Consider the following 43,752-nt stretch of genomic DNA (forward strand, 5'->3'; position numbering starts at 1 on the left):
CGCGGCCGGGAGCTGTGCTCCCGGCCGCGCCCCACTTTTCTCTCCAGACCCTGATGGAGCGTCCCTTCATTGAACTTCGACGACCTGTTCTCCAACTTCGGGACATACACGACGACCGGCCTGACGCAGGGTGCGATCTACGCCCTGGTCGCGCTCGGCTACACGCTGGTCTACGGCGTGTTGAGACTCATCAACTTCGCCCACTCCGAGGTCTTCATCGCCGGCGCGTTCGCGGCGATCTGGACCTGGAACGGCTTCGGGCTCGACCAGAACTCGCAGGTCAGCGGCATCGGGTCGATCATGTTCTACCTGCTGGTGGCGATGATCGTCGCGGCGATCGCCTCCGCCGGCACGGCCACCGTGATCGAGCGGGTGGCGTACCGGCCGCTGCGTAAGCGCAACGCGCCGCCGCTGGCCTTCCTGATCACCGCGATCGGCGCCTCGATCGCCATCTCCGAGGCGTTCGGCATCTGGACCCGCCGTCGCCCCGAGGGCGCCCCGATCCTGGTCAGCCAGGATCCGCTCTTCCACATCTTCGGCGTGCCGATCGACGGGGTGCAGCTGCTCACCCTCGGCGCCGCGCTGGTGATGATGATCGCGCTGGACCTGTTCATCAACCGCAGCCGGGTCGGTCGCGGCATCCGGGCGGTCGCCCAGGACGCCAACACCGCCGCGCTGATGGGCGTGAACAAGGACCGGATCATCCTGATCGTCTTCATCGCCGGCGGCAGCATGGCCGGCGTCGCCGGTCTGCTCTACGACGTACGGATCCAGACCCTCACCTACAGCGTCGGCTTCCTGCTCGGCCTGAAGGCATTCACCGCCGCGGTGCTCGGCGGCATCGGCAACCTGCGCGGCGCGCTGCTCGGCGGCCTGCTGTTGGGCTTGATCGAGAACTACGCCTCCGGTCTGTTCGGCAGCGAGTGGAAGGACTTCGCCGCGTTCGCGCTGCTGGTGGTGCTGCTGATGTTCCGGCCGACCGGTCTGCTGGGTGAGTCGCTGGGGAGGGCACGGGCATGACGACCGTTCTGGAGAAGGTGCGCTCCGGCCGCGAGGCGGCCGGGGAACGGTGGCGCGGGGCGCCGCGCTGGGTGCGCTGGGCGCTGCTGGCCGCGGTGATCGTGTTCTTCTACGCGCTGCCGAACAAGGAGTTCTACCAGTACCTCGGGCCGATCCCGACCCCCGGTGCGAACTTCACCCAGGTGATGTTCACCGTCTCGATCTACGTGCTGCTGGCCGTCGGTCTGAACATCGTGGTCGGCTTCGCCGGCCTGCTCGACCTCGGCTACTTCGGCTTCTTCGCCGTGGGCGCGTACACCGTGGCGGTGCTGACCTCGCCGAGCAGCAACCTCAAGACGCTCTGGCCGTGGCTGCTGGCGGTGCCGGTGGCGATCGCCCTGACGATGGTCTCCGGCGTGATGCTCGGTACGCCGACCCTGCGGCTGCGCGGCGACTACCTGGCGCTGGTGACGCTCGGCTTCGCCGAGATGATCCGCATCGGCGCGGTCAGCTCGGAGTTCCTCCGGGGGCAGCGGGGCTTCAACCAGATCCCGCACCCGCCGGGCGAGTTCGCCGACGGCAAGCCGGTCTTCGGCGTGCTCGACGCACGGCCGTACTACTGGCTGGTGCTCACGCTGATCATCCTGGTGGTCATCGGGGTGCGGAACCTGACCCACAGCCGGGTCGGGCGCGCCTGGATCTCCATCCGGGAGGACGAGGACGCGGCGCAGCTCATGGGCGTGCCGACGTTCAAGTTCAAGCTGTGGGCGTTCGCCGCGGGCGCCGCGATCGCGGGCCTCGCCGGCGCGCTCTTCGCGGGCAAGCAGAACTTCGTCAACTCGCAGAACTTCGAGCTGCTGAACTCGATCATCATCCTGGCCGCGGTCATCTTCGGCGGCTCGGGCAACATCGTCGGCGCGATCGTCGGCGGTGGCCTGGTGGCGTACATGATCGAGCGGTTCCGTGGCATCGAGCTGCTGGGCGTCGAGCTGTACGAGTACCGGTTCCTGTTCTTCGGCCTGGTGCTGGTGGTCATGATGATCTTCCGGCCGGAGGGTCTGATCCCCAACCGACGACGTGCGGCGGAGTTCAAGGATCGTCGCAAGGAGGTGACCGTCGGTGAGTGACACCGAGCAGACGCCGGTCGTTCCGGCGCAGGCCGGCGCGCCGGCCGTGGAGGCGGTGCCCACCCGGGAGCCGCTGCTGGAGGTCGACAAGGTCACGCTGCGCTTCGGCGGCGTGGTCGCCCTCAACGAGGTGGACTTCACCCTCTACAAGGGCGAGATCCTCGGTCTGATCGGCCCGAACGGCGCCGGCAAGACCACCTGCTTCAACGCCATGACCGGCATCTACCAGCCCACCGAGGGGCAGATCCGGTTCCGTGGCCAGAAGGTCAGCGGCAAGAAGCGGCACCAGATCACCAAGATGGGCATGGCGCGGACGTTCCAGAACATCCGCCTCTTCCCGGAGATGACGGCGCTGGAGAACGTCCTGGTGGGCGCGGACGCGCACAACAAGACGAGCGTCATCTCCGCGCTGTTCCGCCTGCCGCGGTACTGGAAGGAGGAGCGCGCGAGTCGGGAGAAGGCCGAGCGCCTGCTGGAGTTCGTCGGCATCCGCAAGCGGATGCATGAGTTCGCCCGCAACCTCTCCTACGGCGAGCAGCGGCGGCTGGAGATCGCCCGCGCGCTGGCCACCGACCCGGTGCTGCTCTGCCTGGACGAGCCGGCTGCCGGCTTCAACCCGGCGGAGAAGGAGGAACTGCTCCAGCTCATCCGGCAGATCCGGGACACCGGCGTGACCGTGCTGCTCATCGAGCACGACATGCGCCTGGTCATGGGGGTCACCGACCGGATCGTGGTGCTGGAGTTCGGAAAGAAGATCGCCGAGGGGCTGCCCGCCGAGGTGCGGGAGAACCCGAAGGTGATCGCGGCGTACCTGGGGGTGCCGGACGATGCTGCTTGAGATCGACGATGTGAGCCTGCTCTACGGGCGGATCCAGGCGCTGCACGGCATCAGCCTGACGGTGGACGAGGGCGAGATCGTCGCCCTGATCGGCGCCAACGGCGCCGGCAAGTCGACCACGATGCGGGCGATCTCCGGGATCCGGCCGGTCGCCAGCGGCAGCATCCGGTTCAACGGTGAGGACATCACCAAGCTCCGGGCGGACCTGCGGGTCCGGCGGGGGCTGTGCCAGGCACCCGAGGGCCGCGGGATCTTCCCGGGCATGACGGTGCTGGAGAACCTCGACATGGGTGCGTACACCCGGCGCGACCGGGCCGGCATCGTCCAGGACCTCGACCGGGTGCTGGGCCTCTTCCCGCGCCTGGCCGAGCGGCGCAGGCAGCAGGGCGGCACCCTCTCCGGCGGCGAGCAGCAGATGCTGGCCGTCGGGCGGGCGCTGATGAGCCGGCCGAAGCTGCTGCTGCTCGACGAGCCCTCGATGGGTCTGGCCCCGATGCTGATCCAGCAGATCTTCGACATCATCGTCGAGATCAACCAACAGGGCACCACCGTCCTGCTGGTCGAGCAGAACGCCCAGCAGGCGCTGGCCCGGGCCCACCGGGCGTACGTGCTGGAGACCGGCCGGATCGTCAAGAGCGGCACCGGTGCCGAGCTGCTGCACGACCCGGCGGTCAAAGAGGCCTACCTCGGCGTGGCCTGACCGGCCGTCACCCCTCATCGCAAGGAGTACCCCATGTTCCGCATCAGTGGTGGCCGCCGGGCCGCCCTCGGCGTCACCGGCGCCGCCCTGCTCGCCCTCTCGCTGGCCGGCTGCGGCGAGAAGGAGAGCACCGAGCAGCCCGGCGCCGGCCCCAGCGTCACCGCCGCCGCCGACTCGGCGCTGGCCGCGAAGGTGCCCGACGCCATCAAGGCCGACGGCGTGATCAAGGTCGGCACCGACTCGACGTACGCCCCGGCGGAGTTCCTCGACGCCGACGGCAAGACAGTGGTCGGCTTCGACATCGAGCTGTTCAACGCGGTCGCGCAGAAGCTCGGCCTGAAGGCCGAGTACGAGTCGGCGCCGTTCGACGCGATCCTGCCCGGCGTCGACTCCGGCAAGTACGAGGTCGGCGTCTCCTCGTTCACCATCAACGCCGACCGGATGAAGACCGTCAACATGGTCAGCTACTTCTCCGCCGGCACCCAGTGGGCGACCAAGGCCGGCAACCCGGCCAAGGTCGACACCGAGAACGCCTGCGGCAAGAAGATCGCCGTGCAGGTCGGCACCGTGCAGCTCGACGACATCACCGCCCGGTCGAAGAAGTGCACCGACGCCGGCAAGCCGGCCATCACGATCGACCAGTACCAGGCGCAGAGCGACGCCACGGCCGCCGTGGTCAGCGGCAAGAACGACGCCATGCTGGCCGACTCCCCGGTCGGCGCGTACGCGGTGAAGCAGAGCAGCGGCCAGCTGGAGCTGCTCGGCGACATCTACGAGTCGGCCCCGTACGGCTACGCGGTGAAGAAGGACCAGGCCGCGTTCGCCGAGGTGCTCAAGGAGGCCGTCACGGCGGTCATCGCCGACGGCACGTACGAGGGCGCGCTGAAGAAGTGGGGCGTCGAGGGCGGCGCCATCACGACCCCGGCGCTGAACCCGACCAGCTGACCATGTCTGTCGAGACGGACACACCCGAACGGGCACGGCCGGAACCCATCCGCGCCGTGCCCGTGCGGCATCCCGGGCGGTGGGTCGCCGTCGCCGTGATCGGGGTGCTGGTGGCCATGTTCGTGCACCTGCTGGTGACGAACAAGGCGTTCAACTGGTCGTTCATGATCGACGAGATGTTCCGCCCGCCGATCGTCGAGGGGCTGCGCGGCACGATCGCGCTGCTCCTGACCGCCATGCTGATCGGTGTCGGGCTGGGCGTCGTCATCGCCATCATGCGGCTGTCGGAGAACCCGATCCTGCGCGGCGTCGCCTTCGCGTACACCTGGTTCTTCCGGGCGGTGCCCCGGTTGGTGCTGGCGATCCTCTTCGGCAACCTGGGCATCCTCTGGGCGCGCGTCGAGTTCGGCCTGCCCTTCGACCGGCAGATCGGCGCCCTGTTCGGGGTCGACGACTTCGAGGCGCGGCTGTTCGGCTTCTCCGCCGTGGAGATCCTGACCGGCTTCGTCGCCGGCATGCTGGCGCTGGGCCTGTCCGAGGCCGCCTACATGGCGGAGATCGTCCGGGCCGGCATCCAGTCGGTCGACGAGGGGCAGACCGAGGCCGCCCAGGCGCTCGGCCTGCGCCGGGGGCAGATCCTGCGTCGGATCGTGCTGCCGCAGGCCATGCGGGTGATCGTCCCGCCGACCGGCAACGAGACCATCGCCATGCTCAAGGACACCTCGCTGGTGGCCTTCGTGCCGGTCTCCACCGAGCTGTTCTTCCAGCTCAGGGCCGTCGGTAGCCGGACCTTCCAGGTCTTCCCGATGCTGGTCGCGGCGACCATCTGGTACCTGCTGCTGACCAGCGTGCTGCTGGTCGGGCAGTACTACCTGGAGCGGCACTTCTCCAAGGGCGTCGGGCGCAGCGGACGGGCGAAGACCAGGCTGCGGGCGATCGCGGCGGAGAACGGCGGCACGACCGGGAAGGCGGACGGCGTATGACCGAGCTGACGGTGCCGGCAGCGGCCGGCGGGGCGGCGGTGGAGTCCGCGCCGATGGTCCGGGCCGAGCAGGTGCACAAGTCGTTCGGGGCGATCGAGGTGCTCAAGGGCATCGACCTGGAGGTCCGCAGCGGCGAGGTGTGCTGCCTGCTGGGTCCCTCCGGCTCCGGCAAGTCGACGTTCCTGCGCTGCATCAACCACCTGGAGAAGATCAACGCCGGCCGGATCTGGGTGGACGGCGACCTGATCGGCTACCGCGAGCGCGGCGGCAAGCTGCACGAGATGCGGGAAAAGGACGTCGCCGCCCAGCGCCGGGCGATCGGCATGGTGTTCCAGCGGTTCAACCTCTTCCCGCACATGACCGCCCTGGAGAACGTCGCCGAGGCACCGGTGCAGGTGGGCGGGGAGAAGAAGGCCACCGCCCGGGACCGGGCCGCCGCGCTGCTGGAGCGGGTGGGGCTGGGCGACAAGCTCGGCAACTACCCGAGCCAGCTCTCCGGCGGGCAGCAGCAGCGGGTGGCGATCGCCCGGGCGTTGGCGATGCAGCCGAAGCTGATGCTCTTCGACGAGCCCACCAGCGCGCTCGACCCGGAGCTGGTCGGCGAGGTGCTCGACGTGATGAAGGACCTCGCCCGCGACGGCATGACGATGATCGTGGTCACCCACGAGATCGGCTTCGCCCGCGAGGTCGGCGACTCGCTGGTCTTCATGGACGGCGGCGTCGTCGTCGAGTCCGGCGTGCCCCGCGAGGTGATCGCCAACCCCCGGCACGACCGGACGAAGGCGTTCCTGGCCAAGGTGCTCTGAGCGGTACGCCGGCGCGGCCCACCCCGCGCCGGCGTCCGCCTCGGGCCGCGCCGGCGTCCGTGCCGGTGTCCCGGAGTGTCGGAGCGGGCGGCTAGAGTCGCTGCCGTGACAGCTACGACGCCGCGCCTGCTTCTCGTCGACGGACATTCCATGGCATACCGGGCGTTCTTCGCCCTGCCGGTGGAGAACTTCTCCACCACGACGGGGCAGCCGACCAACGCGGTCTACGGCTTCACGTCCATGCTGATCAACGTGCTGCGCGACGAGCAGCCGACGCACATCGTGGTCGCCTTCGACGTCTCTCGCCGCTCCTTCCGCACCGAGAAGTACGCGGAGTACAAGGCCGGCCGCAGCGAGACCCCGACCGACTTCAAGGGCCAGGTGAGCCTGGTCAAGGAGGTCCTCGCGGCGCTGCGCATCCCGGTGGTGGAGAAGGAGGGCTTCGAGGCCGACGACATCATCGCCACCCTCGCCTGCCAGGCCCGCGACCAGGGCATGTCGGTCCTGATCAGCAGCGGCGACCGGGACGCGTTCCAGCTCGTCGGCGACCAGATCACGGTGCTCTACCCGCGCAAGGGCGTCTCGGACCTGGCCCGGATGGACCCGGCGGCGATCGAGGCGAAGTACGGCGTCCCCCCGGAGCGCTACCGCGACCTGGCCGCCCTGGTCGGCGAGACCAGCGACAACCTGCCCGGCGTGCCCGGGGTCGGGCCGAAGACCGCCGCGAAGTGGATCAACACGTACGGCGGGGTCGACGGGGTCGTCGCGCGGGCCGACGAGATCAAGGGAAAGGCCGGCGACAGCCTGCGCGAGCGGCTCGCCGACGTGATCCGCAACTACGAGATCAACTGTCTCGTCTCCGACCTGGAACTGCCGCTGCGCCCCGAGGACGCGCGGTGGGAGGGGTGGGACCGCGAGGCCGTCCACCAGGTCTTCGACACCCTCGAGTTCCGCATCCTGCGCGACCGGCTCTACCAGTACCTGGAGGCGGTGGAGCCGGAGGCCGAGTCCGGGTTCGACCTGACCGGCGAGGTGCTCACCGAGCCCGGGGCGCTCGCCGGGTGGCTGGAGACGCACGCGCCGGCCGACACCCCGGTGGGCGTGGCGGCGAAGCTCGACACGGGTCCCAACCGTCGGCACACCGCCTCGGTGACCGGGCTGGCGCTGGCCACCGCCGGCGGTGCGGCGGCCTGGTGCGATCCCGCCACCCTGGAGCCGACCGACGAGGCGGCCCTGGCGGCCTGGCTGGCCGACGCCGGGCGGCCCAAGGTGCTGCACGACAGCAAGCCGGCGGTGCTGGCGTTCGCCGCGCACGGCTGGCACCTGGAGGGCATCCTCCGCGACACCCAGATCGCGGCCTACCTGGCCCGCCCCGACCAGCGCTCCTACGACCTGACCGACCTGGCCCTGCGCTACCTGCACCGCGAGCTGCGGGTCGACGCCCCGGAGACCGGCCAGCTCACCCTGGAGGGGCTCGGCAACGACGGCGAGGCGGAGCAGAACCTCATGCTCCAGGCCCGCGCCACCCTCGACCTGGCCGACGCGATCGACGCCGAGCTGTCCCGCGACGGCGAGCAGTCGGCGCGGCTGATGGCCGGGGTGGAGCTGCCGCTGATGCGGGTGCTCGCCGACATGGAACGCACCGGCATCGCCGCCGACACGCACTATCTCTCCGAGTTGGAGGCGCACTTCGCCGCCGAGGTGAAGGCCGCCGCCCAGGGGGCCTACGAGTCGGTCGGCCGGGAGTTCAACCTCGGCTCGCCGAAGCAGTTGCAGGAGATCCTCTTCGGCGAGCTGGGCCTGCCCAAGACCAAGAAGATCAAGACCGGCTACACCACCGACGCCGACGCCCTCCAGTGGCTGCACGCGCAGAACCCGCACCCGGTGCTGGCCCACCTGCTGCGCCACCGGGACGTGGCGAAGCTCAAGACGACCGTCGACGGGCTGCTCAAGTCGGTCTCCGACGACGGCCGCATCCACACCACGTTCAACCAGACGGTGGCGGCCACGGGGCGGCTCTCCTCGACCGAGCCCAACCTGCAGAACATCCCGATCCGCACCGAGGAGGGCCGCCGCATCCGGCGCGCCTTCGTGGTGGGGGAGGGCTACGACTGCCTGCTCACCGCCGACTACAGCCAGATCGAGATGCGGATCATGGCGCACCTGTCGTCGGACGACGCGCTCATCGAGGCGTTCAACTCCGGTGCCGACTTCCACGCCGCCACCGCCTCGTCGGTCTTCGAGGTGCCGGTCGGCGAGGTCACCGCCGACCAGCGGCGCAAGATCAAGGCAATGAACTACGGCCTGGCGTACGGGCTGAGCGCGTTCGGCCTCTCCCAGCAGCTCGGGATCACCGCCGAGGAGGCGCGCGGGCTGATGGAGAACTACTTCGCCGGTTTCGGGGGCGTGCGCGACTACCTCCAGGAGGTCGTCGCCCGCGCCCGGCACGACGGTTACACCTCCACCATCCTGGGCCGCCGCCGCTACCTGCCCGACCTGGTCAGCGACAACCGGCAGCGCCGGGAGATGGCGGAGCGGATGGCGCTCAACGCTCCCATCCAGGGTTCGGCGGCCGACATCATCAAGGTCGCCATGCTGCACGTCGACACGGCGCTGCGCGAGGCGGGCCTGCGCTCGCGGATGCTGCTCCAGGTGCACGACGAGCTGGTCTTCGAGGTCGCCCCGGGCGAACGGGAGACCCTGGAGGCGCTGGTGCGGCGGGAGATGGGCGGGGCGCACCCGCTGTCGGTGCCGCTGGAGGTCTCCGTCGGCGAGGGCCGGGACTGGAACAGCGCCGACCACTGACGGTCGCCGCCCGCCGCGCGCCGGCACGGGCCCTGCCCGGGGAGGGCGGCAGGACCCGCGCCGCCGTCGAACGGTGTGGGACGGCCGTGGTCGGGGCAGGGGCGGCGGGTCCGCGTCGTCGTCAGACGTCTGGGACGGCCGTGCCCGCCGCGCGCAGGGCCGCGGCCAGCCGGTCGCGGATCTCGATCTGTGCGGCGATGCGGGCGTCGAGCACCGCGAGGCGGTCCAGGGCGACCCGGACGCCGGCCGGCGCGGGCGGGGCGGCGGCCACGTCCCCGTCCAGGCAGGGCAGGAACGTCCGCACGTCGTCCAGCGTCAGGCCGGCGGCCAGCAGGTGACGGATGTTGCGCACGCGGCCCACCGACCGCTCGTCGTAGATCCGGTAGCCGTTGTGGGCCCGCCGGGAGTCGAGCAGCCCGTGCCGCTCGTAGTGCCGCAGCGCGCGTGGGGTGGTGCCGGTGGCCTCCGCCAGCTCGCCGATCAGCATGGTCCGTACCTCCGGGCACCGTTCTACCAGTGCGGCGGGCGACGCCGTCACGCGATCACGGCGCCACCGTCGACCGGCAGTACGACGCCGGTGACGAAGCCGGCCGCCGGGTCGGCGAGGCGCAGGATCGCCCACGCCACCTCCTCGGGACGCCCGATGCGTCCCAGCGGCGTCCGCTCCACCTGCCAGCGGCGGACGTCGGCCTGCTGCTGCGGCGTCAGCCCCTGGTGCGCGCCGATCGGGGTGTCGACGGCGCCGGGCGCCACCGCCACCACCCTGATCCCGGACGGCGCGAGCTCCACCGCCCAGCTGCGGGTCAGCGAGTCCAGGGCGGACTTCCCGGCCGCGTACAGCGAGCTGCCCGGCCAGGCCCGCGACCCGACCGACGTGGTGAGGTTGACGACGACGCCCCGGCTGTCGGCCAGCGCCGGCACCGCCGCCTGGGTGAGCAGGAGCGGCGCCACCAGGTTCGTCGCCAGGTGTCGCTCGACGGTCTCGGGGGCGAGCGAACCGAGCGGACCGCCGCCGGCCACGCCCGCGTTGTTGACCAGCACGTCGAGGCGGCCGTGCCGCTGCGTGGCGGTGCCGACGATCAGCTCCGCGGCGCCGGGAGCGGTGACGTCGGCGACCAGCGGTTCGATGCCGGGGTGGCCGGCGGCGGTCTCCGCCAGTGGCGCGGCCCGTCGTCCCACCGCGACGACGTACGCCCCCTGGGCGCTGAACTCACGGGCCGTGGCCCGCCCGATCCCGGTGCCCGCACCGGTGACGACGACGATCCTGCGTTGCGCTCGACTCATGGTGCGGATCGTCGGACCCTGCCGTCAGTGGCAGGGTCAAGCGGACGGGCTCAGCGCTTCAGTGGGTCGTGGCCCCAGTTCATCAGGGACCAGCGCCACTTCGTGTCGCGGACGTCGCCGGAGGGGCGCTGCGCCATGTGCCGGCGGACGTAGCCGACGACCTTGCGCATGTGCCGGTAGTCGCCCTCGGAGAGCTCGGCACGCTTGCGCCGCAGCAGCTCGATGATCTTGCGGCCCGACTCGTGCCCGACCGACTCGCCGCCGCCGGAGCGCCCACCCTTGTGCCAGCCGACCTGCTTCGACTCGTCGGTCTCCAGCCACGTCGACAGCTCGGCCGGCTTCATGTTCACCGCCTCGGTGAACTCCCGGTAGGTGTCCCGGCCCTCGTCAGCCCTGCTCATGGCGCAGCACCTCCGGTCGGTGTGCGACGTCCCGCCCCGAGTCGTCGTTGCGGATCCGGTACTGCGGGTCGTCCGGCGACGCGTTCACGGCGTGCCCGCGTACGTGCGTCCGTTCGGTGATCTTCTCCTTGACCACGCCGTACGCCCGGCCGCTGTGGCTGGCCCAGGAGACGTTGTCACCGCTGCGGAACTCGCTCTGCTCGGCCATGCGACGCGGGTACCCGGCGTCGATGCCCCGAAACGACGGCCCCGGCCGGGCGCGCTCCGGGCGGGGCGCGTGCCGGTCAGCCGGCGGGCTTCTGCGCGACGAAGATGGCGGTGCCGGGGAAGAGGCGGCCGCGCAGCGGGCTCCACTGCCCCCAGATCCCCTCGTGCCCCTCGGGCCACTCCGGTTCCACGAGGTCGAGCAGGCGGAACCCGGCGCCCACGAGCTCGCGGATCCGGTCGCCGAGCGTGCGGTGCTGCTCGACGTAGGTGGCGTCACCGGCCTCGTCCTGCTCCACGTAGGGGGAGCGGTCGAAGTACGAGTGCACGGCGGTCAGCCCGCCCTCGCCGGGGTCGTCGAGGAAGATCCACCGCATCGGGTGGGTCACCGAGAACACCCACCGGCCGCCGGGGCGCAGCACCCGGAACACCTCGCGCATGACCGCCGCCGAGTCGGCCACGAACGGGACCGCCCCGAACGCCGTGCAGGCGGTGTCGAACGCGGCGTCGGCGAAGGGCAGCGCCAGCGCGTCGGCCTGCACCAGCGGCACGCGTACGCCGGTGCGTCCGGCCGCCAGCGCGGCGTGCCGCAGCATGCCGGCGGAGAGGTCCAGGGCGACCGGCCGGGCCCCCTGGGTGGCGAGCCACCGCGCGGCGGCGGCGGCCCCGCTGCCGAGTTCCAGCACCCGCCGGCCGGCCAGGTCGCCCAGCAGCCGTACGTCGGCCTCCCGCACGCCCTCCGGACACCAGACGAAGTCCAGGTCACCGAGGAAACGGCCGTGCTCGGCCTGGTAGTCGTCGGCGTCGGCGTCCCACCAGCGGCGGTTCGCCCGGCGGGCCTCGGCGTTGCCGACCCGGCGCCGGGTCACCCGGCTGTCGTCATCCACCCGCCCACGCTAGCCCCGCGCGCGCCGTGCGCCGGGCGACCCCCGGAGTGCGGGGTACGGCGCCCGGCGCTACCGTTCACCGGTGATGCCCCTGTGACGGACGCGACACCTGCGGCGCCTTCCTGCCGATATCTCCGCTTTCGCAGCTGACGAGGCGGCGAGAGGACGGGAGGGCTTGCACGCTGTGGTAATGCAGCGGGTAGGCTAGATGATGCGCTCGCGGATCGTGTGCCTCGGCAGGGAGCAGGTGCGCGGTCTCCGGGACCACTGGCGGAGCCACATCCATGATCTCACGCGATGATCTTTCGGTGTGCCCGGCGACGGATCCGCTGGCGCGAACAGGTCACCGCGACACACCAGCCTGCTGTGACACACCATCCGACCGGAGCAACCGCCCACATGACGAGCAGCATCGAGGCCCCCTCGAGCGCCACCCGGGTCACCCACGACGATCTCGGTTCCGAGGAGGCTTTCCTCGCCGCGATCGACGAGACCATCAAGTACTTCAACGACGGCGACATTGTCGAAGGCACCGTCGTCAAGGTCGATCGGGACGAGGTCCTGCTCGACATCGGCTACAAGACCGAGGGTGTCATCCCCTCTCGGGAGTTGTCGATCAAGCACGACGTGGACCCGGCCGAGGTCGTTTCGGTTGGTGACCACATCGAGGCCCTGGTCCTCCAGAAGGAGGACAAGGAGGGTCGTCTGATCCTCTCCAAGAAGCGGGCGCAGTACGAGCGGGCCTGGGGCACCATCGAGAAGATCAAGGACGAGGACGGGGTCGTCCGCGGCTCGGTCATCGAGGTGGTCAAGGGCGGCCTCATCCTCGACATCGGGCTGCGGGGCTTCCTGCCCGCCTCCCTGGTCGAGATGCGTCGGGTGCGCGACCTGCAGCCGTACGTCGGGCGCGAGCTCGAAGCCAAGATCATCGAGCTGGACAAGAACCGCAACAACGTGGTCCTGTCCCGCCGGGCCTGGCTGGAGCAGACGCAGTCCGAGGTGCGCACCGAGTTCCTCAACAAGCTGCAGAAGGGCCAGGTCCGCAAGGGCGTCGTGTCCTCGATCGTCAACTTCGGCGCGTTCGTCGACCTGGGCGGCGTGGACGGCCTCGTGCACGTCTCCGAGCTGTCCTGGAAGCACATCGACCACCCGTCCGAGGTCGTCGAGGTGGGCCAGGAGGTCGAGGTCGAGGTCCTGGACGTCGACCTGGACCGCGAGCGGGTCTCGCTGTCGCTGAAGGCGACGCAGGAGGACCCGTGGCGTCAGTTCGCCCGCACCCACGCGATCCAGCAGATCGTGCCGGGTAAGGTCACCAAGCTGGTGCCGTTCGGCGCCTTCGTCCGGGTGGACGACGGCATCGAGGGCCTGGTCCACATCTCCGAGCTGGCCGAGCGCCACGTGGAGATCCCGGAGCAGGTCGTCCAGGTCGGCTCCGAAGTCATGGTCAAGGTCATCGACATCGACCTGGAGCGCCGCCGGATCTCGCTGTCGCTCAAGCAGGCCAACGAGGGCTTCGTCGAGGGCGAGGAGCACTTCGACCCGACCCTCTACGGCATGGCCGCGACGTACGACACCGAGGGCAACTACATCTACCCGGAGGGCTTCGACCCGGAGACGGGCGAGTGGCTCGAGGGGTACGACAAGCAGCGCGAGACCTGGGAGAACCAGTACGCCGAGGCGCGTCAGCGCTGGGAGGCCCACACCAAGCAGGTGCAGACCTCCCGGGCCGCCGACGCCGAGGCGGCTGCCAACCCGGCCCCGCCCGTCACCGGTGGTGGCACCACCACCTCGACCAGCGCGGCCCCGAGCCGTCAGGCCGAGGAGCCGGCCGGCACCCTGGCCACCGACGAGGCGCTCGCCGCTCTGCGGGAGAAGCTCGCCGGCGGCAAGTGACCCGCTGAACGACGACGGGCCCCGTCCCCGCGATCGCGAGATCGCCGGGGGCGGGGCTCCCGTCTTTCCGCAGCCGCCCGCCACCGCCGCGCCCTCGCCGCCCTACGCACCCGATGCGGCGGCGACCGGTTGCCTCAGGATGGTGCGTTGCCGCTCGGGCGCGACCCGGCGGAAGTCGCTGAGGTAGATCTCGTGGTGTCTGCCCACCATCCGCAGCCCGTTGCCCGGGACGAACTCACCGTGCAGCCGCGCCAGCACCTCGGCCTCGTCGTCGAAGGAACCGACGTGCAGCGTCTGCACGCACCGCCCCTCGGACAGCGTCGCCAGGCGGACCTCGTCGAGACGTGACGGGCGGTTCCTGGCCCCGGCCTGCTCGACGGCGGCGGTGAACAGGTCCTGGCCGATCCAGTCCGGCACCATGATCATCAGCGTCCAGTCCCACCGTGCCTTGTCGCGCCGGGCGGTGAACGAGTCCATGTCCTCGGCCCACCACAGGCCCTCCAGAGGCGGGACGACGTAGTCCCGGCCGAGGTCTCGCCTGCTGGCGAACTTCAGCTTGTAGGCCACCGGGTAGAGGGCCTCGATGGCGCCGGTGAACGCCGGTGCGCCGTTCGGGTCGCCGTGGCCGTCGACCATGAGGTACCGCGTGTCGGGCACGTCCACGATCCGGAACTGGCCGCGCCCGGCCTGATAGGCGTCGAGCGTCTTCTTGAAGTCGGTCTTGTCAGTCATCAGGCACCTGGGCTCGGGCGGCGAGCCACTGCCTTTCCGCCTCCAGGAGGCTCAGCGAGTACGAGAAGACCTCCCGCGCCGGGTGCGGGAGGGGGGCCTGCGCCTGCTGCGCCGACCGGAGCGACTCGACGCGGGCCTCGACCCCCGCCAGCCGGGTGCGCAGCGCCTGCGCGTACTCCCGGTCGGAGAGCAGGGGCAGGTTGGCGATGCCGACGAGAAGCGGGTGCCGGAGCGGCTGCGGTTGCTCGATGAGCGCCAGCGCGGTGCGCGCCGCGGCCGCCCGGCCCTCGGCGGTGGCGTGGAACACGTGGCGGGACTTCGGGGCGGCGGGAGCCTCGGGAACGTGGACCAGGCCGCGCTTGTCCAGCTTGGCGAGCAGGTAGTAGATCGAGGAGAACCCGACGTCGGACCACTGACGGATGCCGCGTCGCGCGATCACCTGCTCCAGGTCGTAGCCGTGCCGGGGTCGTTCGATGAGCAGGCCCAGCACGGTCAGTTCGGCGGTGGTCAACTCCACGCGCCTATCCTAGTACTAGGATACGGCTCCAGAGGGACCGGTCCGGGGTGCCCCCGGTGCCGGCAGCGCGGTGGTGATCCGGTTGACTGACGTCGTGCTGAAGGTGGGACTGACCGGAGGAATCGGGTCCGGCAAGAGCGCCGTGGCGAGGCGACTGACCGAGTGCGGCGCGGTGCTGATCGACTCCGACCGGGTGGCCCGGGAGGTGGTCGCGCCGGGCACGGAAGGGCTGGCCGAGATCGTCGCGGCCTTCTCCGAGCGGATCCTCGACGCCGAGGGCGCCCTCGACCGGGCGGCGCTGGGCGCGCTGGTGTTCGCCGACGAGACGGCGCGCCGCCGGCTGGAGGCGATCACCCATCCCCGCGTACGGGCCCGGGCCGCCGAACTGGCCGCCGCGGCGGCACCCGACGCGATCGTGATCAACGACGTGCCGCTGCTGGTGGAGGTGGGGCTCGCGCCCACGTACCACCTGGTGGTCGTGGTGCAGACGGAGGTGGCCACCCGGTTGGCGCGGCTGGCCCGCGACCGGGGGATGGACCGGGCGGAGGCCGAGCGGCGGATCGCCGCGCAGGCCGACGACGCCCGGCGGCGGGGCGCGGCGGACGTGCTGCTGACCAACGACGGCAGCCTCGACGACCTGCACGCGGCCGTCGACGCGCTGTGGCGCGAGCGGCTGCGGCCCTACGAGGCGAACCTGCGCGAGCGGCGGGCGGCCCCCTCGGAGCACGTCGTCCTGATGGAGGCCGACCCGACCTGGCCGCAGCAGTACGCGCGGCTGGCCGCCCGGATCCGGCACGCGCTCGCCCCCGCCGACCTGCGTATCGACCACATCGGCTCGACCGCGGTCCCGGGGCTCGCCGCCAGGGACGTGATCGACATCCAGCTCACCGTCCCGACCCTCGCCGACGCGGACGGACCGCTGGCCGAACGGCTCGCGGAGGCGGGCTTCCCGCGCCTGCCCGGCGAGTGGTGGGACGACCCCCGCCCGCCCGGCAGCGGCCGGTGGGAGAAGCGGCTGCACGGCAGCGCCGACCCGGGCCGCCCCGTGCACCTGCACGTCCGCCCGGCCAACGCGCCCGGCTGGCGGTACGCGCTGCTGATGCGCGACCACCTGCGTGCCGACCCGGACCAGCGGTCGGCCTATCTGGCGCTGAAGCGGGAGCTGGCGGCCTCCGCCCCGGACAGCGCCGCCTGGACCACCGCGAAGGACCCGTGGTTCGACGAGGAGCACCTGCGCGCCGAGCAGTGGGCGGCGCAGACCGGCTGGCGTCCCTGACCGGTCAGCGGCCCCCGGCCGGGGGCCGGGGCGGTGGGACGAGCCGGGGCACCGTGGTGGGGGTCAGGTCGAGCTGGGCCCAGGCGCCGGTGCGGGTGCGCAGCTCCAGGCGGCGCAGCGCGCCGGACCGGTCGATCCAGTAGCGCAGCAGCCCTGGGGACGTGCGCAGCTCGACCACGTCGACGGTCTTCCCGGCGACGGTGTCGCCGCGCACCCGCAGGGCGGCGCCCCGCCCGCCGGGCGACCGGGCGGCCCGCAGCGCGGCGTCGAGCAGCAGGCCCAGGTCGCCCGCGCGCCGCGGGTCGGCCCCCCAGCCCCGGGCGGGCGGCGGCAGCGGCGGCCGGCCGGGCGATTCCACGGTGCCCGGGACCGTCGCGGCCGGCACCTCCGCCCGGCGCACGCCGGCGCCGTCGACGCGCAGCAGCGTCCGGCGCTCCGGCACGCCGAGGTCGGCGACGGTGAGGTACGCAACCCGCCCGCTCCAGCTCACCCAGCCGGCTCCGCGCAGGTTCGTGGCGGCGGCGACGGGCGCGGTCAGGGTCACGGCGGCGCCGCCACGGGCGCGCAGCCGGGCGGGCAACCGGTCCAGCCGGCCCCGCTCGACGGCGGTGAGGGCGCGGGGCTGCCCGGGACGGCCGCCGAGGGCGTCGACCGGCCGCAGCGTGGGCCGGTCGGTCCGGTTCAGCTGCACGGTCACCGGGCCGACGCCGGCCAGCCCGGTCTCCAGCCGGTGCAGCCGCGCGTCGTGGTCGAGCCAGTAGCGGGGGAGCCGGTCCGGGGGCGGGACGCCGGGGTCGGGCGGCGGTGCCTGGAGGATGTCGACCGGGGTGGCCCCGACCGTGGCCCCACCGATCCGGCGCGTGGCGTCGGCCGGCGGCTCCGGGCGGTCGGAGGCGAGGCGGAAGAGCAGGTCGAGCACGGCGGCCAGCCCCTGCCCGGCGGGCGGGTCGTGCAGCCGCCAGCGGTCCGCCGGCGGCACCAGCGGGGGCGGCGCGGGGGTCGGCACCGCCGTCGGGTCGGGGCGCAGCAGGACCACCGTCGGGGTGGCCTGGAGCAGCCCGCGCTCGGCGCCCGCGCCGGGCCCGCCGACGTCGAGGTAGACCAGCGGCCGGGACCAGTCGACCCAGCCGACCAGTTCGGTACGCGCCGCGCCGGTGCCCGCGGTCACGCGTACCCCGGCCCGCAGGTCCCGGTAGTTGGTGACCCGCATCGCGGCCAGTCGCTCGCGCTCGTCGCCCGTCAGCGCCCTCGGCTGCTCCGGCTCCTCGGGCGCCCAGCTCGCCAGCCCCACGACCAGCGCGGCGGCGGAGAGCACGGCCACGGCCGCGAGCACCAGCAGGACGGTGCGTCGGCGGCCGGTCACCACTCGTGGGATGCCGCCGGTGTGCGCGTCGTCGTGCGTCGGCGGGCCCTGCGGCGGGTCAGGCGGGCCGGAGCGGGCGGCGGAGGTCTCCACGGGAGGTTGAACGGGATTCACCCCCGTGGGGTGACGAGCAGGGGCGCTCGCGGCGGCCGGTCAGCGCCTCACGCGCGACCACGTCGGGTGCGCACGCCGGGAGTGCCGGGTGCTGCGACCCCTGTGCCGGGGGCGGGCCGGCCGTGACGGCCTGGCCACCTGCCCGGTCGGCCGCCGCGAGCGGCCTACGTGGAGAGCGTAGTCCGGTGAGATGCGCCACACAATGCGAATATCGAAGCCGATCACGGACCGGGCGTAGTCGCGCCGCGGTGTCGGACCCCCGGCGTACCGTTGGGGTCATGGCGCTCGACATTCCCCGGCTCGACGGCCGCTTCCAGGTCATCAGCGAGTTCCAGCCGGCCGGCGACCAGCCGGCGGCCATCGACGACCTGGAGCGTCGGGTCCGACGCGGCGACCGCAACACCGTGCTGCTCGGCGCGACCGGCACCGGCAAGAGCGCCACCACCGCGTGGCTGATCGAGCGGGTGCAGCGGCCCACGCTGGTGCTGGCGCCCAACAAGACGCTCTGCGCGCAGCTGGCCAAGGAGTTCAGCGAGCTGCTGCCGCACAACGCGGTCGAATACTTCGTCTCCTACTACGACTACTACCAGCCCGAGGCCTACATCCCGCAAACCGACACCTACATCGAGAAGGACTCCTCGATCAACGAGGAGGTCGAGCGGCTGCGGCACTCGGCGACCATGTCGCTGCTCACCCGCCGTGACGTGATCGTGGTGGCCACCGTCTCGGCGATCTACGGGCTGGGCACCCCGGAGGAATACCTCGACCGCGCGGTGCGGGTCGCGGTCGGGCAGGAGCTGGACCGTGACCAGCTGCTGCGCCGGCTGGTCGACATCCAGTACACGCGCAACGACATGGCCTTCAACCGGGGCACCTTCCGGGTCCGCGGCGACACGCTGGAGATCATCCCGGCCTACGAGGAGCTGGCCGTGCGGATCGAGCTCTTCGGCGACGAGGTGGAGAAGCTCTACTACCTCAACCCGCTCACCGGCGACGTGGTCAAGGAGGTCGACGGGCTGGTGATCTTCCCGGCCACCCACTACGCGGCCGGGCCGGAGCGGATGGAGCGGGCGATCCGCGACATCGAGGCCGAGCTGGCCGATCGGCTGGCCGAGCTGGAGCGGCAGGGCAAGCTGCTGGAGGCGCAGCGGCTGCGGATGCGCACCACCTACGACATCGAGATGATGCGCCAGGTCGGGTTCTGCTCCGGCATCGAGAACTACTCGATGCACATGGACGGCCGGCTGCCGGGCAGTCCGCCGCACTGCCTGCTCGACTACTTCCCCGACGACTTCCTGACGGTCGTCGACGAGTCGCACGTGACCATCCCGCAGATCGGCGGCATGTACGAGGGCGACGCGTCCCGCAAGCGGATGCTGATCGACCACGGCTTCCGGCTGCCCAGCGCCGCCGACAACCGGCCGCTGCGCTTCGACGAGTTCCTGGAGCGGGTGGGCCAGATGGTCTTCCTCTCGGCGACGCCGGGCCCGTGGGAGCTGGAGCAGGCGCAGGGCGAGTTCGTCGAGCAGGTGATCCGGCCCACCGGTCTGATCGACCCGGAGGTAGTGGTCAAGCCCACCAAGGGCCAGATCGACGACCTCATGCACGAGATCAAGCTGCGCACCGAGCGCGACGAGCGGGTGCTGGTCACCACGCTGACCAAGAAGATGGCCGAGGACCTGTCCGACTACCTCCTGGAGAACGGCATCCGGGTGCGCTACCTGCACTCCGAGGTCGACACGCTGCGCCGCGTGGAGCTGCTGCGGGAGCTGCGCAAGGGCGACTACGACGTGCTGGTCGGCATCAACCTGCTCCGGGAGGGTCTCGACCTGCCGGAGGTGTCGCTGGTCGCCATCCTCGACGCCGACAAGGAGGGCTTCCTGCGCAGCGGCCGGTCGTTGATCCAGACCATCGGCCGGGCGGCGCGCAACGTCTCCGGTCAGGTGCACATGTACGCCGACAAGATCACTCCGTCGATGGCCGAGGCGATCGGGGAGACCAACCGGCGGCGGGACAAGCAGATCGCGCACAACGAGGCGCACGGCATCAGTCCCGAGCCGCTGCGCAAGAAGATCCACGACATTCTCGACGACATCTACCGCGAGGCGGAGGACACCGAGAACAGCCGCGTCGGCGGAGCCGTACGGCAGCTCTCCCGGGGCAAGGCGCCGGTCAAGGAGACCCGCAGCCGCGCCCGTACCGGCGGCGCCGGGCCCGCGCGGGAGGGGATGGCCCGGGCCGAGCTGGTCCAGCTCATCCAGGAGCTCAACGACCAGATGCTGGCCGCGGCCCGGGAGCTCCAGTTCGAGCTGGCCGCCCGGATCCGCGACGAGGTCGCCGACCTCAAGAAGGAGCTGCGCGGCATGGACGCCGCCGGGGTGAAGTGAGCGGCCCGGGCCCCGCCTGACCCGGTCGGCGGGGCGGGCCGACCCACGACGACCTGGCCTCTGATTGCGGTACGCGAGCAAGCTATTGCGCTGAGTGATCGTCCTGCCCTACTCTCCCTCGGTGGGGAGGCTGGGGATGCCGTTGCCAACGAGTCCGGTCATTCGTCGCGCCCGGCTGGGCGCCGAGTTGCGTCAGCTGCGCCGGCGGGAGGCGCTGACCCTGGAACAGGTCTGCGACCGGCTGGGTTGGGCCTCCACCTCGAAGCTGTCCCGCATCGAGCTGGGGCAGAGCCGGCCGGACCTGGCCGACGTGCTCGACCTGCTCGACGTCTACGAGGTGCCGCCGCCGCAGCGCGACGCGCTCATCGTCATCGCCCGCGACGCCGCGACCAGCCGGGGCTGGTGGAAGGCGCTGGGGGAGATGGGCGAGCGGCAGCGCACCTACGCCGAACTGGAGGCGGGCGCGGCGAGCATCGTGGACTGGCAGCCCGCCGTCGTGCCGGGGCTGCTCCAGACCCCGGCGTACGCCCGGCTGCGGATCGCCGCCGGCCGGCTGCTCGACCCGGCCCTCGACGTGGAGGCCGACGTGCGCGCCCGGGGGCTGCGGCACGAGGTGCTGCGGCGGACGGACCCGCCCCGTTACACGGCGCTGCTCGCCGAGGCGGCCTGCGACGCCGGCGACACCCCGCCGCAGGTGTGGCGGGAGCAGGTGGGGCACCTGGTCGAGCTGGCCACCCTGCCGCACGTGACGATCCGGCTGCTGCCCCGGGGCGTCGCCGCGCGGGGCGGGGCGCAGCCGCTCACGCCGTACTCCTGCTACTCGTTCCCCGACCCGGCCGACCCGCGCACCGTGATGCTGGAGGCGCTGACCACCGACGTGCGGCTGGTGACGGCCGCCGACGTGGACCGCTACGAGCAGCTCACCGGCTGGCTGCTGGACGCGGCCCTCGGCCCGGAGGAGACGCTCGTGGCGCTGGACCGGCTCGCCGCCGGCTGAGCCAGGCTCACAGGTGGCGGCGGAAGCCGCCCTCCGAGTCGATCACCTGGCCGGTGATCCAGTCGGCGTCGGACGAGCAGAGGAACCGCACCAGCCGGGCGGCGTCCTGCGGCGTGCCCCAGCGTCCGCTCGGAAAGAGCTTGGCGACCTCGGCGTGCGCCTCCGGCGAGGCGTATCCGGTGTCGGTCGGGCCCGGGTGGACGCAGTTGACGGTGATGCCCCGTGGCATCAGCAGCGGCGAGAGCTGGAAGGTCGCGTTCTCCACCGCCGCCTTGCTGACCGCGTAGGCGAGGGTCTGCGGCATCGGGCCGAGGCGTTGGCCGGTGGAGAAGAGCACCAGCCGGCCACCCGATCCGGCGGTGAACGCCCCGGCGAACGCTTCGGCGAGCAGCAGCGTGGCCCGCACGTTGACCAGCAGGTGCCGGTCGATCTCGGCCGGATCCAGTGCGCCGAACGGCGTGTCGGTGCAGTAGGCGTGGACGGCGACCACCGCGTCGAGCCGGCCGTACCGGCGTAGCGCCTCGGCGACCAGGCCGGCGGGCGCGGCCGGGTCGAGCAGGTCGGCTCGGACGTGCCCGGCGTCGCCCAGCTCGCCCAGCAGGGCCGGCACGCCCTCGGGATCGCCGCCGTAGGGCTGGGCGTCGTCGAACTCCGGCAGCCCGGTGAGCAGCAGTCGCCAGCCGTCCGCGGCGAGTGTGCGGGCGACCGCCGCGCCGATGCCGATCCGACGACTCACGCCCGTCACGAGGGCCACCCGCTGCGTCATGTGGGCAGTCAACCGGCATCGGCGACCGGGCGCCAGCGGATATCTCCGCGCGGCAACCGGGCCCGGCGCCCCCGAGCCCGTCGGGACCGGCGGCCGACGCGTGCACGGCGCACCCTAGGGCAGGGGTACGACAGCTCAGGCCGGCACGTCCACGAAGTGCTCGACCAGCGGCGGGTTGGCGAAGTACGGGCCGATGAGCGCCCGCCACTGCGCGAAGCGCTCGGTGGCGCGGAAGTTGTCGTTGTGCGCCTCGACGGAGTCCCACTCGACCAGCAGCACGAACCGGCTCGGGGACTCGACGCCCCGGGTCATCCGCACCGACCGGCAGCCGGGCGCGCCGGCGAGCACCGGATGCCCCTTGGCGTACGCGGCGGCGAACTCGTCCTCGTGTCTCGGCAGTACGTCGATGAGCGCGACCTCAAGCACCATGCCCGGAGCCTTTCACGCCGCCGTGCGGGCCGGACGCTGCGGGGGCCTGTTCCCGCTGGCCGGGCGGATCTAGGGTGGGCGCGCGGAAAGGGGAGGCGAATGATCGACTGGCTGACCGGTACGGCGTTCACCGTGGCCGGCACCGGCACCACCTGGGCGGAGCTGCTGGGCTTCGCCACCGGGGTGCTCAACGTCTGGCTGGTGGCCCGGCAGCGGATCGCCAACTGGCCGGTCGGCATCGCCAACGTGCTGCTGCTGATGCTGCTGTTCTGGACGGCGGGCCTCTACGCCGACGCCGGCCTCCAGGTCGTCTACGTCGGCCTGGGCCTGTACGGCTGGTGGGCGTGGCTGTACGGCGGCGAGCGGCGCACCCGGCTGACGGTCGGCCGGACGGGCCGCCGGGAGTGGTGGGCGCTGGCGGCGGCGGGCGTGGTGCTGACCGGCGGGCTCTGGGCGCTGCTGGACCGGGCCACCGACTCCACCGTGCCGCTGCCGGACGCGCTGACCACCGCGCTGTCGCTGCTGGCGACGTACGGGCAGACCCGCAAGCGGGTGGAGAGCTGGTGGCTGTGGATCGCCGCCGACCTGATCTACATCCCGCTCTACGCCTACAAGGGCCTGTACCTCACCGCGGCCCTCTACGTGATCTTCCTCGGGCTCTGCGTGCTCGGGCTGCGCGAGTGGCGGGCGGACCTGCGGCGCGGCGCCGCCCCGACCCCGGTGCCCCCGGGCCCGGCCCCGGCGACGGCGTGAGCGGGATAGGCCCCGCAGACGGCGCGACGGGGGCGGGCGCCGGGCCGGCGGCGCCGGAGTTCCGGCACGCGATGGTGGTGGGCAAGTTCTATCCACCGCACGCGGGCCACCACGCGCTGATCGAGGCCGCCGCCGCCCGCTGCGCGGCCGTCACCGTGGTGGTGGCACCGTCCCGCCGGGAGTCGATCCCGCTCGCGCTGCGGCTGGACTGGCTGCGCGAGGTGCACGCGGCCACCCCGTGGGTCCGCTTCGTGGGCCGGTACGACGACCATCCGGTGGACTACGCCGACCCGGCGGTCTGGGACCTGCACTGCGCGGTGTTCCGCGAGGCGCTGGGCGGGGCGCCGGTGGACGCCGTCTTCTCCTCCGAGGCGTACGGCGAGGAGCTGGCCCGGCGGTTCGACGCGGTGTCGGTCTGCGTGGATCCGAGGCGGCGCGGCGTGCCCGTGTCGGGGACGGCGGTGCGCGCGGACCCGGCGGGCCACTGGGACCGGCTCAGCGCGCCGGTGCGGGCGTGGTTCGTCCGGCGGGTGGTGGTCGTCGGCGCGGAGTCGACCGGCACCACCACGATGGCCGCCGCCCTCGCCGCGCACTACGGCACCCGCTGGGTCCCGGAGTACGGCCGGGAGCTGACCGCGCGGAAGCTGGCCCGGCTGCGCGGGCGGGATCCGGCGGCCACGGTCTTCGACGTGGCCTGGGACCGCGACGACTTCGCCGAGGTGGTCCGGGAGCAGCAGGCGGCGGAGGACGCCGCGGCGCGCTCGTGCGGCCCGCTGCTGTTCTGCGACACGGACGCGCGGGCCACCGCCGTCTGGGAGGAGCGGTACCTGGGGTCGACGTCGGCGCGGGTACGCGCGGCGTCCCGGCGTCCCGCGCTGTACCTGCTGACCGACCACGTCGGGGTGCCCTTCGACGACGACGGGCTGCGCGACGGCGAGCACCTGCGGACGTGGATGACGGGGCGGTTCCGGGCGGAACTGGCCGGCTGCGGGGTGCCGGTGGTCGAGCTGTCCGGCCCGCACCGGCGGCGACTGGCCCGGGCGGTGGCCGCCTGCGACGCGGTGCTGGCGGAGGGCTGGTCGCTCGCCGATCCGCTGGTCGCGCCCAATCCGGAGCACTAGCCTCCTAGGATGCTCTACGGGTGGTGCGGCCGGCCTCGATGCCCGCCGCCCACCGGCATCGATGCGCCGGGGTGGGAAAGGACACTCACGACCCGGGATGCGGCCACTGGCGGCGGTGGGCCAGAATGACGGGCGAGGAGGGGAGTATTCCCCCGCGACGGAGTCGTCAGCACGGTCGAGCGCCGATCCCTGGACGCACGACCCGGCCCGTCGGTCGCCGCCCCCTCGGGGACGGCGACGGAAGAGACCTCCGACAGTCACCAGAGTCAGCGTCGCCGGCACACCGCGTCCACGAAGGGCGTACGGTGTGCCCGTCGTTGCGTGTCTGCCGGAGGAATGAACCTTGGACGTGTCCGGACTGGTCTGGGCGGGGACGCTCGTCGCCCTGACCGGGATCCTGCTCGTGGATCTGCTGATCGTCGGTCGGCGGCCGCACGAGCCCAGCGTGCGTGAGTCGAGCCTCTGGGTCGGCTTCTACGTCGCCCTGGCACTGATCTTCGGCGGTGGCGTCTGGCTGGCCTCCGGGGCCAGCGCGGCCGGGCAGTTCTACACCGGCTGGCTGACCGAGTACAGCCTCTCGGTCGACAACCTGTTCGTCTTCGTGATCATCATGGCGCGGTTCGGGGTGCCCCGGCAGTACCAGCAGAAGGTGCTGCTCATCGGCATCGTGCTGGCGCTGGTCATGCGGGGCGGCTTCATCGCGGCCGGCGCGGCGCTGATCTCCCAGTTCTCCTTCGTGTTCTACATCTTCGGCGCGTTCCTGATCTACACCGCGATCAACCTCGCCCGGCAGGGCGAGCCGGACGAGGACGAGTTCTCCGAGAACCTGCTGATCCGGTGGAGCCGCAAGGCGTTGCCGATCTCCCGGGACTACGACGGCGCCAAATTGACCACCCACACGGCGAAGGGCAAGCGGATCTTCACCCCGATGCTGATCGTCATGATCGCCATCGGCACCACCGACCTGATCTTCGCGCTCGACTCGATTCCGGCGATCTTCGGCATCACCCAGGAGCCGTATCTGGTCTTCACCGCCAACGTCTTCGCGCTGATGGGCCTGCGGCAGCTCTACTTCCTGCTCGGTGGCCTGCTCAGCCGCCTGATCTACCTCAGCTACGGCCTGGCCGTGGTGCTCGGCTTCATCGGCGTCAAGCTGGTGCTGGAGGCCCTCGCGGACAACAAGCTGCCGTTCATCAACGGCGGCGAGCACGTCTCCTGGGCCCCGCACATCCCGATCTGGCTCTCACTGACGATCATCCTCGGCACCCTCGCGGTGGCCACCGTGGCCAGCCTGGTCAAGTCCTCCCGCGACCGGCGGCGGGTGCTGACCGACGCCCGCCACTGAGGCGTACGCGACGCGACGAGAGGGGCGCCCCGGTGGGGTGCCCCTCTCGTCGCGTACGCGGGTCAGACGCGGTGCACGCCGACCAGGGTGGCGGTGCGCTCGTCGGGCAGCCGCTCCTCCAGCACCCGGCGTTGCAGGTAGCAGGCGTGCAGCATCCGCCGGTCGTCGCCGGGACGCGGGTCGGCGGTGACGATCCCGATGTGGTGGATCCGCCGCCCGGGGCGGGCGAAGAAGTAGAGGTCGCCGGGGCGTTCCGCGCCCAGCGGCACCGGCGTGGTCACCGTCGCCTGGTCGCTGGCGTCGCGCGGCAGCAGCACGCCGAGCCGCCGCCAGGCCAGGTGGACCAGGCCGGAGCAGTCGATGCCGTACGCCGACACCCCGCCCCAGATGTAGACGACGTCGACCAGGCGCTGCGCGACGGCCAGCACCTCCTCGGCCGACGGGGGCGTGGTGGGCACCGGCACCGCGTCGCCGGCGGGCAGCCAGAGCGGCGCGGAGTGGCCCGGCGCGTGCACCGGCTGCCAGCCGTCGACCGCCGGCCCGGCCGGGATCAGCCGGGTGCCCAGGATCACCCCGGAGAGCAACTCGGCGCCCCCCGGCGCGTCACGCAGCGCGGTGACGGTGGCGTCGACCACGAGCGGGTCCGCCTCGGGGTCGCCGGCCACGGGGGCGAGCTGCTCGGTGGGCAGCCAGCCGGGGTAGCCGCGCGGGTGCAGCCGGGGGGCCGGCTGCTCGACCGCCACCACGTGGGCCCAGCCGTCCGGGCGCAGTTCGGTGACCAGCACCCGCTCGCCGAGCAGCAGTTGGCTCAGTACGCAGTCGCCGACCTGCTGGTCGGTGTCCATGCCGGAGATCCAGGCGGCGATGTCCGTACGCGCGGCCAGGGCGGGGCCGTCGACGGGGCGTACCGCCTCGGGGCAGCTCCAGAGGGTCGCGACCGCGACCCGGACCACGGCCTCCCGGCCCGGTTGCAGCTCCACGTCCACCCCCAGCTCGCGCCCAATGTCCCCGCGACCATATGAAAGTTTTCGACGAGCATCAACCAGCAGTCTGCATCTTTACTTCAGTCACGGAGCTGATGCCCAGCCCCGGCGCGTCCGGCAGCACGACGGACGCGCCGTCGTACCGCAGGCCGCCGCGCACCGGCGACCAGGCCAGCCACCAGGCGGCGTCCAGGTCGGCCACCGCGGTGGTGCCGTAGGCGCCCACCAGGCTCGCGGCGGCGCCGATGCCCACCTGGCTCTCCATCATCGAACCGACGACGGTGCCGAGGCCGTGCGCGGCGGCGAGGTCGAGCAGGGTCCGGGCCGGATGCAGGCCACCGCACTTGGCGAGCTTGACGTTGACCATGTCGGCGGCCCGGCGGCGGATCACCTCGACCAGGTCGCGGACGCCGAAGACCGACTCGTCGGCGAGGATCGGCACGTCCACCCGGTCGCTGACCCAGGCCAGCCCGTCCAGGTCCCAGCGGGCGACCGGCTGCTCGACCAGTTCCACGTCCAGCCCGGCGTCCTCGACGCCCCGGATCACCCGGACCGCCTCGCGCGGGGTCCAGCCCTGGTTGGCGTCCAGCCGGATGCGGACCCCGTCGCCGACGGCGGCACGCACCGCGCGGACCCGCTCCAGGTCGCCGGCCGCGTCGGTGCCCACCTTCAGCTTCAGCACGCCGAAGCCCTCCGCCCGCCGCTGCCGGGCCGCCGCCGCCAGGTCCACCGCGTCGCCCGCGGCGAGCGTGACGTCCGTGGGCACCCGCAGGGCGGTGCCCCCGAGCAGCCGCACCAGCGGTACGCCGAGCCGCCGCGCGGCCAGGTCGTGCAGCGCGACGTCGACGGCCGCCTTGGCCGCCTCGTTGCCGACGACCGCCCGTTGCACCTCGGTGCAGCGGGCCACCAGGTCGTCGGCGTCGCGGCCGGTGAGCGCCGGGCCGAGCAGCTCGCGGACGCACGCCTCGGAACCGGCGACCGACGCCCCGGTGACCTGCCACACCTGCGGCGCCTCGCCGAAGCCGGACCGGCCGTCGGCATCGACCACCTCCACCACCAGGGTCTCCACGGTGGTGGTGCGGCGCAGCGCGGTCACGAACGGCGTGTGCAGGGGCGCAGAGAGCCGGTGGGTGCGTACCGCGGCGATCGTCATGTGCGGCACCCTATACGGGCACGGGCAGGCGAAGGGGAGGCCGGCATGAGCGAGCGGAGTGAGCGGATCAACGGGCGCGGGGCGGTGGCGCCTCGTGGCGGCACGCGGCGCGGCGGAGCGCCGGCATGAGCGGGCGGGAATGGGAACTGGTGGGCGCGCCGAACGCGCGGGACCTCGGCGGCCTGGTCGGCGCCGACGGCCGGAGGGTGCGCCCGGGGGCGCTGATCCGGACGCCGGCGCTGGGTCGGCTGACCGATGAGGACCTGCCGGTGCTGGCCAAGCTCGGCCCGGCCTGTGTGGTCGACCTGCGGGACCACTCGGAGACGGCGGTCGCCCCGCCGGACCGGCTGACCGGCCAGCCGCGGGTGGTGCACCTGCCGGTGCACGACGCCGAGCACCCCGTCTTCACATACGTCTCGGCGGTGCTGCTCGGGCACGACCTGGGCGCGTACACGGGCCTGGCGGAGCAGGGCACGCCGGCGGCGATGGCGGCGATCTACCGCTGGTTCGTCAGCGGGGAGTCGGCGCGGGCGAACTTCGGCACGGCGGTGCGGCTGGCGGCCCAGGCGGAGAACCTGCCGCTGGTCTACCACTGCTCGGCGGGCAAGGACCGCACCGGCTGGTTGACGGTGCTGCTGCTCAGCGCGCTCGGCGTGGACGAGGCGGCGATCCGGGCGGACTACCTGGCGAACAACCGGCTGACCGAGAGCCTGCGGGAGGTCCTGCTGGAGGCGATGCGGCGGCGGATGCCGGAACTGAACGTCGAGGCGGTGCGCCCGGTGCTGGAGGTGCGCGAGGAGTACCTGGACGCCGCGTACGCGGAGGTGCGCCGGGTGCACGGGTCGTTCGGGGCGTACCTGCGCGACGGCCTCGGCGTGACCGACGACGTGGTGACGGCGCTGCGGGCACACCTGCTGGAGTGAGGCCTCAGGTCAGGTCGCGCCGGGCGGCCCAGGCGGCGGCGGACACCCGCGCGATCAGCCGGCAGGCGTCGTCGTCCTCCTCGCCGCTGGGGCCGCCGTCGGCGAGGTCGGTGGTGGTGCAGACGACGACGGCGTACGGCGGCGCGTCGTCGGGGAAGACCACCCCGGCGCCGTGCCGCACGCCGCGCACCCAGCCGTTCTTGTGCGCGATGCGGGTGCCCTCGGGCAGCCCGGCGGCCAGGTCCTCGCGGTGCTCCTGAGCGAACAGCACGTCCAGCATGGCGGCGCAGCCGGCCGGCGAGGCCAGCGGACCCGGGGTGTCCGCGCCGGCCGCCAGCGCACCGAGCAACGCGGCGAGGTCGGCGGCGGTGACGAGGTTGGTGACGCCCGCCTCGCGGGCCGCGAAGTCCTCGATGCCCCGGCCGGTGACGCTGTGCCGGGCCCCGGCGAGATCCCACACCCGTGCCACCGCCGGCAGTCCGACGTGGCCGATGACCAGGTTGGTGGCGAGGTTGCTGGAGCGGACGATCATGCGGTGGGCGAGCCAGCGCAGTGTCGCCTCGGCGCCGACGCGCTCCCAGACCGCCTCGTCGTTGTCGTAGTGCCGGGCGCAGGAGAACCGGGGCGCGCCGGGCAGCGCCGAGTCGAACTCGTTGCGCACCGGCACCGGGGCGTCCAGGCCGAGGGCGCCGGCCTCGGCGGCGCGGTGCAGCGCGACGAGCACCGCCGCCTTCATGGTGCTGGCCGCGTAGTGGGTCGCGTCGGCGTGCCGGGTCCAGGTGGGGGCCGCGCCGACCCGCCCCACGTACGCCGACACCGTGCCGGGCACCCCGTCCAGATGGGCGTCGAGCTCGTCCCAGGTCATGCGGCTGACCGTAACGGATCGCCGACGGGGCAGCGGGTCGGGGCGTTCGGTCGTACGGTGCGGGGATGACGGTTGCCGCCTACGACGCGCACGCCGACTGGTACGAGGCGTTCGCCACCGACACGTCCAGCGACTACATGACCCGGGTTCGCGGCCAGCTTCGCGACCTGCTCGGCGCTGGCCCCGGCCGCTGCCTCGACCTGTGCTGCGGCACGGGGCTGCAGGCGGCGGAGCTGCGCCGGCTGGGCTGGCAGCCGTTCGGGGTCGACCTCTCCGGCGGGCAGCTGCGGCACGCCCGACCGCGCCTGCCGGTGGCCCGCGCCGACGCGGCGGCGCTGCCGGTGGCCGACGCCTCGGTGCCGGCGGTGGCGTGCGTGCTGGCGCACACCGACGTGCCCGACTACGCGGCGGTGATCGCCGAGGCGGCGCGGGTGCTCGCGCCCGGCGGGCGGTTCGTGCACGTGGGGGTGCATCCGTGTTTCGTCGGGGCGTTCGCCGACCGCTCCGATCCGGCGCGGATCGTGATCGACGGCGGTTACGCCGACCGGGAGCGCAGCTTCCGGGCCTGGTCGCCGCAGGGGGTGCGGGTGCGCGTCGGCGCCTGGCACGTCCCGATGGCCGGCCTGCTCAACGCGGTCACCGACGCCGGCCTGACGCTGGTGCGTACCACCGAGGCCGGGTCCGGCCGGGTGCCCGACCTGTTCGCCTTCCTCGCCACCCGCCCGGCCTGACGGCCCGCGCCGCCTGCCCCGCTGACGGCCCGCGCCGCCTGCCAGGCCTGACGTCCGCGCCGCCCCGCCTGACGTGGTCCGGGGCGGCGAGGTGACGGCGCGGCACCCACGCCGCGCGTGCGGAGACCTCTGGGAGGACGTCGACGCGCTGGGCCGGCCGCCACCGGACGGCGTGGCGGGGCCGTGACGGGCGGAGCCCGGACCGCGTGGCGCGGTCCGGGCTCCGGGGGAGACTGCCGTCGTACGTCAGCCGGCGTGCTTGCGGCGGGCGGCGGCCCGACCGCGGAGCTGCTGGTCGAGCACCACCTTGCGGATGCGGACCGCGGCCGGGGTCACCTCGACGCACTCGTCCTCGCGGCAGAACTCGAGGGCCTGCTCCAGCGACAGCTTGCGCGGCGGGATCAGCTTCTCGGTCTCGTCGGAGGTCGACGCGCGCATGTTGGTGAGCTTCTTCTCCTTGGTGATGTTGACGTCCATGTCGTCGGAGCGGGAGTTCTCCCCGACGATCATGCCCTCGTACACCTCGGTGGTCGGCTCGACGAAGAGCTGGCCGCGCTCCTGGAGGTTGATCATGGCGAACGACGTGACGGCGCCGGACCGGTCGGCGACCAGCGAGCCGTTGTTGCGGGTGCGCAGCTCGCCGAACCACGGCTCGTACGACTCGAAGACGTGGTGCAGGATGCCGGTGCCCCGGGTGTCGGTGAGGAACTCGGTGCGGAAGCCGATCAAACCCCGGGCCGGGACCAGCCACTCCATCCGGATCCAGCCCGTGCCGTGGTTGACCAGCTGCTCCATCCGGCCCTTGCGGGTCGCCAGCAGCTGGGTGATCGCGCCGAGGTACTCCTCCGGGGCGTCGATGGTGAGCCGCTCGACCGGCTCGCAGACCTTGCCGTCGATCTCCCGGGTGACGACCTGAGGCTTGCCGACGGTCAGCTCGAACGACTCGCGGCGCATCTGCTCGACCAGGATGGCCAGCGCCAGCTCGCCGCGGCCCTGCACCTCCCACGCGTCGGGGCGCTCGGTGGGCAGCACCCGCAGCGACACGTTGCCGACCAGCTCCTTGTCGAGCCGGTCCTTGACCATCCGGGCGGTGACCTTGGCACCCTTGACCCGGCCGACCAGCGGCGAGGTGTTGGTGCCGATGGTCATCGAGATGGCCGGCTCGTCGACGGTGATCAGCGGCAGCGGGCGCGGGTCCTCCGCGTCGGCCAGGGTCTCACCGATCATGATCTCGGGGATGCCGGCGACGGCGATGATGTCGCCGGGGCCCGCCGAGTCGGCCGGCTTGCGCTCCAGGCCCTCGGTCATCAGCAGCTCGGAGATGCGGACCCGCTGGGTGCTGCCGTCGGTGCGGCACCAGGCGACCGTCTGGCCCTTGCTGATGGTGCCCTGCCGCACCCGGCACAGCGCCAGCCGGCCGAGGAACGGGGAGGCGTCGAGGTTGGTGACGTGCGCCTGGAGCGGCGCCTCCTCCTCGTACGAGGGCGGCGGGATGGTGTCCAGCAGGGTGCGGAACAGGGGCTCCAGGCTGGTGCTGTCGTCGGGGACCGCGCCGTCGGCGGGCTGGGTCAGCGAGGCGATGCCGTCGCGGGCGCAGGCGTAGACGATCGGGAAGTCGATCTGCTCCTCGTCGGCGTCCAGGTCGAGGAAGAGCTCGTAGGTGTCGTCCACGACCTCCTTGATCCGGGCGTCGGGGCGGTCCACCTTGTTGATCACCAGGATGATCGGCATGCGCGCCTTGAGCGCCTTGCGGAGCACGAACCGGGTCTGCGGCAGGGGGCCCTCACTGGCGTCCACCAGCAGCACCACGCCGTCGACCATGGTCAGGCCGCGTTCGACCTCGCCGCCGAAGTCGGCGTGGCCGGGGGTGTCGATGATGTTGATGGTCACCGGGTCGGAGCCGTCGGCCGGCATGTACCGCACGCCGGTGTTCTTGGCCAGGATGGTGATGCCCTTTTCCCGTTCGAGGTCCATCGAGTCCATGACCCGTTCGGTTACCTCGCCGCGGGCGCCGTAGGCGCCGGCCTGCCGCAACATGGCGTCGACCAGGGTCGTCTTGCCGTGGTCGACGTGGGCGATGATGGCGACGTTGCGGAGGTCGGTGCGAAGCTGCATACCCTCCATACTCCTGTCTGCGGTTGCCGGGCACGCGTCGGGGGGTGTTACCCCCAGATGACCCGGATCTCTGCCGAAACTGATGTTCCGACCGTTTCAGCGCCTGGCATGCTGACCCCCGTGGGAATGGGGGCCCGATGCACGACCTGCTGACCTCGCTGCAGGGCCTGCCGCCCCTGCTGATCTATGTGATCGCCGCGATTGTCGTCGCGGGGGAGACCGCCGTGATCTTCGGTCTGCTGGTGCCGGGCGAGGCGACCCTGTTGCTGGTCGGCTTCCTAGCGTACGCGGGGACGCTGAGGCTCGTACCGGCGCTGTTGGTGATGATCCTTGCAGCAGTGATCGGCGACACACTGGCGTACCGGGCGGGCCGGCGGCACGGGCCCCGGCTGCGCGCCGGGCGGCTGGGCGCGCGGGTGGGTCACGAGCGGTGGAGCCGGGCGGACGCGATGCTCGGCCGGCTGGGCGGGCGCGGGGTGCTCACCGCCCGCTGGGTGGCCTTCGCCCGCACCCTGGTGCCCCGGCTGGCCGGGGCGGCCGGGATGCCGTACCGGCGGTTCGCGCCGTGGAACCTGGCCGGGGTGGTGACCTGGGTGGGCGGCTCGGTGCTCGTCGGCAACCTGGCCGGCGAGTCGTACGAGACGGTCTCCCGGCTGCTCGGGCGGGCCACCGGCGCGGTGCTGGTGCTGGTGGCCGCGCTGGTCGCGGTGGTGCTGGCGGGGCGGTGGCTGGGCCGCAACCCGGATCCGGCCCGGGCGCTGGCGTCCCGGGCGGCGGGGCTGCGGCCGGTGCGCTGGCTCAGCGGCCGGTACGGGGTGCTGTTCTTCCTGCTCGCCATGCACGTCGGGCCGGCCTGGACGCTGCTGATCAACCTGGTCGTGGGCCTGCTGCTGCTCTTCCTGGCCGGGCTCGCCATCGCCTGGGTGCTCGGGGCGGTGGTCCGGCACAGCGGCCTCGCGGTGCTCGACAGCGCTATCGCCGACTGGTTCGCCGACCGGCGTACGCCCGGGGCGGTCGACGTCACGCTCGCGGTGGTCTCGGCGCTGCGCGGATCGTCGCTGATCGTGCTGGTGGCCGTCGTCGCGGCGGTGCTGGCCTGGCGGCACCGGCCCTGGCGGGCGGACCTGCTCAGCGTGGTCGGCACGGTCGGGGCGTTCGTGCCGCTGGTGGTGCTGGCCGTGGTGGTCGACCTGGCCGGGCCGACGGCGGGCGGGCCGGACGGCCGGGACGCCGCCCTGTTCCCGACGCAGAACGCCGTGGTGGCGGCCAGCCTCTGCACCCTGGCCTGGCTGCTGTCCCGGGGGGCGCGCTGGCCGGTGGCGGTGGCCGCCTGGACGGCCGCGGCGGCCGGCGTGGTCGGCATCGTCGGCGCCCGCCTCTACCTGGGGCTGAGCACCGCCAGCGGCAGCGCCACGGCGGTGCTGCTCGGGGTGGCCTGGACGGCGTTGTTCGTGGTCGCCTGGGCCACCCGCGACAGGGCGGCGGGCGGCGACGTGGCCGAGCCCGAACCGGTGGCGGCCCGCGCCGACGCGTGAGCCGCCTCCGCCATCGCCGAGCCGCGCACGAGGCCGCCTCCACCAGCCTTCACAGCGCAGCGGACGGCGTGCCCGGGGCGCGCGAAGGGGCCGTGGCGGCATCGCCACGGCCCCTTCGCGCGGGCCGGTCAGTCCCGGGTGGTCACCTGCTCGCGTCCCGTCGGCGCGTCGTCGCCGTCCCCGGCGGGCTTGCGCGCGACCCGTCCCGGCCACCAGAAGCGGTCGCCGAGCGTGAACGCCAGCGCCGGCACCAGGACCGTCCGCACGAGCAGGGTGTCCAGCAGGACGCCGATGCAGACGATGATCCCGATCTGGGTCAGCAGGATCAGCGGCAGGACGCCGAGGACCGCGAAGACCGCGGCGAGCAGGACACCGGCGCTGGTGATGACGCCGCCGGTGACCCGCAGGGCCGAGAGCATCCCGGCGCGGGTGCCGCTGCGCCGGGCGTCCTCGCGGGCCCGGGTGACGAGGAAGATGTTGTAGTCCACGCCGAGCGCCACGAGGAACACGAAGGCCAGCAGCAGGACGCCGCTGTCGAGCGCCGGCATGTCGAGCACGTGGTCGAAGAGCAGCCACGACGCGCCGATGCTGGCGAAGAACGACGCGATCACGGTGAGCACCAGCAGCAGCGGGGCGACCAGGCCGCGCAGGAGCAGCACCAGCACCGCGCCGACGAGCAGCAGGATGATCGGCAGGATCAGCCGCAGGTCCTTGCCGTTGGCCTCGTTCTCGTCGTAGGTGGCCGCGACGTTGCCGCCGACCACCGCGCCGTCGAACGCGGGCGCGCCCTCGACCGGGGGCGGGGCGGAGCCGGGAACCGCCGCGACCGCGTCCCGCAGGGCCTCGACGGCCCGGCTCGCCGCCGCGGTGCCGGGCTCGGCCTCGAGCACGACGTCGACCTGGGCGACCTGGGCGCCGGCCTCACCGGGACGCGCGGAGGCGACGCCGGGGACCCCGGCGGCGGTGTCCGTGACGGCCCGCACCGCCGAAGGGGTGGTGAGCACGGCGACCGGCTGGGTCGTGCCGGCGGGGAAGGACCGCGCGAGGGTCTCCGCGCCGGCGACCGCCTCCGGCTTGACCCGGAACTGCTCGGTCTCCGACAGGCCGGTGCGGATGCCCAGCCCGCCGAGGGCGAGCCCGGCGAGCAGCAGCGTCGCGAGCAGCGCGACCGGCACGGGACGACGCTCGACGGCGGCGCCGAGCCGGCCCCACAGCCGGCCCTCGCGGATCTCCCCGCCGACCCGGGGCACGAACGGCCAGAACAGGCCGCGCCCGAAGATCACCAGGACCGCCGGGAGGACGAACAGCGCCGAGAGCATGGCGAGGACGACGCCCGTCGCGCAGGCCACGGCGAGGGCGCGGTTGAGCTCCTGCTCCGACAGCAGCAGGGTGAGCACGCCGAGGACGACGGTGGAGCCGCTGGCGAGGATGGGCTCGGCGACCCGCCGCTGCGCGGCGCGCATCGCCACGAAGCGGTCCTCCTCGCGGCGTAGCTCCTCGCGGTAGCGGGCGATGAGCAGCAGCGCGTAGTTGGTGGCGGCGCCGAAGACGAGGACGCTGGCGATGCCGGTGACGGCGCCGCCGGGCAGGTTGATGCCGACGGCCGGGACGACCGTGTCGAGGGCACGCAGCGTGAGCTGTTCCGTCGCCGCGACGACGACGAGCGGCACGATCCACAGGAACGGGCTGCGGTAGGTGATGAGCAGCAGCAGCGCCACGACGCCGGCGGTGACGGCCAGCAGCGTGGTGTCGGCGCCGGCGAAGACCTTCGTCAGGTCGGTGGCGAACGCGGGCCCGCCGGTGACCTCCACGGTCAACCCCGCCGGCGCGTCGTCCAGGGACGCGCGGAGCTGGTCGATCCGCTCCGCGACCGCCTCCTGCCCGCCGGCGGTGGACAGCGGCACGGCGACGAGCGCGACGGTGCCGTCGGGGGAGACCTGCGGCGGGCTGACGCGACCGCCGACGGCGAACTGGTTGAGGTCACCCGACTGGCCCGTCAGGGCCGCGCGGTCGGCCTCGGTGAGGGCGGCCCGGTCGGCGCGGCTGACCACGACGATCGCCGGCTGGACGTCGCGGGAGGGCAGTTGGTCCTGGAGGCGCTCCACCTGGGTCGACTGCCACTCCACCGACAGGCCGGTGGCGGAGACGGCCGCCGGGTTGTCGGGCTTGGGCAGCACGAAGACGGCCGCCCCGAACACGATCGCGGCGGCCACGGTGAGCCACGCGGCGAGCCGCCCGCGCGCCACGCGGGTGAACACTGACATTCGGATGCCCTCACGGTCTCTCGACGGATTTCCTTCGACGGTCAAGACCTCGCGAACGACGCAAAGGGTCGGGCGTCGAGTATCTTGATAAACGAGATTATCGACTGCTGAGTTATGCTGCAACCGGAACGGATGGGCGGGAGGCGGCGACCGACGTGGCAGGTCACGGCATGTACCGGCGGCGCGACTCGCGCCGCGAGCGACTGGTCGCCGAGATCTCGGCCGAACTACGGCGCTACTCGGTCGACGCGCAACACATCGGGCACGCCTTCGCCGGCCTGCACGGGCTCAACGCCACGGACCTCCAGGCGCTGATCGCGGTGATGGACGCCGAGCTGGTCGGCCGGCCGATCACCCCCGGCCGCCTGGGCGAGGCGCTCAACCTGTCGTCCGGCTCGGTCACCGCCCTGATCGACCGGCTGGAACGCGCCGGGCACATCCGCCGCGACCGCGACACCACCGACCGGCGCAAGGTCTTCCTGCACTACGCCGAGCGGGGCGCCGCGCTGGCCATGGAGTTCTTCCGGCCCCTGGGCCGGCGCACCGACGACGTGATGGCCGGCTTCAGCGACGACGAGCTGGACGTGGTGCACCGGTTCATGACCGCGATGACCGCCTCGATGGGGGAGCACCGGGACGCGGTGCGCGCCGCCCGCGACGAGCCGGCCCGGCGCGCGAACGGCTGACGTCGTGCTCGACCGGCTGGCAGCCCGCCTCGCCACCGCCGCGCTGCGGTTGCCGCCCGCGCGCACCCGTCGGGTCACCCTCACCCGGGGCATCGCGGTGCGGGTACGCGACGGCGTGCCGCTGCGCACCGACCACTACGCCCCGGCCCTGCCCGGCGCGCCGACCGTGCTGATCCGCACCCCGTACGGTCGGGGCGGACCCATGCGGCTGCTCGGCCGGCTCGCCGCCGAACGCGGCTTCCACGTGGTGATCCAGTCCTGCCGCGGCACGTTCGGCTCCGGCGGCACCTTCGCCCCGCTGGTGCACGAGCGCGAGGACGGCCTCGACACCCTCGACTGGCTGCGCCGCCAGCCCTGGTGGACCGGCGCGTTCGGCATGTTCGGCGCCAGCTACCAGGGCTTCGTGCAGTGGGCCCTGGCCGCCGACGCCGGGGAGGAGCTGCGCGCGATGGTCGCGGTGGTGACCGCCTCGGGCACCCGCGACTCGACGTACGCCGGGGAGTCCTTCGCCCTCGACACCGTGCTCACCTGGGCCGAGCTGCTCCAGGCGCAGACCGTGCCGTGGCTGGCCCGGCAGTGGGAGCTCAAGCGCGGCCAGCCCCGGCTGGTCGCGGCGCTGGCCCACCTGCCGCTGGCCGAGGCGGACCGGGTGGCCACCGGCGTCACCGTGCCGTTCTTCCAGGAGTGGCTGCGCCACCACACCCCGGACGCCGGCTACTGGCGTACGCGCGTCTTCGGCGACCGGATCGCCGAGGTCCACGCGCCGGTGGCGATGGTGAGCGGCTGGCACGACATCTTCCTGCCGGCCCAGCTGCGCGACTTCGCGGCGCTGCGCGCGGCCGGCGCCCGGCCCCGGCTGACCGTCGGACCGTGGACCCACGGCAGCCCCGGGCTCTTCCTCGCCGCGCTGCGCGACGGGCTGGACCACCTCGACGCCCACCTCGCCGGGCGGCCGACCGGCGCTGGCGCGGCGGCCCCCGTGCGGGTGCACGTCGGCGGTGCCGGTGGCAGCTGGCGGGACCTGCCCGACTGGCCGCCGCCGGCGGTGCCGACCCCGTGGCACCTGCACCCGGATGGCGGGCTGAGCACGGCCGCGCCGGTCCCGTCGGCGCCGGACGGCTTCCACTACGACCCGGCCGACCCGACGCCCTCCCTCGGCGGGCCGCTGCTGGTCGCCCAGCGGGCCGGGCCGGTGGACAACCGCCCGGTCGAGGCCCGGCCCGACGTGCTCACCTTCACCAGCGCCCCGCTCGACGCGCCCGTCGAGGTGATCGGTCCGGTACGCGCCGAGATCCACCTGCGCAGCGAGCTGTCTCACCTGGACGTCTTCGTGCGGTTGTGCGACGTGGACCGGCGCGGCCGGTCCTGGAACGTCTGCGACGGCCTGGTCCGGGTCGCGCCCGGTCGGTTCCCCGCCGACGGGGCCGGCGTGGTGCGGGTGCCGGTGGAGCTCTGGCCCACGGCGCACCGGTTCGCGCCGGGACACCGGCTGCGGGTGCAGGTCTCCGGCGGCGCCCATCCCCGCTACGCGCGCAACCCCGGCACCGGCGAGCCCCTCGGCACGGCAGTCACCCTGCGTGCCGGATGGCGGGAGATCCTGCACGATCCACAGTGTCCGTCCGCTGTGGTCGTACCGATCATGCCGTCGAGGTCGCAGGTTTCCGCCGGCGGAAAGAACCTGCCCTGAGCTGGGCATTCGTCAATCGACAGGGCTATGGTTGGGCCACTGCCCGACGCCGTGCACCAGCCGGTCGGGCCCGCGCGTGAGGCTTCCGCGCCGCCTACGTGGTGTCACTGTCGTGCCCGACCCCGAACCCGTCCCCGAGGGGGAACCCATGACGCGGGCACCGCAAAACCTGTTGGCCGTCCGCCGCCTGCTGCTCGACCACCTCAACGTCGACCCCGACACCGTCCGCGAACAGGACCTCGAACCCGCCGAGGTCGGCATCGTCGGCGACCCCGCCCACCGGGGCGGCTACCACTGCGGCTCCGACCGGGTGGTGCCCAGGGACTACTCCGTCGTCGAATCGCCCCGGGACTCCTCCGGCCTGACCCTCGACGCGGCGGCGCTCGACGTCGGCCTCTTCCGGGTCGTCGTCGCAGGACGGGCGCACGACCTCCGCAGCTTCTCCACCTGGTGCGTCGCGCAGTGCACCGCGGGCACCCCGGACAGCCGGGACCTCCGCGAGATTATCTACTCCCCGGACGGCAAGGTCGTCCGGCGGTGGGACCGCCTGCGCAAGCGGACGAGCGGGGACAGCTCCCACCTGTGGCACACCCACTTCAGCTTCTTCCGCGACTCGATCAAGGCGAACCGGGACCAGACCCCGCTGTTCCGCCGCTACCTGACGACCATCGGATTGATCGCACCGCCAGCAGAGGAGTCCGACATGGAACAGACCGACAAGCTCGTCTACAACACGGGGTCGCCCACCCGTACGGTCGGCCAGGTCCTCGCCGACCTGGAGAACCTGCGCAACTGGCTGATCTCGCCCGTCGGGACGCCGGGTCTGCTGACGCCGCCGCTGGCGGAGTCGCCGTTGATGCTCCTGCTCGCGATGGCGCAGGCGTACCCGGCCCTGGTCGCCCAGGTCAAGGCCCTGTCCGAGAGCGACTTCAGCGACGAGCAGGCGATCATCGCCGGTGTGCTCGCCGGCCTCTCGCCGGAGCAGATCGCGGAGGCAATCCCGCCCACCATCGCCCAGCAGGTCACCGACGAACTGGCCCGCCGCCTGGCGGCCTGACCACGGCGCGTCCGGCGGGCGCGTTCAGGCCCGGCGGGCCGACGGACGCGCGACGCCGGGGCGGCCGGGCGTGACGAGGGAATCGGCAACGGCAGTTGCGCAATAGGTGTTGCGCAACTGCCGTTGCCGATGTCAGGCTGGCGGCATGACGAACCCCGACGTACGCCACGTGACCGACTCGCGGGTGCTCGCCGCGCTGTCCCATCCGCTGCGCCGCCGGCTGATGGACGTGCTCAAGGTGCACGGCCCGTCCACCGTCGGCCTGCTCGCCGAGCGGACCGCGCAGGCGCCGGCGAACGTCAGCCACCACCTCAAGGTGCTGGCCGGCGCCGAACTGGTCGAGGAGGCGCCCGAGCTGGCCCGCGACCGGCGCGAACGCTGGTGGCGCCTGGTCACCCGGGGTGTCCGCTGGTCCCAGTCGGACTTCGACGACCCCGCCGCCCGGGCCGTCGCCGACGCCGCCACCTCGCTCAACCTGGACCGGCACGTCGCCCTCGCCCGCGCCTGGCACGCCACCGACGAGGACAGCCGGGCCGCCTGGTCGCAGGGACCGTTCTCCACGGACCGCTGGCTGCACCTGACCGATGCCGAACTCGCCCAGCTGGCCGGCGAGCTGAACGAGGTGCTCGCCCGGTGGGGCGACCGGGACGTGCCCGACGACGGGCGGAAACGCGAGCCGGTCTTCCTGTTCGCCTACGGGATCCCGGCCACGCCGTGACGCCGCCCGCCGGCACCACCCCGCCGACCGGTACCGCCGCCGCCCCGCCGGCAGACGCGCCCCGCCCGGGCGCCGACCCCGCGACCGGGCCGGCGGTACGGCCCGCCGGTCGGCCGGCGGCAGCGGCGGCGTCCCGGGGAGGGCTGCTGCGGCACCGGGACTTCCGGCTGCTCTGGGCCGCGCAGACGGCCAGCGCCGTCGGCAGCAACGTCACCGCCGTGGCGCTGCCCCTGGTCGCGGTGACCGTGCTCGACGCCAGCACCTTCGGCGTCGCGGTGCTCACCGCCGCCGCCTGGCTGCCGTGGCTGCTCGTCGGCCTGCCGGCCGGGGCCTGGGTGGACCGGTTGCCGCGCCGGCCGGTGATGATCGCCTGCGACCTGGTCTCCGCACTGCTGTTCCTCAGCGTCCCCGCCGCCGCCGTGCTCGGCGTGCTGACCGTGACGCAGTTGCTGGTGGTGGCGCTGGGCGCCGGCCTGGCCCGGGTCTTCTTCGAGACGGCCGACCAGGTCTACCTGCCCGTGCTGCTGCGCCCCGAGCAGGTGCCGGAGGGCAACGCCAAGCTCCAGGCCACCCAGACCGCGAGCTACGTGCTCGGCCCCGGTCTCGCCGGCGTGGTCGCACAGGTCGCCGGCGCCGTCACCGCGCTGCTGCTCGACGCGCTGAGCTTCCTGTTCTCCGCCGCCTGCCTGCTGCGCATCCGTACCGTCGAGCGGCGTCCCGAGCGCGTCGGGCCCGCGCGGTCGCTGCGGCGGGAGATCGGCGAGGGGATCCGGTTCGTCGCCCGGGACCCGTACCTGCGGGTGCTCACGGCCTTCGGGGCCGCCAGCAACGTCGGCCTGGTCGGCTACCAGGCGGTCCTGGTGGTCTTCCTGGTCCGGGAGGCGCGACTCGCGCCGGCCCCGGTGGGCGCGCTGGTCGCGGCGATGAGTCTCGGCGGCATCGTCGGCGCGCTGTCGGCCACCCTGCTCGGCCGTCGGCTCGGCACCGCCCGGGCCATGCTCCTGGCGGCGGTGTTCACCGGGCCGCCGGCGTTGCTGATCCCGCTCGCCGGACCCGGCGGCCGACTCGCTTTGCCGGCGATCGGCGGGATGCTGGTCAGCCTCGGGGTGGCGGTGGGCAACGTGCTCAAGGGGAGCTTCCGCCAGACCTACACGCCACACCAACTGCTGGGCCGCGTCACGGTGAGCATGCAGATGCTCAACTACGGCATGATCCCGCTGGCCGCCGTGCTGGCCGGGACGATCGGCGCGGCCTACGGGGCCGGCACCGCGATCGCGGTGATGACGGCCTGGCTCGCGCTCACGCCGGCGATCCTGCTGATCGGGCCGCTACGGCGGCGACGGGACCTGCCCGTCGCGCCGAAGCGGCCCTGAATACGCGCTGCGGCGGCGGCCGTCAGTCGGCCGCCGCCACCGGCACGGGATCTACAGCGGACGGACGTTGTCCGCCTGCGGACCCTTCTGACCCTGGGTCACCTCGAACTCGACCTTCTGGCCCTCGTTCAGCTCCCGGTAACCGCTCGACGCGATGGCCGAGTAGTGGACGAACACGTCCGGCCCTCCGCCATCCTGCTCGATGAAGCCGAAGCCCTTTTCCGAGTTGAACCACTTAACCGTGCCGGTTGCCATGCATCTCTCCCTGTTCCAAAGCGGGTGAACCTCGGTCGTCGACCGATGATCGCCCGGTGCCACCCCGAGAGTAACCGGCCGAACCCCGATTCGCTGGCCGAACTCTCGGCGCGGCGACGCGAAAGCCGGGCGGAGCGAGGTCGGCTGGGGCATGCTTGCCCCGATGAAGGGTGCCACAGCCGACGCGCTGACCGAGATCGAGCGGGAGATCGACGCTCCCGGGGGCGGGCTGGACCGGCTCCGGCTGGTGCGGATCCCGTTCGTCCCCGAGGTCCGGCTGCACCTGGCCGAGGACGCCATCGTCTGGTGGGCCCGGATGGAGGCGCAGGCCGGGCACGCCCTGCCCGCGCCGTACTGGGCCTCGGTCTGGGCCGGTGGCCAGGCCCTCGCGCGCCACCTGCTCGACCACCCCGACCTCGCGGCCGGCCGCCGGGTGCTCGACCTCGCCGCCGGGTCCGGCCTGGTGGCGATCGCGGCCGCGCTGGCCGGCGCCGAGCGGGTGGTCGCCAACGACATCGACCCGTACGCGGTCGCGGCGGTCACCGTCAACGCCCGGGCCAACGACGTGACGGTCGCGACCACCGGCGGCGACCTGCTCGACAGCGATCTCGACGGGGTGGACCTGCTGCTGGCCGGGGACGTGCTCTACGACGCGACGATGGCGGCGCGGGTGCTGCCCTTCCTGCGACGGGCCGCCGCGGGCGGCGCCGAGGTGCTGGTGGGCGATCCCGGGCGGGGCCACCTGCCGCCGGGCGTGCTGGCGACGGTGGCGAGCTACCCCGTGCCGACCACCGAGCCCTCCGTGGACTCGACCGTGCGCCGGGTGCAGGTGCTGCGCCCCCGGTGACCCCGGGCTCTCAGGGTCGACCCCGAGCCCGATACCAGGGGGCGGTGGGGGACCGGACCCGATGCCCCGGGTGGCCGGGCGGCCATAGCGTACGGGCATGGCGGATTGGCTGACCCAGATCGGAGAGCTCCCCACCACCCTGCTCATGGGGGTGCTCGGGGTGGTGATGCTCTTCGACGCCGTACCGCTGCTCGGGGTGCTGGTCCCCGGCGACGTGGCGATCCTGGCCGCGATGGGCGTCGGCGGCCCGACCACCGGGGCCGCCACCTTCGCCGTGGTGGTGGCCGGCTGCCTCGCCGGCTGGTCGCTGAGCTTCCTCGCCGGCCGCCGGTACGGCGACCGCCTGCGGCACAGCCGCCTCGGCGACTGGATCGGCGAGGCACGCTGGGCGGCGGCGGAGGGGATGCTCCAGCGCGGGGGCGGCCGGATGGTGCTGGTCGCACCCTTCCTGCCGGTGTTCAACGCGCTGCTGCCGCTGGCGGCGGGCGGGCTGCGGATGTCGTACCCGCGCTTCCTCGGCTGCGCGACGCTCGGCGCGGCGGCCTGGGCCGGGCTCTACCTGGTGCTGGGCAGCGCCTCGCGGTCGCTCGCCGGGCTGCTGCCGGGGGAGTCCAGCCCGATGCTGGTCACCATGGCGGTCGGCCTGCTGCTGGCGGGCGTGGTGCTGATGGGCACGCGGCGCCGAGTGCGCGCGGTCACCGGGGCCTGACCGGCGCCCGACGGGGGGCGCGGAAAACCGGGGAACCCGACGGGGGGAGCGGGGGGACCGACGGGGGGCGCGGAAAACCGGGGAACCCGACGGGGGGAGCGGGGGGACCGACGGGGGGAGCGGGGGGCCGGGGGGGGGGGGCGCCCGCCGCCCCCGCGAGAGGATGCCGGCAGAGGAAA

The 43,752-nt window shown here is 73.2% G+C and carries 41 protein-coding genes; 25 read left to right on the plus strand and 16 right to left on the minus strand.

What is annotated here, in order from left to right; genetic code table 11:
- Window positions 1-69 precede the first annotated feature (69 nt).
- From ABZ573_RS30000 to polA, 8 genes are all read left to right on the plus strand, one after another.
- On the plus strand, window positions 70-1,020 hold the full coding sequence (locus tag ABZ573_RS30000) for a branched-chain amino acid ABC transporter permease (protein ID WP_311413594.1): 951 nt from the start codon (window positions 70-72) through the stop codon (window positions 1,018-1,020).
- Window positions 1,017-2,126 carry a branched-chain amino acid ABC transporter permease gene (locus tag ABZ573_RS30005; RefSeq protein WP_151455512.1) on the plus strand — a complete coding sequence of 370 codons (1,110 nt, stop codon included), beginning with the start codon at window positions 1,017-1,019 and terminating at the stop codon, window positions 2,124-2,126. The genes ABZ573_RS30000 and ABZ573_RS30005 overlap by 4 nt, the downstream gene beginning before the upstream one ends.
- A 46-nt stretch (window positions 2,127-2,172) precedes the next feature.
- Window positions 2,173-2,964 (plus strand): ABC transporter ATP-binding protein, encoded by a 792-nt coding sequence (locus tag ABZ573_RS30010; RefSeq protein ID WP_165947810.1) that lies wholly within the window; start codon window positions 2,173-2,175, stop codon window positions 2,962-2,964.
- On the plus strand, window positions 2,954-3,664 hold the full coding sequence (locus tag ABZ573_RS30015) for an ABC transporter ATP-binding protein (protein ID WP_358122374.1): 711 nt from the start codon (window positions 2,954-2,956) through the stop codon (window positions 3,662-3,664). The genes ABZ573_RS30010 and ABZ573_RS30015 overlap by 11 nt, the downstream gene beginning before the upstream one ends.
- Before the next feature lie 33 nt (window positions 3,665-3,697).
- Complete coding sequence (locus ABZ573_RS30020; protein WP_358122376.1) at window positions 3,698-4,609, plus strand: ABC transporter substrate-binding protein; 912 nt, start codon at window positions 3,698-3,700, stop codon at window positions 4,607-4,609.
- 2 nt (window positions 4,610-4,611) lie between these two features.
- Window positions 4,612-5,592 carry an amino acid ABC transporter permease gene (locus tag ABZ573_RS30025; protein ID WP_358122378.1) on the plus strand — a complete coding sequence of 327 codons (981 nt, stop codon included), beginning with the start codon at window positions 4,612-4,614 and terminating at the stop codon, window positions 5,590-5,592.
- On the plus strand, window positions 5,589-6,398 hold the full coding sequence (locus tag ABZ573_RS30030; RefSeq protein ID WP_151455509.1) for an amino acid ABC transporter ATP-binding protein: 810 nt from the start codon (window positions 5,589-5,591) through the stop codon (window positions 6,396-6,398). Before ABZ573_RS30025 ends, ABZ573_RS30030 begins: the two co-directional genes overlap by 4 nt.
- A 105-nt stretch (window positions 6,399-6,503) precedes the next feature.
- A complete protein-coding gene (gene polA, locus ABZ573_RS30035) occupies window positions 6,504-9,203 on the plus strand; it encodes a DNA polymerase I (RefSeq protein WP_327029077.1) in 2,700 nt (899 codons plus the stop codon).
- A gap of 121 nt (window positions 9,204-9,324) precedes the next feature.
- On the opposite strand, the gene ABZ573_RS30040 is transcribed toward polA, so the two are convergent.
- From ABZ573_RS30040 to ABZ573_RS30060, 5 genes are all read right to left on the minus strand, one after another.
- The gene (locus ABZ573_RS30040) at window positions 9,325-9,690 is read right to left on the minus strand and encodes a MerR family transcriptional regulator (protein WP_358122381.1); all 366 of its coding nucleotides are present in this window, start codon (window positions 9,688-9,690) and stop codon (window positions 9,325-9,327) included.
- Window positions 9,691-9,737: 47 nt separating this feature from the next.
- The gene (locus tag ABZ573_RS30045) at window positions 9,738-10,487 is read right to left on the minus strand and encodes an SDR family oxidoreductase (RefSeq protein ID WP_358122383.1); all 750 of its coding nucleotides are present in this window, start codon (window positions 10,485-10,487) and stop codon (window positions 9,738-9,740) included.
- A 50-nt stretch (window positions 10,488-10,537) separates the two neighbouring features.
- On the minus strand, window positions 10,538-10,888 hold the full coding sequence (locus ABZ573_RS30050) for a DUF3140 domain-containing protein (protein ID WP_311413587.1): 351 nt from the start codon (window positions 10,886-10,888) through the stop codon (window positions 10,538-10,540).
- On the minus strand, window positions 10,875-11,096 hold the full coding sequence (locus ABZ573_RS30055; RefSeq protein ID WP_358122385.1) for a DUF2945 domain-containing protein: 222 nt from the start codon (window positions 11,094-11,096) through the stop codon (window positions 10,875-10,877). Before ABZ573_RS30055 ends, ABZ573_RS30050 begins: the two co-directional genes overlap by 14 nt.
- Before the next feature lie 76 nt (window positions 11,097-11,172).
- Window positions 11,173-11,979 (minus strand): class I SAM-dependent methyltransferase, encoded by an 807-nt coding sequence (locus ABZ573_RS30060; RefSeq protein ID WP_327029076.1) that lies wholly within the window; start codon window positions 11,977-11,979, stop codon window positions 11,173-11,175.
- A gap of 297 nt (window positions 11,980-12,276) precedes the next feature.
- On the opposite strand from ABZ573_RS30060, the gene rpsA reads away from it, so the two are divergent.
- The gene (gene rpsA / locus ABZ573_RS30065; RefSeq protein ID WP_151455503.1) at window positions 12,277-13,872 is read left to right on the plus strand and encodes a 30S ribosomal protein S1; all 1,596 of its coding nucleotides are present in this window, start codon (window positions 12,277-12,279) and stop codon (window positions 13,870-13,872) included.
- 102 nt (window positions 13,873-13,974) lie between these two features.
- On the opposite strand, the gene ABZ573_RS30070 is transcribed toward rpsA, so the two are convergent.
- Complete coding sequence (locus ABZ573_RS30070; RefSeq protein ID WP_358122388.1) at window positions 13,975-14,604, minus strand: GyrI-like domain-containing protein; 630 nt, start codon at window positions 14,602-14,604, stop codon at window positions 13,975-13,977.
- Window positions 14,597-15,121, minus strand: a complete 525-nt coding sequence (locus ABZ573_RS30075) for a PadR family transcriptional regulator (RefSeq protein ID WP_358122390.1) — start codon at window positions 15,119-15,121, stop codon at window positions 14,597-14,599. The genes ABZ573_RS30070 and ABZ573_RS30075 overlap by 8 nt, the downstream gene beginning before the upstream one ends.
- Window positions 15,122-15,215: 94 nt before the next feature.
- Here ABZ573_RS30075 and coaE point away from each other — a divergent pair, with 94 nt between their 5' ends.
- Complete coding sequence (coaE, locus tag ABZ573_RS30080) at window positions 15,216-16,397, plus strand: dephospho-CoA kinase (RefSeq protein ID WP_358122417.1); 1,182 nt, start codon at window positions 15,216-15,218, stop codon at window positions 16,395-16,397.
- 4 nt (window positions 16,398-16,401) lie between these two features.
- Here the strand turns inward: coaE and ABZ573_RS30085 are convergent, their stop codons facing one another.
- On the minus strand, window positions 16,402-17,853 hold the full coding sequence (locus ABZ573_RS30085) for a hypothetical protein (protein WP_358122392.1): 1,452 nt from the start codon (window positions 17,851-17,853) through the stop codon (window positions 16,402-16,404).
- Between the two features lie 299 nt (window positions 17,854-18,152).
- Between ABZ573_RS30085 and uvrB the strand changes: the two genes are divergently transcribed.
- On the plus strand, window positions 18,153-20,261 hold the full coding sequence (uvrB, locus tag ABZ573_RS30090; RefSeq protein WP_358122394.1) for an excinuclease ABC subunit UvrB: 2,109 nt from the start codon (window positions 18,153-18,155) through the stop codon (window positions 20,259-20,261).
- A 136-nt stretch (window positions 20,262-20,397) separates the two neighbouring features.
- Window positions 20,398-21,258 carry a helix-turn-helix transcriptional regulator gene (locus tag ABZ573_RS30095; protein ID WP_151457368.1) on the plus strand — a complete coding sequence of 287 codons (861 nt, stop codon included), beginning with the start codon at window positions 20,398-20,400 and terminating at the stop codon, window positions 21,256-21,258.
- Between the two features lie 7 nt (window positions 21,259-21,265).
- Here ABZ573_RS30095 and ABZ573_RS30100 read toward each other — a convergent pair whose 3' ends face one another.
- Together ABZ573_RS30100 and ABZ573_RS30105 are read right to left on the minus strand one after the other, a co-directional pair.
- Window positions 21,266-22,024 carry an SDR family oxidoreductase gene (locus tag ABZ573_RS30100; RefSeq protein WP_327029071.1) on the minus strand — a complete coding sequence of 253 codons (759 nt, stop codon included), beginning with the start codon at window positions 22,022-22,024 and terminating at the stop codon, window positions 21,266-21,268.
- Between the two features lie 135 nt (window positions 22,025-22,159).
- Window positions 22,160-22,453 carry an antibiotic biosynthesis monooxygenase gene (locus ABZ573_RS30105; protein ID WP_358122396.1) on the minus strand — a complete coding sequence of 98 codons (294 nt, stop codon included), beginning with the start codon at window positions 22,451-22,453 and terminating at the stop codon, window positions 22,160-22,162.
- Between the two features lie 99 nt (window positions 22,454-22,552).
- Here ABZ573_RS30105 and pnuC point away from each other — a divergent pair, with 99 nt between their 5' ends.
- The 3 genes from pnuC (at window position 22,553) to ABZ573_RS30120 (ending at window position 25,672) form a co-directional block, all read left to right on the plus strand.
- Window positions 22,553-23,206: a nicotinamide riboside transporter PnuC gene (pnuC, locus tag ABZ573_RS30110; RefSeq protein WP_327029070.1), complete on the plus strand. Its 654-nt coding sequence runs from the start codon at window positions 22,553-22,555 to the stop codon at window positions 23,204-23,206.
- On the plus strand, window positions 23,203-24,327 hold the full coding sequence (locus tag ABZ573_RS30115) for an AAA family ATPase (RefSeq protein ID WP_225852311.1): 1,125 nt from the start codon (window positions 23,203-23,205) through the stop codon (window positions 24,325-24,327). Before pnuC ends, ABZ573_RS30115 begins: the two co-directional genes overlap by 4 nt.
- 343 nt (window positions 24,328-24,670) lie before the next feature.
- The gene (locus ABZ573_RS30120) at window positions 24,671-25,672 is read left to right on the plus strand and encodes a TerC family protein (protein ID WP_151455646.1); all 1,002 of its coding nucleotides are present in this window, start codon (window positions 24,671-24,673) and stop codon (window positions 25,670-25,672) included.
- A 62-nt stretch (window positions 25,673-25,734) separates the two neighbouring features.
- Here ABZ573_RS30120 and ABZ573_RS30125 read toward each other — a convergent pair whose 3' ends face one another.
- Both ABZ573_RS30125 and ABZ573_RS30130 read right to left on the minus strand, forming a co-directional pair.
- Complete coding sequence (locus ABZ573_RS30125) at window positions 25,735-26,652, minus strand: NlpC/P60 family protein (protein ID WP_151455647.1); 918 nt, start codon at window positions 26,650-26,652, stop codon at window positions 25,735-25,737.
- Window positions 26,653-26,710: 58 nt separating this feature from the next.
- Window positions 26,711-27,808 carry a dipeptide epimerase gene (locus tag ABZ573_RS30130; RefSeq protein WP_358122400.1) on the minus strand — a complete coding sequence of 366 codons (1,098 nt, stop codon included), beginning with the start codon at window positions 27,806-27,808 and terminating at the stop codon, window positions 26,711-26,713.
- Window positions 27,809-27,933: 125 nt separating this feature from the next.
- Between ABZ573_RS30130 and ABZ573_RS30135 the strand changes: the two genes are divergently transcribed.
- On the plus strand, window positions 27,934-28,731 hold the full coding sequence (locus tag ABZ573_RS30135; RefSeq protein ID WP_151455649.1) for a tyrosine-protein phosphatase: 798 nt from the start codon (window positions 27,934-27,936) through the stop codon (window positions 28,729-28,731).
- Between the two features lie 4 nt (window positions 28,732-28,735).
- On the opposite strand, the gene ABZ573_RS30140 is transcribed toward ABZ573_RS30135, so the two are convergent.
- A complete protein-coding gene (locus ABZ573_RS30140) occupies window positions 28,736-29,596 on the minus strand; it encodes a serine hydrolase (protein WP_358122402.1) in 861 nt (286 codons plus the stop codon).
- A gap of 65 nt (window positions 29,597-29,661) precedes the next feature.
- Between ABZ573_RS30140 and ABZ573_RS30145 the strand changes: the two genes are divergently transcribed.
- Window positions 29,662-30,327: a methyltransferase domain-containing protein gene (locus tag ABZ573_RS30145; protein WP_358122404.1), complete on the plus strand. Its 666-nt coding sequence runs from the start codon at window positions 29,662-29,664 to the stop codon at window positions 30,325-30,327.
- Between the two features lie 246 nt (window positions 30,328-30,573).
- Here ABZ573_RS30145 and typA read toward each other — a convergent pair whose 3' ends face one another.
- Entirely contained in the window at window positions 30,574-32,442 is a 1,869-nt protein-coding gene (gene typA, locus ABZ573_RS30150) for a translational GTPase TypA (protein ID WP_151455652.1), read from the minus strand.
- A 137-nt stretch (window positions 32,443-32,579) separates the two neighbouring features.
- Between typA and ABZ573_RS30155 the strand changes: the two genes are divergently transcribed.
- Window positions 32,580-33,977, plus strand: coding sequence for a DedA family protein (locus ABZ573_RS30155; protein ID WP_151455653.1), 1,398 nt, complete (start codon window positions 32,580-32,582; stop codon window positions 33,975-33,977).
- Between the two features lie 128 nt (window positions 33,978-34,105).
- Here the strand turns inward: ABZ573_RS30155 and ABZ573_RS30160 are convergent, their stop codons facing one another.
- A complete protein-coding gene (locus ABZ573_RS30160) occupies window positions 34,106-36,241 on the minus strand; it encodes an efflux RND transporter permease subunit (RefSeq protein ID WP_151455654.1) in 2,136 nt (711 codons plus the stop codon).
- A 170-nt stretch (window positions 36,242-36,411) separates the two neighbouring features.
- Here ABZ573_RS30160 and ABZ573_RS30165 point away from each other — a divergent pair, with 170 nt between their 5' ends.
- The 5 genes from ABZ573_RS30165 (at window position 36,412) to ABZ573_RS30185 (ending at window position 41,762) form a co-directional block, all read left to right on the plus strand.
- Complete coding sequence (locus tag ABZ573_RS30165) at window positions 36,412-36,927, plus strand: MarR family transcriptional regulator (protein WP_151455655.1); 516 nt, start codon at window positions 36,412-36,414, stop codon at window positions 36,925-36,927.
- Between the two features lie 4 nt (window positions 36,928-36,931).
- Window positions 36,932-38,614, plus strand: coding sequence for a CocE/NonD family hydrolase (locus tag ABZ573_RS30170; protein ID WP_358122407.1), 1,683 nt, complete (start codon window positions 36,932-36,934; stop codon window positions 38,612-38,614).
- Between the two features lie 148 nt (window positions 38,615-38,762).
- Window positions 38,763-39,671, plus strand: a complete 909-nt coding sequence (locus ABZ573_RS30175; protein WP_358122409.1) for a hypothetical protein — start codon at window positions 38,763-38,765, stop codon at window positions 39,669-39,671.
- A 145-nt stretch (window positions 39,672-39,816) separates the two neighbouring features.
- On the plus strand, window positions 39,817-40,389 hold the full coding sequence (locus tag ABZ573_RS30180) for a metalloregulator ArsR/SmtB family transcription factor (RefSeq protein WP_151455658.1): 573 nt from the start codon (window positions 39,817-39,819) through the stop codon (window positions 40,387-40,389).
- Complete coding sequence (locus ABZ573_RS30185; RefSeq protein WP_358122412.1) at window positions 40,386-41,762, plus strand: MFS transporter; 1,377 nt, start codon at window positions 40,386-40,388, stop codon at window positions 41,760-41,762. Before ABZ573_RS30180 ends, ABZ573_RS30185 begins: the two co-directional genes overlap by 4 nt.
- Window positions 41,763-41,813: 51 nt before the next feature.
- Here the strand turns inward: ABZ573_RS30185 and ABZ573_RS30190 are convergent, their stop codons facing one another.
- Complete coding sequence (locus ABZ573_RS30190; RefSeq protein ID WP_088961229.1) at window positions 41,814-42,017, minus strand: cold-shock protein; 204 nt, start codon at window positions 42,015-42,017, stop codon at window positions 41,814-41,816.
- A gap of 151 nt (window positions 42,018-42,168) precedes the next feature.
- Between ABZ573_RS30190 and ABZ573_RS30195 the strand changes: the two genes are divergently transcribed.
- Together ABZ573_RS30195 and ABZ573_RS30200 are read left to right on the plus strand one after the other, a co-directional pair.
- Window positions 42,169-42,864 carry a 50S ribosomal protein L11 methyltransferase gene (locus ABZ573_RS30195; protein ID WP_151457699.1) on the plus strand — a complete coding sequence of 232 codons (696 nt, stop codon included), beginning with the start codon at window positions 42,169-42,171 and terminating at the stop codon, window positions 42,862-42,864.
- Window positions 42,865-42,961: 97 nt separating this feature from the next.
- Entirely contained in the window at window positions 42,962-43,573 is a 612-nt protein-coding gene (locus ABZ573_RS30200) for a VTT domain-containing protein (protein ID WP_358122414.1), read from the plus strand.
- Window positions 43,574-43,752 lie beyond the last annotated feature (179 nt).

The sequence above is a fragment of the Micromonospora sp. NPDC007220 genome, from assembly GCF_040634035.1.
Classification (GTDB): Bacteria; Actinomycetota; Actinomycetes; order Mycobacteriales; family Micromonosporaceae; genus Micromonospora; species Micromonospora reichwaldensis.

Coding starts and splice junctions, on each gene's coding strand:
- typA (WP_151455652.1), bottom strand. CDS start 32,442: ATGCAGCTTCGCACCGACCTCCGCAACGTCGCCATCATCGCCCACGTC.
- ABZ573_RS30045 (WP_358122383.1), bottom strand. CDS start 10,487: ATGAGTCGAGCGCAACGCAGGATCGTCGTCGTCACCGGTGCGGGCACC.
- ABZ573_RS30005 (WP_151455512.1), top strand. CDS start 1,017: ATGACGACCGTTCTGGAGAAGGTGCGCTCCGGCCGCGAGGCGGCCGGG.
- pnuC (WP_327029070.1), top strand. CDS start 22,553: ATGATCGACTGGCTGACCGGTACGGCGTTCACCGTGGCCGGCACCGGC.
- ABZ573_RS30140 (WP_358122402.1), bottom strand. CDS start 29,596: ATGACCTGGGACGAGCTCGACGCCCATCTGGACGGGGTGCCCGGCACG.
- ABZ573_RS30015 (WP_358122374.1), top strand. CDS start 2,954: ATGCTGCTTGAGATCGACGATGTGAGCCTGCTCTACGGGCGGATCCAG.
- ABZ573_RS30050 (WP_311413587.1), bottom strand. CDS start 10,888: ATGAGCAGGGCTGACGAGGGCCGGGACACCTACCGGGAGTTCACCGAG.
- ABZ573_RS30095 (WP_151457368.1), top strand. CDS start 20,398: ATGCCGTTGCCAACGAGTCCGGTCATTCGTCGCGCCCGGCTGGGCGCC.
- ABZ573_RS30135 (WP_151455649.1), top strand. CDS start 27,934: ATGAGCGGGCGGGAATGGGAACTGGTGGGCGCGCCGAACGCGCGGGAC.
- ABZ573_RS30025 (WP_358122378.1), top strand. CDS start 4,612: ATGTCTGTCGAGACGGACACACCCGAACGGGCACGGCCGGAACCCATC.
- uvrB (WP_358122394.1), top strand. CDS start 18,153: ATGGCGCTCGACATTCCCCGGCTCGACGGCCGCTTCCAGGTCATCAGC.
- ABZ573_RS30175 (WP_358122409.1), top strand. CDS start 38,763: ATGACGCGGGCACCGCAAAACCTGTTGGCCGTCCGCCGCCTGCTGCTC.
- ABZ573_RS30040 (WP_358122381.1), bottom strand. CDS start 9,690: ATGCTGATCGGCGAGCTGGCGGAGGCCACCGGCACCACCCCACGCGCG.
- ABZ573_RS30030 (WP_151455509.1), top strand. CDS start 5,589: ATGACCGAGCTGACGGTGCCGGCAGCGGCCGGCGGGGCGGCGGTGGAG.
- ABZ573_RS30105 (WP_358122396.1), bottom strand. CDS start 22,453: ATGGTGCTTGAGGTCGCGCTCATCGACGTACTGCCGAGACACGAGGAC.
- ABZ573_RS30020 (WP_358122376.1), top strand. CDS start 3,698: ATGTTCCGCATCAGTGGTGGCCGCCGGGCCGCCCTCGGCGTCACCGGC.
- ABZ573_RS30180 (WP_151455658.1), top strand. CDS start 39,817: ATGACGAACCCCGACGTACGCCACGTGACCGACTCGCGGGTGCTCGCC.
- rpsA (WP_151455503.1), top strand. CDS start 12,277: ATGATCTTTCGGTGTGCCCGGCGACGGATCCGCTGGCGCGAACAGGTC.
- ABZ573_RS30195 (WP_151457699.1), top strand. CDS start 42,169: ATGCTTGCCCCGATGAAGGGTGCCACAGCCGACGCGCTGACCGAGATC.
- ABZ573_RS30165 (WP_151455655.1), top strand. CDS start 36,412: ATGTACCGGCGGCGCGACTCGCGCCGCGAGCGACTGGTCGCCGAGATC.
- ABZ573_RS30200 (WP_358122414.1), top strand. CDS start 42,962: ATGGCGGATTGGCTGACCCAGATCGGAGAGCTCCCCACCACCCTGCTC.
- ABZ573_RS30070 (WP_358122388.1), bottom strand. CDS start 14,604: ATGACTGACAAGACCGACTTCAAGAAGACGCTCGACGCCTATCAGGCC.
- ABZ573_RS30100 (WP_327029071.1), bottom strand. CDS start 22,024: ATGACGCAGCGGGTGGCCCTCGTGACGGGCGTGAGTCGTCGGATCGGC.
- ABZ573_RS30130 (WP_358122400.1), bottom strand. CDS start 27,808: ATGACGATCGCCGCGGTACGCACCCACCGGCTCTCTGCGCCCCTGCAC.
- ABZ573_RS30155 (WP_151455653.1), top strand. CDS start 32,580: ATGCACGACCTGCTGACCTCGCTGCAGGGCCTGCCGCCCCTGCTGATC.
- ABZ573_RS30145 (WP_358122404.1), top strand. CDS start 29,662: ATGACGGTTGCCGCCTACGACGCGCACGCCGACTGGTACGAGGCGTTC.
- ABZ573_RS30160 (WP_151455654.1), bottom strand. CDS start 36,241: ATGTCAGTGTTCACCCGCGTGGCGCGCGGGCGGCTCGCCGCGTGGCTC.
- ABZ573_RS30055 (WP_358122385.1), bottom strand. CDS start 11,096: ATGGCCGAGCAGAGCGAGTTCCGCAGCGGTGACAACGTCTCCTGGGCC.
- ABZ573_RS30190 (WP_088961229.1), bottom strand. CDS start 42,017: ATGGCAACCGGCACGGTTAAGTGGTTCAACTCGGAAAAGGGCTTCGGC.